At 67.3% G+C, this 55,354-nt stretch carries 64 protein-coding genes (1 of these 64 cut by a window edge); 56 read left to right on the top strand and 8 right to left on the bottom strand.

Annotated elements, in window-relative coordinates:
* From WG924_RS22175 to WG924_RS22375, 41 genes are all read left to right on the top strand, one after another.
* Positions 1-506, top strand: a 506-nt coding sequence (locus tag WG924_RS22175) for an EF-Tu C-terminal domain-related protein (RefSeq protein ID WP_345935246.1), incomplete at its 5' end; no start/stop codon positions are given.
* A 197-nt stretch (positions 507-703) separates the two neighbouring features.
* A complete protein-coding gene (gene rpsJ / locus WG924_RS22180) occupies positions 704-1,012 on the top strand; it encodes a 30S ribosomal protein S10 (protein WP_041606294.1) in 309 nt (102 codons plus the stop codon).
* Between the two features lie 14 nt (positions 1,013-1,026).
* Complete coding sequence (rplC, locus tag WG924_RS22185) at positions 1,027-1,743, top strand: 50S ribosomal protein L3 (RefSeq protein WP_188577945.1); 717 nt, start codon at positions 1,027-1,029, stop codon at positions 1,741-1,743.
* A 10-nt stretch (positions 1,744-1,753) separates the two neighbouring features.
* Positions 1,754-2,377 carry a 50S ribosomal protein L4 gene (rplD, locus tag WG924_RS22190; RefSeq protein WP_345935247.1) on the top strand — a complete coding sequence of 208 codons (624 nt, stop codon included), beginning with the start codon at positions 1,754-1,756 and terminating at the stop codon, positions 2,375-2,377.
* Positions 2,374-2,667 (top strand): 50S ribosomal protein L23, encoded by a 294-nt coding sequence (locus WG924_RS22195; RefSeq protein WP_188577949.1) that lies wholly within the window; start codon positions 2,374-2,376, stop codon positions 2,665-2,667. The genes rplD and WG924_RS22195 overlap by 4 nt, the downstream gene beginning before the upstream one ends.
* Before the next feature lie 4 nt (positions 2,668-2,671).
* Complete coding sequence (rplB, locus tag WG924_RS22200; protein WP_345935248.1) at positions 2,672-3,496, top strand: 50S ribosomal protein L2; 825 nt, start codon at positions 2,672-2,674, stop codon at positions 3,494-3,496.
* A 19-nt stretch (positions 3,497-3,515) separates the two neighbouring features.
* Positions 3,516-3,794: a 30S ribosomal protein S19 gene (gene rpsS / locus WG924_RS22205; protein WP_188577953.1), complete on the top strand. Its 279-nt coding sequence runs from the start codon at positions 3,516-3,518 to the stop codon at positions 3,792-3,794.
* Positions 3,795-3,796: 2 nt separating this feature from the next.
* A complete protein-coding gene (gene rplV / locus WG924_RS22210; protein ID WP_188577955.1) occupies positions 3,797-4,177 on the top strand; it encodes a 50S ribosomal protein L22 in 381 nt (126 codons plus the stop codon).
* A complete protein-coding gene (rpsC, locus tag WG924_RS22215; RefSeq protein WP_188577957.1) occupies positions 4,177-4,854 on the top strand; it encodes a 30S ribosomal protein S3 in 678 nt (225 codons plus the stop codon). Before rplV ends, rpsC begins: the two co-directional genes overlap by 1 nt.
* 38 nt (positions 4,855-4,892) lie before the next feature.
* Positions 4,893-5,312, top strand: a complete 420-nt coding sequence (rplP, locus tag WG924_RS22220) for a 50S ribosomal protein L16 (RefSeq protein ID WP_188577959.1) — start codon at positions 4,893-4,895, stop codon at positions 5,310-5,312.
* Positions 5,313-5,316: 4 nt separating this feature from the next.
* The gene (rpmC, locus tag WG924_RS22225) at positions 5,317-5,520 is read left to right on the top strand and encodes a 50S ribosomal protein L29 (protein WP_188577962.1); all 204 of its coding nucleotides are present in this window, start codon (positions 5,317-5,319) and stop codon (positions 5,518-5,520) included.
* Between the two features lie 4 nt (positions 5,521-5,524).
* Positions 5,525-5,761, top strand: a complete 237-nt coding sequence (rpsQ, locus tag WG924_RS22230) for a 30S ribosomal protein S17 (RefSeq protein WP_188577964.1) — start codon at positions 5,525-5,527, stop codon at positions 5,759-5,761.
* 31 nt (positions 5,762-5,792) lie between these two features.
* Positions 5,793-6,161: a 50S ribosomal protein L14 gene (gene rplN / locus WG924_RS22235; protein WP_188577966.1), complete on the top strand. Its 369-nt coding sequence runs from the start codon at positions 5,793-5,795 to the stop codon at positions 6,159-6,161.
* On the top strand, positions 6,161-6,478 hold the full coding sequence (gene rplX / locus WG924_RS22240) for a 50S ribosomal protein L24 (protein WP_345935250.1): 318 nt from the start codon (positions 6,161-6,163) through the stop codon (positions 6,476-6,478). The genes rplN and rplX overlap by 1 nt, the downstream gene beginning before the upstream one ends.
* A gap of 17 nt (positions 6,479-6,495) precedes the next feature.
* Complete coding sequence (gene rplE / locus WG924_RS22245; RefSeq protein ID WP_345935251.1) at positions 6,496-7,035, top strand: 50S ribosomal protein L5; 540 nt, start codon at positions 6,496-6,498, stop codon at positions 7,033-7,035.
* 21 nt (positions 7,036-7,056) lie between these two features.
* On the top strand, positions 7,057-7,362 hold the full coding sequence (gene rpsN / locus WG924_RS22250) for a 30S ribosomal protein S14 (protein WP_345935252.1): 306 nt from the start codon (positions 7,057-7,059) through the stop codon (positions 7,360-7,362).
* 16 nt (positions 7,363-7,378) lie between these two features.
* Positions 7,379-7,777 (top strand): 30S ribosomal protein S8, encoded by a 399-nt coding sequence (rpsH, locus tag WG924_RS22255; RefSeq protein ID WP_188577975.1) that lies wholly within the window; start codon positions 7,379-7,381, stop codon positions 7,775-7,777.
* A gap of 11 nt (positions 7,778-7,788) precedes the next feature.
* A complete protein-coding gene (gene rplF, locus WG924_RS22260) occupies positions 7,789-8,322 on the top strand; it encodes a 50S ribosomal protein L6 (RefSeq protein ID WP_188577976.1) in 534 nt (177 codons plus the stop codon).
* Positions 8,323-8,336: 14 nt separating this feature from the next.
* Positions 8,337-8,696: a 50S ribosomal protein L18 gene (gene rplR / locus WG924_RS22265; RefSeq protein WP_188577978.1), complete on the top strand. Its 360-nt coding sequence runs from the start codon at positions 8,337-8,339 to the stop codon at positions 8,694-8,696.
* Between the two features lie 14 nt (positions 8,697-8,710).
* Positions 8,711-9,274, top strand: a complete 564-nt coding sequence (gene rpsE, locus WG924_RS22270; protein WP_188577980.1) for a 30S ribosomal protein S5 — start codon at positions 8,711-8,713, stop codon at positions 9,272-9,274.
* 5 nt (positions 9,275-9,279) lie between these two features.
* Complete coding sequence (rpmD, locus tag WG924_RS22275; RefSeq protein WP_188577982.1) at positions 9,280-9,474, top strand: 50S ribosomal protein L30; 195 nt, start codon at positions 9,280-9,282, stop codon at positions 9,472-9,474.
* 54 nt (positions 9,475-9,528) lie between these two features.
* On the top strand, positions 9,529-10,011 hold the full coding sequence (rplO, locus tag WG924_RS22280; RefSeq protein ID WP_188577984.1) for a 50S ribosomal protein L15: 483 nt from the start codon (positions 9,529-9,531) through the stop codon (positions 10,009-10,011).
* Positions 10,012-10,253: 242 nt separating this feature from the next.
* Entirely contained in the window at positions 10,254-11,597 is a 1,344-nt protein-coding gene (gene secY, locus WG924_RS22285) for a preprotein translocase subunit SecY (protein WP_345935253.1), read from the top strand.
* Positions 11,594-12,247, top strand: a complete 654-nt coding sequence (locus WG924_RS22290; protein WP_345935254.1) for an adenylate kinase — start codon at positions 11,594-11,596, stop codon at positions 12,245-12,247. Before secY ends, WG924_RS22290 begins: the two co-directional genes overlap by 4 nt.
* Positions 12,248-12,352: 105 nt before the next feature.
* The gene (gene rpsM / locus WG924_RS22295) at positions 12,353-12,721 is read left to right on the top strand and encodes a 30S ribosomal protein S13 (RefSeq protein ID WP_188577990.1); all 369 of its coding nucleotides are present in this window, start codon (positions 12,353-12,355) and stop codon (positions 12,719-12,721) included.
* Between the two features lie 9 nt (positions 12,722-12,730).
* Positions 12,731-13,123, top strand: coding sequence for a 30S ribosomal protein S11 (gene rpsK, locus WG924_RS22300; protein WP_014746124.1), 393 nt, complete (start codon positions 12,731-12,733; stop codon positions 13,121-13,123).
* A gap of 174 nt (positions 13,124-13,297) precedes the next feature.
* Complete coding sequence (locus WG924_RS22305) at positions 13,298-14,314, top strand: DNA-directed RNA polymerase subunit alpha (RefSeq protein WP_188577992.1); 1,017 nt, start codon at positions 13,298-13,300, stop codon at positions 14,312-14,314.
* A gap of 225 nt (positions 14,315-14,539) precedes the next feature.
* Positions 14,540-14,959 carry a 50S ribosomal protein L17 gene (gene rplQ, locus WG924_RS22310; protein ID WP_345935256.1) on the top strand — a complete coding sequence of 140 codons (420 nt, stop codon included), beginning with the start codon at positions 14,540-14,542 and terminating at the stop codon, positions 14,957-14,959.
* 287 nt (positions 14,960-15,246) lie between these two features.
* Positions 15,247-16,737, top strand: coding sequence for a Do family serine endopeptidase (locus WG924_RS22315; protein ID WP_345935257.1), 1,491 nt, complete (start codon positions 15,247-15,249; stop codon positions 16,735-16,737).
* A 46-nt stretch (positions 16,738-16,783) separates the two neighbouring features.
* On the top strand, positions 16,784-18,130 hold the full coding sequence (locus WG924_RS22320) for a replication-associated recombination protein A (RefSeq protein ID WP_345935258.1): 1,347 nt from the start codon (positions 16,784-16,786) through the stop codon (positions 18,128-18,130).
* On the top strand, positions 18,127-18,522 hold the full coding sequence (gene crcB / locus WG924_RS22325) for a fluoride efflux transporter CrcB (protein WP_345935259.1): 396 nt from the start codon (positions 18,127-18,129) through the stop codon (positions 18,520-18,522). The genes WG924_RS22320 and crcB overlap by 4 nt, the downstream gene beginning before the upstream one ends.
* On the top strand, positions 18,519-19,547 hold the full coding sequence (locus tag WG924_RS22330) for an RluA family pseudouridine synthase (protein ID WP_345935260.1): 1,029 nt from the start codon (positions 18,519-18,521) through the stop codon (positions 19,545-19,547). Before crcB ends, WG924_RS22330 begins: the two co-directional genes overlap by 4 nt.
* Complete coding sequence (locus WG924_RS22335; RefSeq protein ID WP_345935261.1) at positions 19,547-20,275, top strand: HAD-IA family hydrolase; 729 nt, start codon at positions 19,547-19,549, stop codon at positions 20,273-20,275. The genes WG924_RS22330 and WG924_RS22335 overlap by 1 nt, the downstream gene beginning before the upstream one ends.
* Positions 20,272-21,018 (top strand): ATP12 family chaperone protein, encoded by a 747-nt coding sequence (locus WG924_RS22340; RefSeq protein WP_345935262.1) that lies wholly within the window; start codon positions 20,272-20,274, stop codon positions 21,016-21,018. The genes WG924_RS22335 and WG924_RS22340 overlap by 4 nt, the downstream gene beginning before the upstream one ends.
* Positions 21,019-21,292: 274 nt before the next feature.
* Entirely contained in the window at positions 21,293-22,825 is a 1,533-nt protein-coding gene (locus WG924_RS22345; protein ID WP_345935263.1) for an acyl-CoA carboxylase subunit beta, read from the top strand.
* Between the two features lie 13 nt (positions 22,826-22,838).
* Positions 22,839-23,162, top strand: coding sequence for a hypothetical protein (locus tag WG924_RS22350; protein WP_345935264.1), 324 nt, complete (start codon positions 22,839-22,841; stop codon positions 23,160-23,162).
* A gap of 24 nt (positions 23,163-23,186) precedes the next feature.
* Complete coding sequence (locus WG924_RS22355) at positions 23,187-25,169, top strand: acetyl-CoA carboxylase biotin carboxylase subunit (RefSeq protein ID WP_345935265.1); 1,983 nt, start codon at positions 23,187-23,189, stop codon at positions 25,167-25,169.
* A gap of 182 nt (positions 25,170-25,351) precedes the next feature.
* Positions 25,352-26,791, top strand: a complete 1,440-nt coding sequence (locus WG924_RS22360; RefSeq protein ID WP_345935266.1) for an FAD-binding oxidoreductase — start codon at positions 25,352-25,354, stop codon at positions 26,789-26,791.
* Positions 26,792-26,932: 141 nt separating this feature from the next.
* A complete protein-coding gene (locus WG924_RS22365; RefSeq protein WP_345935267.1) occupies positions 26,933-27,298 on the top strand; it encodes an acylphosphatase in 366 nt (121 codons plus the stop codon).
* A 54-nt stretch (positions 27,299-27,352) separates the two neighbouring features.
* Positions 27,353-27,835, top strand: coding sequence for a DUF2937 family protein (locus tag WG924_RS22370; RefSeq protein ID WP_345935268.1), 483 nt, complete (start codon positions 27,353-27,355; stop codon positions 27,833-27,835).
* Between the two features lie 110 nt (positions 27,836-27,945).
* On the top strand, positions 27,946-28,494 hold the full coding sequence (locus WG924_RS22375) for a biotin transporter BioY (protein ID WP_345935269.1): 549 nt from the start codon (positions 27,946-27,948) through the stop codon (positions 28,492-28,494).
* 13 nt (positions 28,495-28,507) lie between these two features.
* Here the strand turns inward: WG924_RS22375 and lipB are convergent, their stop codons facing one another.
* Positions 28,508-29,194 carry a lipoyl(octanoyl) transferase LipB gene (gene lipB / locus WG924_RS22380; protein ID WP_345935270.1) on the bottom strand — a complete coding sequence of 229 codons (687 nt, stop codon included), beginning with the start codon at positions 29,192-29,194 and terminating at the stop codon, positions 28,508-28,510.
* A 279-nt stretch (positions 29,195-29,473) separates the two neighbouring features.
* On the opposite strand from lipB, the gene WG924_RS22385 reads away from it, so the two are divergent.
* Both WG924_RS22385 and mgtE read left to right on the top strand, forming a co-directional pair.
* Entirely contained in the window at positions 29,474-31,783 is a 2,310-nt protein-coding gene (locus WG924_RS22385) for an NADP-dependent malic enzyme (RefSeq protein ID WP_345935271.1), read from the top strand.
* Between the two features lie 85 nt (positions 31,784-31,868).
* Positions 31,869-33,308, top strand: coding sequence for a magnesium transporter (gene mgtE, locus WG924_RS22390; RefSeq protein ID WP_345935272.1), 1,440 nt, complete (start codon positions 31,869-31,871; stop codon positions 33,306-33,308).
* Here the strand turns inward: mgtE and WG924_RS22395 are convergent.
* Complete coding sequence (locus WG924_RS22395; protein WP_345935273.1) at positions 33,290-34,384, bottom strand: acyltransferase family protein; 1,095 nt, start codon at positions 34,382-34,384, stop codon at positions 33,290-33,292. The two genes, mgtE and WG924_RS22395, sit on opposite strands and share 19 nt — an antisense overlap.
* Before the next feature lie 196 nt (positions 34,385-34,580).
* On the opposite strand from WG924_RS22395, the gene WG924_RS22400 reads away from it, so the two are divergent.
* A complete protein-coding gene (locus WG924_RS22400) occupies positions 34,581-35,066 on the top strand; it encodes a YbjN domain-containing protein (protein WP_345935274.1) in 486 nt (161 codons plus the stop codon).
* A 47-nt stretch (positions 35,067-35,113) separates the two neighbouring features.
* Here the strand turns inward: WG924_RS22400 and WG924_RS22405 are convergent, their stop codons facing one another.
* The 5 genes from WG924_RS22405 to WG924_RS22425 all read right to left on the bottom strand — a co-directional run bounded on the left by WG924_RS22405 (position 35,114) and on the right by WG924_RS22425 (position 41,317).
* Positions 35,114-37,372 (bottom strand): TonB-dependent receptor, encoded by a 2,259-nt coding sequence (locus WG924_RS22405; protein ID WP_345935275.1) that lies wholly within the window; start codon positions 37,370-37,372, stop codon positions 35,114-35,116.
* Positions 37,373-37,512: 140 nt separating this feature from the next.
* Positions 37,513-38,553, bottom strand: coding sequence for a FecR family protein (locus tag WG924_RS22410; RefSeq protein ID WP_345935276.1), 1,041 nt, complete (start codon positions 38,551-38,553; stop codon positions 37,513-37,515).
* An 87-nt stretch (positions 38,554-38,640) separates the two neighbouring features.
* On the bottom strand, positions 38,641-39,180 hold the full coding sequence (locus tag WG924_RS22415) for a sigma-70 family RNA polymerase sigma factor (protein WP_345935277.1): 540 nt from the start codon (positions 39,178-39,180) through the stop codon (positions 38,641-38,643).
* 111 nt (positions 39,181-39,291) lie between these two features.
* Positions 39,292-40,479: a multidrug effflux MFS transporter gene (locus WG924_RS22420; protein ID WP_345935278.1), complete on the bottom strand. Its 1,188-nt coding sequence runs from the start codon at positions 40,477-40,479 to the stop codon at positions 39,292-39,294.
* Between the two features lie 133 nt (positions 40,480-40,612).
* Complete coding sequence (locus WG924_RS22425; protein ID WP_345935279.1) at positions 40,613-41,317, bottom strand: DJ-1/PfpI family protein; 705 nt, start codon at positions 41,315-41,317, stop codon at positions 40,613-40,615.
* Between the two features lie 166 nt (positions 41,318-41,483).
* On the opposite strand from WG924_RS22425, the gene WG924_RS22430 reads away from it, so the two are divergent.
* Positions 41,484-42,458 (top strand): GlxA family transcriptional regulator, encoded by a 975-nt coding sequence (locus WG924_RS22430; RefSeq protein ID WP_345935407.1) that lies wholly within the window; start codon positions 41,484-41,486, stop codon positions 42,456-42,458.
* A 200-nt stretch (positions 42,459-42,658) separates the two neighbouring features.
* The gene (locus WG924_RS22435) at positions 42,659-42,991 is read left to right on the top strand and encodes a hypothetical protein (RefSeq protein WP_188577049.1); all 333 of its coding nucleotides are present in this window, start codon (positions 42,659-42,661) and stop codon (positions 42,989-42,991) included.
* 37 nt (positions 42,992-43,028) lie between these two features.
* Here WG924_RS22435 and WG924_RS22440 read toward each other — a convergent pair whose 3' ends face one another.
* Positions 43,029-43,934: a LysR family transcriptional regulator gene (locus tag WG924_RS22440; RefSeq protein ID WP_345935280.1), complete on the bottom strand. Its 906-nt coding sequence runs from the start codon at positions 43,932-43,934 to the stop codon at positions 43,029-43,031.
* Positions 43,935-44,210: 276 nt separating this feature from the next.
* Here WG924_RS22440 and WG924_RS22445 point away from each other — a divergent pair, with 276 nt between their 5' ends.
* The 10 genes from WG924_RS22445 to WG924_RS22490 form a co-directional block, all read left to right on the top strand.
* Complete coding sequence (locus WG924_RS22445) at positions 44,211-44,702, top strand: PaaI family thioesterase (RefSeq protein ID WP_345935281.1); 492 nt, start codon at positions 44,211-44,213, stop codon at positions 44,700-44,702.
* Positions 44,703-44,788: 86 nt separating this feature from the next.
* On the top strand, positions 44,789-45,958 hold the full coding sequence (locus WG924_RS22450) for an isovaleryl-CoA dehydrogenase (protein WP_345935282.1): 1,170 nt from the start codon (positions 44,789-44,791) through the stop codon (positions 45,956-45,958).
* A gap of 46 nt (positions 45,959-46,004) precedes the next feature.
* Positions 46,005-47,198 (top strand): acetyl-CoA C-acetyltransferase, encoded by a 1,194-nt coding sequence (locus tag WG924_RS22455; protein ID WP_345935283.1) that lies wholly within the window; start codon positions 46,005-46,007, stop codon positions 47,196-47,198.
* A gap of 247 nt (positions 47,199-47,445) precedes the next feature.
* Positions 47,446-48,579: an acyl-CoA dehydrogenase family protein gene (locus WG924_RS22460; protein WP_345935284.1), complete on the top strand. Its 1,134-nt coding sequence runs from the start codon at positions 47,446-47,448 to the stop codon at positions 48,577-48,579.
* 113 nt (positions 48,580-48,692) lie between these two features.
* Positions 48,693-49,310, top strand: coding sequence for a 2-hydroxychromene-2-carboxylate isomerase (locus WG924_RS22465; protein ID WP_345935285.1), 618 nt, complete (start codon positions 48,693-48,695; stop codon positions 49,308-49,310).
* A gap of 81 nt (positions 49,311-49,391) precedes the next feature.
* Positions 49,392-50,999 (top strand): carboxyl transferase domain-containing protein, encoded by a 1,608-nt coding sequence (locus WG924_RS22470; RefSeq protein ID WP_345935286.1) that lies wholly within the window; start codon positions 49,392-49,394, stop codon positions 50,997-50,999.
* Between the two features lie 55 nt (positions 51,000-51,054).
* Positions 51,055-51,852, top strand: a complete 798-nt coding sequence (locus WG924_RS22475; RefSeq protein WP_345935287.1) for an enoyl-CoA hydratase/isomerase family protein — start codon at positions 51,055-51,057, stop codon at positions 51,850-51,852.
* 86 nt (positions 51,853-51,938) lie between these two features.
* Complete coding sequence (locus tag WG924_RS22480; RefSeq protein WP_345935288.1) at positions 51,939-53,951, top strand: acetyl/propionyl/methylcrotonyl-CoA carboxylase subunit alpha; 2,013 nt, start codon at positions 51,939-51,941, stop codon at positions 53,949-53,951.
* A 42-nt stretch (positions 53,952-53,993) separates the two neighbouring features.
* Positions 53,994-54,905 (top strand): hydroxymethylglutaryl-CoA lyase, encoded by a 912-nt coding sequence (locus WG924_RS22485; protein ID WP_345935290.1) that lies wholly within the window; start codon positions 53,994-53,996, stop codon positions 54,903-54,905.
* 29 nt (positions 54,906-54,934) lie between these two features.
* A protein-coding gene (locus WG924_RS22490; protein WP_345935291.1) for an SLC13 family permease crosses the window boundary here: on the top strand, positions 54,935-55,354 show its 5' end (the start). Its footprint extends 969 nt past the window's final position; the window shows 420 of its 1,389 coding nt (coding positions 1-420); it begins with the start codon at positions 54,935-54,937; the stop codon falls past the right edge of the window.

The raw sequence follows: 55,354 nt of genomic DNA on the forward strand, positions 1-55,354 counted from the left end.
TGGTGACCGGTCGTATCGAGCGCGGCATCGTGAAGGTCGGCGAGGAAGTGTCGATCGTCGGTCTGCGTGACACCACGAAGACGACGGTGACCGGCGTCGAGATGTTCCGCAAGCTGCTGGATCAGGGCGAGGCCGGCGACAATGTCGGCGTGCTGCTGCGCGGCACGAAGCGTGAGGATGTGGAGCGCGGCCAGGTTCTGGCCAAGCCGAACACGATCACCCCGCACACCGAGTTCGCGGCGGAAGCCTATATCCTGACCAAGGAAGAAGGCGGGCGTCACACCCCGTTCTTCACCAACTACCGTCCGCAGTTCTACTTCCGGACCACGGACGTGACCGGCGTGATCACGCTGCCGGAAGGCACCGAGATGGTCATGCCCGGCGACAACGTGTCGGTCATGGTCAAGCTGATCTCGCCGATCGCCATGGATGAGGGCCTGCGCTTCGCGATCCGCGAAGGTGGCCGCACCGTCGGCGCCGGCGTCGTCGCCAAGGTCATCGCCTGATCAACAGCGAGATGTGCAGCCGGTACAGCCGTGGCGGTATGTAGGCCGCGATGGCGCACCGGCTGCCAGTTCCCTGACGCCACGAGCGCCCGGCCGGTCCGCCCGGCGGGCCGGTCTCTTGTAAGGACGCGCGGCGCTGCGGCACCCCGGACTCATCCGGCAGGTCGCACCGCCGAGGCCAAGGTAAGAAGCCCATGATGGAAGGCCAGAACATTCGCATCCGCCTGAAGGCGTTCGATCATCGCGTGCTCGATCAGTCGACCCGCGAGATCGTGAACACCGCCAAGCGGACCGGCGCGAGCGTGCGGGGCCCGATCCCGCTGCCCACCGAGATCGAGCGCTTCACGGTTCTCCGTTCGCCGCACATCGACAAGAAGTCGCGCGAGCAGTTCGAGATCCGGACGCACAAGCGCCTGCTCGACATTGTCGAGCCGACCCCGCAGACCGTCGATGCTTTGATGAAGCTCGACCTTGCGGCCGGCGTCGACGTCGAGATCAAGCTCTGAGGGGGTAACGCCAGATGCGTACTGGAGTCATCGCCCGCAAGCTCGGGATGACGCGCGTTTTCGACCAGGCCGGCATTCACATTCCCGTGACCGTTCTGAAGCTCGACAACGTCCAGGTCGTCGCACACCGCACCGAGGCAACTGACGGCTACAACGCCGTTCAGGTCGGTTACGGTGCGGCGAAGGTCAAGAACGTTTCCAAGCCGCAGCGCGGCCATTTCGCCAAGGCGAAGGTCGAGCCCAAGCTGAAGCTCGCCGAATTCCGGGTCACGGGCGACGCCCTGCCGGATGTCGGCGCCGAAATCGGTGCCAATCACTTCGTTCCCGGCCAGTTCGTGGACGCGGTCGGCACCTCGGTCGGTAAGGGCTTCGCCGGCGCCATGAAGCGTCACAATTTCGGCGGTCTTCGCGCCACCCACGGCGTGTCGGTCTCGCACCGCTCGCATGGTTCGACCGGTAACCGTCAGGATCCGGGCCGTACCTTCAAGGGCAAGAAGATGGCCGGCCATATGGGCGCGCGCCGCGTGACCGTGCAGAATCTGCGCGTCACCGTCGTCGACGCCAACCGGGGCCTGGTGCTGGTTGAAGGCGCCATCCCGGGTTCGGCCGGTTCCTATGTGCTGCTGCGCGACGCCGTCAAGAAGGCGCTGCCCGAGAGTGCGCCGTTCCCGGCGGGCCTGAAGGTTGCGTCTCCGGTGGCCGAGGCGGCTGCCGAGACCACGGAAGGCTGAGGGCCGAGCGATGGATGTGAAGGTCATTACCCTCGATAACGAGGACGCCGGCACGATCGCGCTGGCAGACGAGGTGTTCGGTCTCCCGGCCCGCGTCGATATCCTGCACCGGATGGTGCGCTACCAGCTCGCCAAGCGGCGCGCCGGTACGCATCAGGTGAAGACGATTTCCGATATCGCCGGGTCGACGGCGAAGATCTATCGCCAGAAGGGCACCGGCCGCGCGCGGCACGGCGCCAAGCGGGCGAATATCTTCCGCGGCGGTGCGACGGTTCACGGTCCTGTGAATCGCAGCCACGCCCACGACCTGCCGAAGAAGGTGCGTCGCCTGGCGCTGAAGACCGCGCTGTCGGTGAAGGCCATGGGTGGCAAGCTGGTGGTGGTCGACGACCTGAAGGCCGACGACGCCAAGACCAAGGCCCTGGTGGCACGCCTCGAGAAGGCCGGTCTCGGTCACTCGACGCTGTTCATCGGCGGCACCGAGGTCGACCAGGGCTTCCGCCTTGCGGCCCGCAACCTGATCGGCATCGACGTGCTGCCGAGCCAGGGTGCGAATGTTTACGACATCCTGCGCCGCGACACCCTGGTGCTGTCGCGCGCCGCGGTCGAGAGCCTGGAGGCGCGGCTGAAATGAACCCGGAGCGGATGTACGACATCATCCTGAGCCCGGTCGTCACCGAGAAGTCGACCATGGGTTCAGAGCATGATCAGGTGACGTTCCGCGTCACCCTGGATGCGACCAAGCCCGAGATCAAGCAGGCCGTCGAACACCTGTTCAATGTCAAGGTGAAGGCGGTCAACACCCTGGTTCAGGCTGGCAAGGCCAAGCGGTTTCGCGGCCGTCCGGGGCGTCGCTCGGATTTCAAGAAGGCGATCGTCACCCTGGTCGAAGGCCAGCAGATCGATCTGACGGCGGGGATCTGAACCGATGGCTTTGAAGGCATACAAGCCGACTTCGCCCGGCCGGCGTCAGCTGGTTCTGGTCGATCGCTCGGAACTCTGGAAGGGCAAGCCGGTCAAGGCATTGACCGAAGGCCTGACCAAGTCGGGCGGCCGTAACAACACCGGTCGCATCACCTCGTTCCAGGTCGGCGGCGGTCACAAGCGCCGCTATCGTCTGGTCGACTTCAAGCGTCGCAAATGGGACGTCGAGGCGACCGTCACGCGCCTGGAATATGACCCGAACCGGACGGCGTTCATCGCGCTGGTCGAGTACACCGACGGCGAGCAGGCCTATATCCTGGCCCCGCAGCGCCTGAAGGTGGGCGACAAGGTCGTCGCCGGCTCGAAGGTCGATGTGCGCCCCGGCAATGCGATGCCGCTGTCGTCGATCCCGGTCGGCACGATCGTCCACAATGTCGAGCTGAAGCCCGGCAAGGGTGGCCAGATCGCGCGCTCGGCCGGCACCTATGTGCAGGTCGTCGGCAAGGACGGCAGCTACGTCATGCTGCGCATGGCGTCGGGCGAGCAGCGCATGGTTCGCGCCGAATGCATGGCCACCATCGGTGCCGTGTCGAACCCCGACCATCAGAACATCAGCCTGGGTAAGGCTGGCCGTTCCCGGTGGCTGGGTCGTCGTCCGGTCGTCCGTGGCGTGGCGATGAACCCGGTTGATCATCCCCATGGTGGCGGCGAAGGCCGCACCTCGGGTGGTCGTCATCCGGTCACCCCGTGGGGCAAGCCGACCAAGGGCAAGCGCACCCGCAATAACAAGGCGACGGACAAGTTTATCGTCCGCCGTCGTAAGCCTTAAGGTCTGGAGGAGTACGACTGTGCCCCGTTCGGTTTGGAAAGGCCCGTTTGTCGACGGGTACCTGCTGAAGAAGGCCGACACGCTGCACACCTCCGGCCGCAAGGAGGTGATTCGCATCTGGTCGCGCCGCTCGACCGTCCTGCCCCAGTTTGTGGGCTTGACCTTTGGGGTCTATAACGGGCACAAGTTCCTGCCCGTGCTTGTCTCCGAGGACATGGTCGGTCATAAGTTCGGCGAGTTCGCGCCCACCCGCACGTTCTACGGCCACGCCGCGGACAAGAAGGCCAAGAGGAAGTAACCATGGGCAAGCCAAGTGCCGAGCGTCGGGTGTCCGACAACGAGGCGCGCGCGGTGTCGGCGATGCTGCGCGTGAGCCCGCGCAAGCTCAACACCGTTGCCGAGCTGATCCGTGGTCGGAGCGTCGAGTCGGCGCTGGCTGCGCTGACCTTCTCGCGCCGCCGGATCTCGAACGACGTGATGAAGACCCTGCAGTCGGCCGTCGCCAACGCGGAAAACAATCACGAGCTGGACGTCGACCGTCTGTTCATCGCCGAAGCCTTCGTTGGCAAGGCGCTGGTCATGAAGCGTTTCAGCGCCCGCGCCCGCGGTCGTGTGGGCCGGGTCGAGAAGCCTTTCAGCCAGCTGACCGTGGTGGTCCGTGAGCGCGAGGAGCAGGACTAATGGGTCATAAGGTCAATCCCATCGGGCTCCGGCTCGGGATCATCCGTACCTGGGATAGCCGCTGGTACGCTGATGACAATTATGCGGATCTGCTTCAGGAAGACCTGCGCCTGCGCAAGTACCTGAAGAACCGCCTGAAGAACGCCGGCGTGTCGGGCATCGTGATCGAGCGTGCTGCGCAGAAGGTGCGCATCACCCTCAACAGCGCGCGGCCCGGCGTGATCATCGGCAAGAAGGGCGCCGATATCGACAAGCTGAAGGCCGATGTCGGCAAGCTGGTCAAAGGCGAGGTTCATCTGAACATCGCCGAGGTCCGCAAGCCCGAACTCGACGCCACCCTGGTGGCGGAGAACATCGCCCAGCAGCTGGAACGCCGCGTGGCGTTCCGCCGGGCAATGAAGCGTGCCGTGCAGTCGGCGATGCGTCTGGGTGCCGAAGGCATCCGCATCACCTGCAGCGGCCGCCTGGGCGGCGCAGAGATTGCCCGCACGGAATGGTACCGCGAAGGTCGGGTGCCGCTGCACACGCTGCGCGCCGACATCGATTATGGCCAGGCGACCGCCTTCACCACCTATGGCACATGCGGTGTCAAGGTCTGGGTGTTCAAGGGCGAAGTGCTGAGCCGCGATCCGCTGGCGGCGGAAGCCGAGCGTCGTGAGACGCGGGCTTCGCGCTGATCCGGCGGCGATCAGCTTAGTGAGAAAGGCTGGAACTTATGCTGAGTCCGAAGCGGACGAAATATCGCAAGGCGCATAAGGGCCGCATCCACGGTGACGCCAAGGGCGGTACGGCGCTGAATTTCGGCGCCTATGGCCTGAAGGCGATGGAGCCCGGTCGGTTGACGGCGCGGCAGATCGAGGCGACCCGTCGCGCGATCACCCGCCACATCCGCCGTGTCGGTCGCGTGTGGGTGCGTGTGTTCCCCGACGTGCCGGTTTCGAAGAAGCCGGCCGAGGTGCGCATGGGTAAGGGTAAGGGCGCTCCGGAATTCTGGATGGCCCGTGTCAAGCCTGGTCGCGTGATGTTCGAACTGGACGGTGTCCCCGCCGAGCTGGCCCGTGAGGCCTTCGAGCGTGGTGCCGCGAAGCTGCCGATCCGCACCCGCGTGATCCAGCGCATCGGTGTGGAGGGCTGAGGCCATGAAGGCTGAGGAACTGCGCGTGAAGTCGGGCACCGAGCTTTCGACCATGCTGCTGCAGCTGAAGAAGGAGCAGTTCAATCTGCGCTTTCAGCAGGCGGGCGGTCAGCTCGACAACACCGCCCGGGTGCGCGAGGTCCGTCGCGACATCGCCCGGATCAAGACCGTGATCGGCCAGCAGGCCGCATCTGCGGCGAAGGAGTGATCAGATGCCCAAGCGTATCCTCCAGGGCGTCGTGGTAAGCGACAAGGGCGACAAGACGATCATCGTCAAGGTCGAGCGTCGCTTCCAGCACCCGATCTACAAGAAGTTCATCCGCCGCAGCAAGAAGTACGCCGCGCATGATGAGGACAACCGGTTCAAGGCCGGCGACAACGTCCGCATCATCGAGTCGGCGCCGATCTCCAAGCGGAAGCGCTGGACGGTCGTCGTCGAAGGCGAATGAGCCCGGCCCCTGCTGATTAAGGAACGGTCCTGTGATCCAGACCGAAACCAATCTGGAAGTGGCGGACAACAGCGGCGCCCGGCGTGTGCAGTGCATCCGCGTGCTCGGCGGTTCCCGCCGCCGCGTTGCCCGTGTCGGCGACGTGATCGTCGTCTCCGTGAAGGAGGCGATTCCGCGTGGTAAGGTGAAGAAGGGCGACGTCCACCGTGCGGTGGTCGTTCGTACCGCCAAGGAGCTTCGTCGTCCGGACGGCACCGCCATCCGCTTCGACCGCAATGCCGCCGTGCTGATCAACAAGCATGGCGAGCCGATCGGGACCCGTATCTTCGGCCCGGTCACCCGCGAGCTCCGCGGCAAGAAGTTCATGAAGATCATCTCTCTGGCCCCCGAGGTCCTCTAATGGCAGCCAAGATCAAGAAAGGCGACAACGTCGTCGTTTTGACCGGGCGCGACAAGGGCAAGGCCGGGACGGTGACGCAGGTTCTCCCCAAGGAGGACCGCGTCTATGTCCAGGGCGTGAACCTCGTCAAGCGGCACACCGCTCCGAAGCCGGGTAGCCCCGGCGGTATTCTGGAGAAGGAAGCCGCGCTGCACCTGTCGAACGTCGCGATCGCCGACCCCAAGGACGGCAAGCCGACCCGCGTCGGTTTTTCCACGCTCGAAGATGGACGCAAGGTGCGAGTCGCCAAGCGTTCCGGCGAGCAGATCGATCGTTGACGGCGGAGCAGCCCACCATGGCACGCTTGTACGAGTATTATGTGAATGAGGTTCGCGGCCAGCTGCGTGAGCAGTTCGCCTACGCGAACATCATGGAAATCCCCCGTCTCGAGAAGATCGTCCTGAATGTGGGCGTCGGCGAGGCGGTGTCGGATCAGAAGAAGATCGCCGGCGTCGTGACCGACCTGACCAAGATCACGGGTCAGCGGCCGGTCGTGACCCGCGCGAAGAAGTCGATCGCCGGCTTCAAGCTGCGCGAGGACATGGCGGTTGGCGTGAAGGTCACCCTTCGCCGCGACCGCATGTACGAGTTTCTTGATCGTCTCGTCACCATCGCTCTGCCGCGCGTCCGCGACTTCCGCGGGCTGAACGGCAAGTCGTTCGACGGGCGTGGCAACTATGCCATGGGCCTCAAAGAGCAGATCGTCTTCCCGGAAATCGAGTACGACAAGGTCGATACCGTCCGGGGTATGGACATCGTCTTCGCGACGACGGCCAAGACGGATGCCGAGGCGAAGGCGCTTCTTGCCGCCTTCCAGATGCCCTTCGTGAACTGAGCAACGGCAAGCGAGGCGATTATGGCCAAGACCAGTGCCGTCCAGAAGAACAAGCACCGCGAGCAGCTGACCAAGCGCTTTGCCGCAAAGCGCGCCGCTCTCAAGTCGGTGGTTGATGACCGCAGCCTGTCTCCCGAGGAGCGGTTTGCTGCTACCCTGAAGCTGGCGGAAATGCCGCGCAACAGCTCCAAGACCCGTATCCGGAACCGGTGCGCGTTGACGGGCCGTCCGCGCGCCGTGTACCGCAAGCTCAAGCTGTGCCGTGTGGCGCTCCGCGACCTGGCGTCGTCCGGGCAGATCCCCGGCATGACCAAGTCGAGCTGGTAAGAGAGGAGGACCGGAAATGTCCATGACCGATCCCCTCGGCGATATGATCACCCGTATCCGCAACGCCCAGATGGCGCGCAAGGGCACGACCCTTTGCCCGGCGTCGAAGCTGCGCGGCTGGGTTCTCGACGTGCTGACCCGTGAGGGCTATATCCGCGGTTACGAGCGGAATGAGCCTGCGGAAGGAAAGCCGGTGTTCGAGATCGCGCTGAAGTATGTGGACGGCGAGCCCGCCATCCGCGAAATCGGCCGCGTCTCCCGTCCGGGCCGTCGTGTGTATTCGTCGATCAAGGCACTGCCGAAGCATTACAATGGCCTCGGCATCCAGATCCTCTCGACCCCGCGCGGCGTCATGTCCGATGCAGAGGCCCGCACCGCCAATGTCGGCGGTGAAGTGCTCTGCAAGGTGTTCTGAGGAGACGTCCTATGTCGCGTATCGGTAAGAATCCGGTGGCGGTGCCGCAGGGCGTCGAGGTTGCAGTGGACGGGAACACCGTTCGCGTCAAGGGCAAGCTCGGCGCTCTTGAACGCACGCTGCCGTCGGATGTGAATGTTACGCTGAACGACGGTCAGATCGTCGTTCAGCCCGCCAATGACGACCGTCGCGCCCTGTCGATGTGGGGTTTGTCGCGCACGCTGGTGGCCAACATGGTCCAGGGCGTGTCGGTGGGCTTCACCGTGAAGCTGGAGATCAACGGCGTGGGTTACCGCGCCGCTGTCGACGGCAAGCTGCTCACCTTGCAGCTCGGCTTCAGCCACGACATCAAATACGCCGTTCCGGCGGATATCGACATCAAGGCCGAGAAGCCGACTGCGCTTGCGATCTCTGGGATCGACAAGCAGCGGGTCGGTCAGATCGCGGCCGAGATCCGGTCCTTCCGCGGCCCCGAGCCCTATAAGGGCAAGGGTGTCAAGTACGAGGGCGAGGTTATCGTCCGCAAGGAAGGCAAGAAGAAGTAAGGAGCCGCACGGGCATGAACGCGAATCTGCTCTTCGAGCGGCGCAAGCGGCGCGTGCGTACGCAGCTGCGCAAAAAGTCGCACGGCCGTCCGCGGCTGAGCGTCTACCGCTCCAATCTGAACATTTATGCTCAGATCATCGACGATGTTGGCGGGCAGACGCTCGCCCAGGCATCGACCCTCGACACGGATCTGAAGGGCCAGCTCAAGAACGGCGCTGGCGTGGAAGCCGCCAAGCTGGTCGGCCAGCTGATCGCTGCGCGCGCACTTGAGCACGGCGTGACCGAGGTCGTCTTCGACCGCGGGGGCTACATTTATCATGGCCGCGTGAAGGCGCTGGCCGACGCCGCCCGTGAGGGCGGATTGTCGTTCTGATGGGGGCCGCACGCATGGCACGCACGGACAACGAGCGCAAGCCTCGCGAGGAAGAAGGCGAGTTCATCGACAAGCTCGTTACCATCAATCGCGTCGCGAAGGTGGTTAAGGGTGGTCGCCGGTTCGGTTTTGCCGCGCTGGTGGTTGTTGGTGACGGCCGCGGCCGGGTCGGCTTCGGTCAGGGCAAGGCCCGCGAGGTTCCCGAAGCGATCCGCAAGGCCACCGAGAAGGCGAAGCGCGGCATGATCCGCGTTCCGCTGCGCGAGGGCCGCACGCTGCATCATGATATCGACGGGCATTTCGGTGCCGGCCGGATCCTGATGCGCGCCGCCCCTCCGGGTACCGGCATCATCGCCGGCGGCCCGATGCGCGCGGTGCTGGAGAGCCTGGGTGTCGCCGACGTCGTGGCGAAGAGCCACGGCACGTCGAACCCGTACAACCTGATCAAGGCGACCTTCGACGGCCTCAAGGCCGTTCAGTCGCCGCGTGAGGTTGCGCGGCGCCGGGGTCGCAAGGTCAGCGACATCATCGGCCGCCGCGACGGCCAGGCGGCCGCCGCCGCCGCTGGCAAGGAGTGATCCTGATGTCGGAGGCGAAGAAGCAGGTGAAGGTCACCCAGCTGGGCAGCCCGATCGGGCGTCCCGACTATCAGCGTCAGACGCTGATCGGCCTGGGTCTCAACAAGCGGCATCGCAGCCGCGTGCTTGAGGATACCCCGTCGGTCCGTGGCATGATTGCCAGGGTGGCTCATCTCGTGGTCGTGGAGGAGGTGGCCTGAGGGTAACCCCGGGCCTCCTGCACCAAACACACGAACGCAAGGAACAGCGGTGTCATGAAGCTCAATGAGCTCAGGGACAATCCTGGTGCGACCAAGGCGCGCAAGCGCATTGGTCGCGGCCCCGGCTCGGGGACCGGCAAGACCGCCGGCAAGGGCCATAAGGGTGCCAAGGCGCGTGCAGGCGTGGCGATCAAGGGCTTCGAGGGCGGTCAGATGCCGCTGCATCGTCGCCTTCCGCGCCGTGGTTTCACCAACGCGCCCTTCCGTAACGATTTCGTTCATGTCAATCTGGGTCGCATCCAGAAAGCGATCGATGCCGGCAAGCTCGGCACCGACATCACCGAGGCGACCCTGGTTGAAGCCGGCCTGCTGCGTCGCGTTCGCGACGGCGTGCGCCTGCTTGCCAAGGGCGAGATCACCACGGCCGTGACCATCCACGTCTCCGGCGCCTCTGAGGCGGCGGTTGCGGCGGTTGAGAAGGCCGGTGGCAAGGTCGAGTTGCCGGCGGTGCCGGCAGCGGACGAGGCCCAGGCCTGATCTCTGGCCTGAGCTTGCGTCGTGCAGGCTTTGACGGGCGACCGTCCGCCGGTTCAGACCGGGGGATGGTTGCCCGCGCTCGCATTGCCGAAGCCGTCGGGGTATGTCCCGGACCGGTGAGGGCGACGTTGAGTGCCGGGCCCGCCCCGACGACGACAGACTGATCCAGGTGTTCTGGCCGGCCCCGCCGGCTCAGGACATGCCTTCGAGATCCCCCTCTTCAAGCCGGGAGCGCATCCGCGATGGCGTCCTCCGCCGATCAACTTGCGGGCAGCCTGAATTTCGGGGCCTTCGGCAAGGCCACCGAACTGAAGAAGCGGCTCTGGTTCACCCTGGGCGCGCTGCTGGTCTATCGACTTGGCACCTATATCCCGGTGCCGGGGATCAATCCTGCCGTGCTTGCCGAGGTGTTCAATCAGAATGCCGGCGGCATTCTGGGTATGTTCAACGTGTTCGCCGGCGGTGCGCTGGGGCGCATGACCATCTTTGCGCTGACCGTGATGCCCTACATCTCGGCCTCGATCATCGTGCAGCTGCTGACCGCAGTGCTGCCGAGCTTCGCGGCCTTGAAGAAGGAGGGCGAGAGCGGGCGCAAGCTGCTGAACCAGTACACCCGCTTCGGCACGGTGGGCCTGGCGATCGTTCAGGCCTATGGCATCTCGGTGGGGCTTGAGGGGCTGCAGGCGGGCGGTGTGTCGGCCGTGGCGGACCCAGGGCTATATTTCCGGGCGGCCACCGTGATCACGCTGGTCGGCGGCACGATGTTCCTGATGTGGCTGGGCGAGCAGATCACCGCCCGTGGCGTCGGCAACGGCATCTCGCTGATCATCTTCACCGGCATCGTCGCCGGCCTGCCGGGCGCTCTGGCCCGGATGCTGGAACTGGGGCGGACCGGCGCCTTGTCCACGGGCCTGATCCTGTTCCTGCTGATCATGTCGGTGGCGGTGATCGCCTTCATCGTGTTCATGGAACGGGCCCAGCGCCGCATCGTGGTTCAGTACCCGAAGCGTCAGGTCGGCAACCGGATCTATGGCGGTGAAAGCTCGCATCTGCCGCTGAAGCTGAACACGGCCGGCGTTATCCCGCCGATCTTCGCAAGCTCGATCCTGCTGCTGCCGACGACCATCGCCAGCTTCAATGCCGCCGGCGGTCCGGCCTGGATGACCTGGCTGACGGCAAATCTTGCGCATGGTCAGCCTCTGTATCTGGGCCTGTACATCGCGGCCATCCTGTTCTTCTGCTTTTTCTATACCGCGATTGTGTTCAATCCGGAGGAGACGGCGGACAATCTGCGCAAACATGGCGGGTTCATTCCCGGCATCCGGCCCGGCGCGAAGACCGCTGAGTATCTGGATTATGTGCTGACCCGGCTGACGGCGATCGGCGCGATCTATATCGCTGCGGTCTGCGCCCTGCCAGAACTCCTGATCAGCGAGTATGCGGTCCCGTTCTACTTTGGTGGCACCAGCCTGCTGATCGTGGTCAACGTCACCATCGATACCGTGGCCCAGATCCAGTCCCACCTGCTGGCGCACCAGTATGAGGGGCTGATCAAGAAGGCCCGACTCAAAGGACGGCGGTCGTGATCCTGATCCTTCTCGGACCTCCCGGTGCCGGCAAAGGCACACAGTCGCAGCGCCTGGTCGACGCCTACGGCATCGTGCAGCTGTCCACAGGGGACATGCTCCGTGCCGAGGTGAAATCGGGCAGCGAGCTTGGTAATCGCGTCAAGGCGATCATGGACAGCGGAAAGCTGGTGCCGGATCAGGCGATCATCGATATGATCGCCGGCCGCATCGGTCAGGATGACTGCCGCAACGGCTTCATCCTCGACGGCTTTCCCCGCACCGTGGCCCAGGCCGAGGCGCTGGACGGCATGCTGGCCTCCCGCGGGCTTCATCTGGATCATGTGATCGAGATGAAGGTCGATGATGCGGCACTGGTCGAGCGGATCACCGGACGTTTCGCCTGCGCCAAATGCGGCGCCGGCTATCATGACACTTTCCAGAAGCCCAAGGTTGCGGGCGTCTGTGATGTGTGCGGGTCGACTGAGTTCACCCGCCGCAAGGACGACAATGCCGAGACGGTGACGAGCCGGCTCGAAGCCTACCATGCGCAGACCGCGCCGCTGCTGCCCTACTATGAGACGAAGGGCCTTTTGCGGACGGTGGACGGCATGGCCGACATCGATGATGTGACCCGGGCGTTGAAAGCCATCCTCGGCAGCGGGTCGTAACTTCTGAGTGGTTGACTTGAGCGACGGTCATCCTATAATCGCGCCCCTCCGCGCCGAGTGGGCGCGTGCGGGCGCAGACCGTCGGTCGACGAAGGAGAATCAAGCGTGGCGCGTATTGCAGGTGTGAATATCCCGACCGCGAAGCGAGTCGAGATCGCGCTGACCTACATTCACGGCATTGGCCGGTCGAAGTCGCAGGAAATCTGCGGCAAGGTGGGAATCCCGACCGAGCGGCGCGTGAACGAACTGTCGGATGCCGAAGTGATTCGCATCCGTGAAGTGATCGACAGCGATTATGCGGTCGAGGGTGACCTCCGCCGCGAAGTCGCGATGAACATCAAGCGCCTGATGGACCTCGGCTGCTACCGCGGCCTTCGGCATCGTCGTGGCCTGCCGGTGCGCGGTCAGCGCACCCACACAAATGCGCGGACCCGCAAGGGCCCGGCGAAGCCGATTGCGGGCAAGAAGAAGTAAGGACGCACCATGGCCAAGGATACGGGTGCTCGTCTGCGCCGCCGCGACAGGAAGAATATCACTTCCGGTGTCGCGCACGTGAACGCGAGCTTCAACAACACCATGATCACCATCACCGACGTGCAGGGGAACACCATCTCCTGGTCGTCCTCGGGGACCATGGGCTTCAAGGGTTCGCGCAAGTCTACCCCTTACGCGGCGCAGGTCGCTGCCGAAGACGCCGGCCGCAAGGCCGCCGAACACGGCATGCGTACCCTGGACGTCGAGGTCAAGGGTCCGGGCTCGGGCCGGGAATCGGCTCTGCGTGCCCTGCAGGCGGCGGGTTTCGCGATCACCTCGATCCGCGACGTGACCCCGATCCCGCATAACGGCTGCCGCCCGCCCAAGCGGCGCCGCGTCTGACGTCAAGGACCGCACGCGCCCCCGCCGGTCGGACGCGATAGCCCGGGAGGGCGCCGCGCCGGCCGGCTTCAGCCTGTCCGGTTCCGCGTCGCCGGCGCGGCGGGCAAGAGCGCCCGCCGGATCCCCGCAACGACCGGCACCCCATCGCGGCGCGAGCAACGAGAGGTCGTTCACGTGATCCATAAGAATTGGCAGGACCTGATTAAGCCGACCAAGCTCGAGATCGAGCCGGGGGCCAATCCGGCCCGGCAGGCGACCGTCGTCGCCGAGCCGCTCGAACGCGGCTTCGGCATGACGCTCGGCAATGCCCTGCGCCGGGTGCTGCTGTCGTCGCTTCAAGGCGCCGCAGTTACGGCGATCAAGATCGACGGCGTTCTTCACGAGTTTTCATCCGTCCCCGGTGTGCGCGAGGACGTGACGGACATCGTGCTGAACGTGAAGACCATGTCGCTGACCATGCATGCCGAAGGCCCCAAGCGCATGGCGCTGAAGGCCACCGGCCCCTGCGAGGTCAAGGCATCGATGATCCAGACCGGTCCCGATATCGGGATTCTGGATCCGGACCTGGTTCTGTGCACGCTGGATGACGGCGCGGTGCTGAACATGGAATTCGTGGTGAACACCGGCAAGGGCTATGTCCCGGCCTCGGCGAACCGCCCCGAAGACGCGCCGATCGGCCTGATCCCGGTCGACGCCCTGTACAGCCCGATCAAGAAGGTCTCGTACAAGGTCGAGAACAGCCGTGTCGGTTCCTATACCGATTTCGACCGGCTCTCGCTCCACGTCGAAACCAACGGTGCCATCACCCCGGAAGATTCGATCGCGCTTGCCGCCCGCATCCTCCAGGACCAGTTCCAGCTCTTCATCAACTTCGAAGAGCCGGAGATGCCGACCGAACGTGAAGAGCATGACGAGTTGCCCTTCAACCCGAACCTCCTCCGCAAGGTCGAGGAACTGGAGCTGTCGGTGCGTTCGGCGAACTGCCTGAAGAACGACAACATCGTGTATATCGGCGATCTGGTCCAGAAGACCGAGGCCGAGATGCTGCGGACGCCGAACTTCGGTCGCAAGTCGCTGAACGAGATCAAGGAGGTTCTGTCCTCCATGGGTCTGAAGCTCGGCATGCAGATCAGCAATTGGCCGCCGGAGAATATCGAAGAGCTGGCCAAGAAGCTGGAAGAGCCCTATTGATCGGCCGGCGGGGCAGCCGAAAGGCCATGCCCCGCGCCGCCGATATCGGGTTCCTGTAACCGCCCGCGTCATGCGGGCGACTACCTCACGGGGCGGATTGTGCCTGCGCACGTCGGCCCCTTTGAAAATCGCATCGCGGCGCGCGACAGGGATAACAACGCCCGAGCGCGCGCCACAGTGCCCGGATACCGGGCACGAATGATGCCCGAGCAGGAGTAAACTGTCGTGCGCCATGGAATGAGCGGTCGCAAGCTGAACCGCACCAGCGCCCATCGCAAGGCGATGTTCGCCAATATGGCCGTGGCTCTGCTGAAGCATGAGCAGATCAAGACCACCCTGCCGAAGGCGAAGGAACTGCGCCCGGTCGTGGAGCGCCTGATCACGCTGGGCAAGCGCGGTGATCTGCATGCCCGCCGTCAGGCCGCGTCGCGGCTGCCGGACGACGTGATCGTCCGCAAGCTGTTCGCCGAACTGGCCGAGCGCTATCAGGGCCGCGCCGGTGGCTATACCCGCGTGCTGAAGGCGGGCTTCCGCTATGGCGACAATGCGCCGATGGCGATCATCGAGCTGGTCGACCGCAACCCCGCCGCCAAGGGCCAGGATTCGGGCCCCAAGCAGGTTGTCGAGGACGACGCCGAGGATTGATCGCCCGTTCCGGCTGTGAACGCCCCTTGCCTGTCGGCGCGGACAGGCCGGGGGATCGTGGCCTCGGAACACGGTGCATCGGTGACGAGGACGGGCAGCACGCCGCATGGTGTGCTGCCCGTTTTCCGTTGCGGCCCGGTTTCGGGTGGTGGCGGGCTGTGCTCACGCGGCGGACGGCGATGCTTGTCGGCTGAGACGCCGGCGCTATGCTGTGAGCCGGCGGCGACGGGGCGCCCAAGGATCAGGACCGGGGATCGCGACCGGCCGGGAAGATGAAGGTGTGCGGGATGTCGAAGCGGGTGATCGATCGGGACAGATGCGCCGCCGCCCTGACGGCAGGGTGGCTGCATGTGCGAGGGCTGGCGGTGGCATGGACGATCGCGGTCGTCGTGCTGGCAGGTGCGGCGCCGGTGATGGCGGCTGATGACGCGACGGCCAAGCGTGTGCCGGATAGCCGGACCGAGATGCAGTTGTCATTCGCGCCGGTGGTGCGGGCGGCGGCACCGGCGGTGGTGAACATCTACACCCGCCGGACCGTGGTGGTGCAGCAGCGCTCGCCCTTCTTCGACGATCCGTTCTTCCGCCGGTTCTTTGGCGACCGTATGGGGCTGGGGCGGCCATCGGAGCGGGTGCAGAACTCGCTGGGCTCCGGGGTGATCGTCGACGGCCGCGGCTTCGTCGTCACTAACAACCATGTTATCGACGGCGCCGAGCAGATCACGGTGGTGCTGAACGACCGGCGCGAGTTCCCGGCCGAGGTGGTGCGTCTCGATGCCCAGACCGATCTGGCGGTGCTGAAGATCGATCCTGAGGGGGCTGAACTGCCGGCGCTGACCTTCGGCGACAGCGACGCGGTCGAGGTGGGGGATCTGGTGCTGGCGATCGGCAACCCGTTCGGCGTGGGCCAGACCGTGACCAGCGGCATCGTGTCGGCATTGGCCCGGACCATGGTCGGCGTGTCGGATTTCCAGTCGTTCATCCAGACCGACGCCGCGATCAACCCCGGCAATTCCGGTGGCGCGCTGGTGACGCTGGATGGCCGGGTGGTGGGCATCAACACCGCGATCTTCAGCCGGTCGGGCGGATCGAACGGCATCGGCTTCGCGATCCCGGCAACCCTGGTGCGCACCGTGGTGCAGGCGGCGATCGAGGGCCGGCCGGTGGCGCGGCCCTGGCTTGGCGCGCGCGGCCAGCCGGTGACGGCGGATATCGCCGAAAGCCTGGGCCTGCCGCGGCCATCGGGCGTGGTGGTCAGCCATGTTCATCCGGAAGGGCCGGCGGCCGGGGTGCTGAAGCGCGGCGATGTGATCCTGGAAATCGGCGGTCGGGTCGTCGATGATCCGCGGGCGTTGCGTTTCCGGCTGGCGGCGGCCGGCATCGGCGGCGATACCGAGGTGACGATCTGGCGCGACGGACGCCGGCAGACCGTGTCGCTGCCGCTGGTGGCGGCGCCTGAGACGGTGGCGCGCGATGAACGCGAGATCAGCGGCGCCAACCCGCTGGCGGGCGCGAAGATCGCCAATCTGTCGCCGGCGCTGGCCGAGGAACTGGGCCTGGACGGGTTCGAGGAAGGGGTGATCGTGATCGACATCGCCCGCGGGTCGCCGGCAGCGGCGATCGGCCTGCGCCCCGGCGACATGATTGTGGCGATCAACGGCGCGAAACTGAACCGCGCGGCGGATGTGGTCTCCAGGCTTGCGGCCGTTCAGGGTGAGCGGCGCTGGCGGTTGACCTTGCGCCGAGAGGGTCGCGAACTCACCTTGGAGCTTGTGCGCTGAACCGGGTCGGGCCGGCGCCTTCAGACCGGGAGGCTGCGTAAACCCCATGGCGACGCTGTTCGATGCCGCAGCCCCACGCCCCCTGGCCGATCGGCTGCGGCCGGCGCGGATCGAGGATATCGTGGGCCAGGACCATCTGTTCGGCCCCGACGGGCCGGTGACGCGCATGGTTCAGGCGCGGCGCCTGGCATCGCTGGTGCTGTGGGGGCCGCCGGGGACCGGCAAGACGACGCTGGCGCGTCTGCTGGCCGAGGCCACGGGCATGCGGTTCGCGGCGCTCTCGGCGGTGTTCTCAAGCGTCGGCGACCTGCGCAAGGCCTTTGCCGAGGCGGCGGCGCTGCGCGATACCGGCCGCCAGACGCTGCTGTTCGTGGACGAGATCCACCGCTTCAACCGCGCGCAACAGGACAGCTTTCTGCCCTATGTCGAAGATGGCACCGTCACGCTGATCGGCGCCACCACCGAGAACCCGTCCTTCGAGCTGAACGGTGCGTTGTTGTCGCGCACTCAGGTGCTGGTGCTGCGACGGCTGGACGAGGCGGCCCTGACCGAGCTTCTGATCCGCGCCGAGGCCGCCGAGGCGCGGCCGCTGCCGGTGGATGGCGCGGCGCGGGAGGCCCTGGTGGCCATGGCCGATGGCGATGGCCGCTTTCTGCTGAACATGGCCGACATGCTGTATGCGCTGCCCGAGGGCGAGGTGCTGGACACGAGCCGTCTGGGCCAGTTGCTCCAACGCCGGATGCCGCTTTACGACAAGGCGCAGGAAGGCCATTACAACCTGATCAGCGCGCTGCACAAATCGCTGCGCGGATCGGATGTCGACGCGGCGCTTTATTGGTTCGCGCGGATGCTGGAGGGCGGCGAGGATCCGCTTTATGTCATCCGCCGGCTGATCCGCTTCGCGGTCGAGGATATCGGCATGGCCGATCCGCGGGCCCTGGAACAGGCGCAGGCGGCCCATGCGGCCTTCGAGACGCTGGGCAGCCCCGAAGGCGAACTCGCCATCGCCCAGGCCGTGGTCTATCTTGCGACCGCGCCCAAATCAAACGGCGTGTATATGGCCTATAAGGCCGCCCGGCGGCTGGCGAAGGAAACCGGGTCGCTAATGCCGCCGATGCATATCCTGAACGCACCGACGAAGATGATGAAACAGCTTGGCTATGGCCATGGCTATGACTACGACCATGACGCGCCGGACGCGTTTTCGGGCCGCGATTACTGGCCGGAGGCGATGGGCGCACGGGTGATTTACGAGCCACGTCCGCGCGGGTTCGAGCGGGACATCGCCAAGCGGCTGGAGTATTGGTCGAAGCTGCGTGCCGAGCGTCAGGCGGAGATGCGCGCGGCCGAACGGGCAGGCAAGGCGAGGGACGGGAAGGGCGAGACGTCATGACCGCATTCGCACCGGTGACGCTGGTGGTGATCGCCGCCGGCGGTGCGGCAGGGGCGCTGGCGCGTCACAGCGTCAACAGCTGGGCGGCGGCGGCGTTCGGCCTGGGCTTTCCCTGGGGCACGGTGATCGTGAACATCGCCGGATCGTTCCTGATGGGGCTGCTGGCGGGCGCCGCGGCGCACGGATTGCCGATGTTCCCCCATGCCCGCACATTGATCGCCACCGGGTTTCTTGGCGCCTTCACCACATTCTCGACCTTTTCGCTGGATGCGGTGAGCCTGTGGCAGCGGGGCGAGACGGTGGTCGCGGCGTTGTATGTGGGCGGATCGGTGGCGATGGGAATTCTGGGCCTGCTGGGCGGGCTGATGGTGGCAAGGATGGTGGCCGGATGACCGGTTCCGCGCAAGGGACAGGCGGTGGCCACGAGCCGCTGCATCTGGATGTGAGCGATGACGAGGACGGCCAGCGCCTGGACCGCTGGCTGCGCCGGCGGCTGCCGGGGCTGGGCTTCGCCGAGGCGCAGCGCTGGAGCCGCACCGGTCAGGTGCGGGTGGACGGCAAGCGCGCCAAACCCGATCTGCGGCTGACGGCCGGTGCCACGGTCCGCCTGCCGCCGCTGGCTCTGCCGATGCTGGAGGCGGCGGCGGAAGGCCGGGTGGCGCAACGCGCGACCGGCGCCGAGGATGCGGCCTTCCTGCGAAGCCGGGTGCTGGTCGAGACCGACGATCTGATCCTGATCGACAAGCCGTCGGGGCTGGCGGTGCAGGGCGGCAGCGGCACCGACCGGCATCTGGACGGCATGCTCGACGGCCTGGCGCGGCCGGGTGACGCAGAGCGGCCACGGCTGGTGCATCGCCTGGACCGCGACACCTCGGGCGTGCTGCTGCTGGCCCGCAATGCCCGCGCCGCCGCCTGGGCGACCCGGGCGTTCCGCGAGCGGACCACCACCAAGATCTACTGGGCGGTCACCCTGGGCGTGCCGTCGCCACAGCGCGGCGTGATCGACCTGCCATTGGCCAAGCGCCAGGTGGAGCGCGGCGGCGAACGGATGGTGGCGGTCGATGCGGGCGATGATGGCCAGACCGCGATCACCGAATATGAGGTGATGGCGACCGGCGGCCCCTGCGCGCTGGTGGCGTTGAAGCCGCTGACCGGCCGCACCCATCAGCTCCGCGCCCATCTGGCGGCGATCGGCACGCCGATCGTTGGCGACCTGAAATATGGGGGGGCGGCGGTGGATCTGCGGCGGATCGGCCTGCCGAAGCGGCTGCATCTGCATGCCCGCCGCCTGAGCCTGACCGGGCCGGATGGCCGGCGGATTTCGGCGGCGGCCCCCCTGCCGCCCCATATGGCCGCCAGCTTCGCGCGGCTTGGTCTGGACTTGGGAATGGGCCTCGACCCGGAGATCGACGGATGATGGCAGAGGAGACGGGCGTCGGGCTGGTGGTGTTCGATTGCGACGGCACCCTGGTCGACAGTGCCGGGCATATCACCGACACCATGGGCGACTGCTTCGTCGCGGCCGGGCTGGCGGCGCCGGCGCCGGCCGATGTGTCGCGGATCATCGGCCTGTCGCTGCCGGTCGCGATCGGCCGGCTGCTGCCGGATCTGGGCGAGGCCGACTGCATGATGCTGGCCGATGGCTATCGCACCGCCTATCGCCGCCGGCTGGCCGCCGGGCAGATGGGCGACGAACGGCTGTTCGATGGCGTGGACGCGGTTCTGCGCCGGCTGGACGGCGCCGGCTATCTGCTGGGCATGGCCACCGGCAAGTCGATCCGTGGCGTGGAGCGCACCATGGCCCAGTTCGGCTTCGAGCGGATGTTCGTGACCATTCAGACCGCCGACACCCATCCGAGCAAACCACATCCGGCGATGATGCTGGCGGCGATGGCCGAGACCGGCGCCGCACCACGGCGCAGCGTGCTGATCGGCGACACCAGCTATGACATGGAGATGGCCCGGGCCGCGGGCGCGCGGGCGATCGGCGTCGCCTGGGGCTGCCACGCGCCGGACGAGCTGATCGCCGCCGGCGCCGAGCATGTGGTGGAGAGCGCGGCGGCGCTGGACGCGGCGATCCTGGCACTGATCGGCGCGCCGCCGGCCATGGTCATCGGGGATATCGAACGGAGGATCGGGGCATGAGCGATGCACCGAAGGGCGCCGGCCGTGCCGGGCCAGATCTGCGCAAGCGATTCTACAAGGCGGCCGACATCATCCCGGCCGAGGGCGGCGGCTGGTCGGTGGTGCTGGACGCGCGGCCCCTGCGCACGCCGGCCAAGGCGCCACTGGTTGTGCCGCACCAGGCCCTGGCCCGGCTGATCGCCGATGAATGGGGTGCCCAGGGCGCGCGCATCGACCCCGAGACCATGCCGGCGACCAGGCTTGCCAATGTGGTGGTCGACCGGGTGGTGCCGCATCAGGCGCTGATCGCCGCGGAACTGGCGGGCTATATCGGCACCGACTTGGTGTGCTATCGCGCCGAAACCCCGGCCGGGTTGGTGGCGGTTCAGTGCGAACACTGGGATCCGATGATCGACTGGGCGCGGCGGCGCTTCGATATCCATCTGGTCACCACCACCGGCCTGCTGGCGGTGGACCAGCCGCCCGAGACGGTGGAGAGGCTGACCCGCGCGATCGAGGCCGTCGACCCCTGGCGGCTGTCGGTGCTGCACGGCGCCGTGACCACCGCCGGATCGGTGATCATCGGCCTGGCGCTGTTCGAGGGCGCGATCGATGCAGAGACGGCGTGGGCAGCCTCGCAGGCCGACGAGCATTACCAGATCAGCCGCTGGGGCGAGGATGCCGAGCAGACCGAGCGGATGACTTTTCTGAAACGCGATCTGGCCGATCTGGCCCGCATCCGCGACGCCATCAACGCGGGGTAGCGGGGGACGTGCAGGTTACCCGTGGGTCGGTTTGCGCAATCTTGCGCAGCCGGCCGTGCGATCACGCACAGCTTTCGCAAGCCCCCTCATAAACTGCCAATACCTTGCGGATCTTCAGGCTTTCGCGGCAAAGGGTGTGGCGCGACCGGGTTCGTCATGCTATCAGCACAGGCGAACAAGGGATACGCCGTGTAGGGCGCCTTGCGCGCCGTCGCAGCCGGGATCGGCCGCGGCAGGCCGGCGCCAGACCATTCGAGGAAGAAGAAGACCGGAGATGCAGGCGATACTCGAAGAGCTTGAGAAGCGTCGTCAGGCTGCCCGGATGGGTGGCGGCGAGCGCCGGATCGATGCCCAGCATGCCAAGGGCAAGTTGACCGCACGCGAGCGGATCGAGCTGCTGCTCGATGCCGGGTCGTTCGAAGAATACGACATGTTCGTCGAACACCGCTGCACGGAATTCGGGATGGAGAACACCCGGGTGCCCGGCGACGGCGTGGTCACCGGCCGCGGCACGATCAACGGCCGGCTGGTCTTCGTGTTCAGCCAGGATTTCACGGTGTTCGGCGGCGCTTTGTCGGAAGCGCATGCCGAGAAGATCTGCAAGGTCATGGACCAGGCGGTGCAGGTCGGCGCCCCGGTGATCGGCCTGAACGATTCGGGCGGCGCCCGCATCCAGGAAGGTGTCGCCTCGCTCGCCGGCTATGCCGATGTGTTTCTGCGCAATGTGGAAGCCTCGGGCGTCGTGCCGCAGATCTCGATGATCATGGGCCCCTGCGCCGGCGGTGCGGTGTACTCCCCGGCGATGACCGACTTCATCTTCATGGTGAAGGACACGTCATACATGTTCGTCACCGGCCCCGATGTGGTCAAGACCGTGACCCACGAGGTGGTGACGGCCGAGGATCTGGGCGGCGCCGTCACCCACACCACCAAATCCTCGGTGGCGGATGTGGCGTTCGAGGATGATGTCGACGCGCTGTTGCAGATGCGCCGGTTCTTCGACTTCCTGCCGCTGTCGAACCGCGAACCGGCCCCGATCCGCGAGACCCACGACCCGGTCGCGCGCATGGAGCCGTCGCTCGACACCCTGGTGCCGCCGAACCCGAACAAGCCCTATGACATGAAGGAGCTGATCGAGAAGGTGGTCGACGAGGGCGACTTCTTCGAGATCCAGCCCGAATTCGCGAAGAACATCCTGACCGGCTTTGCCCGCATGGATGGCCAGACCGTGGGCATCGTCGCCAACCAGCCGATGGTGCTGGCGGGTTGCCTGGACATCGACAGCTCCCGCAAGGCCGCCCGCTTCGTGCGGTTCTGCGACTGCTTCAACATCCCGATCGTCACCTTCGTCGACGTGCCGGGCTTTCTGCCGGGCACCAGCCAGGAATTCGGCGGCATCATCAAGCACGGCGCCAAGCTGCTGTATGCCTATGCCGAGGCGACGGTGCCGAAAGTGACGCTGATCACCCGCAAGGCCTATGGCGGCGCCTATGACGTCATGAGCTCGAAGCATCTACGCGGCGACATGAACTATGCCTGGCCGTCCGCCGAGATCGCGGTGATGGGGCCGAAGGGCGCTGTGGAGATCATCTTCCGCCAGGATATCGGCGACGCGGACAAGATCGCGGCGCGGACCGAGGAATATCGCGGCCGCTTCGCCAACCCGTTCGTTGCCGCCTCTCGCGGCTTCATCGACGACGTCGTCCGGCCGCGCAACACCCGCGCCCGCATCTGCGGCGCGCTGGACATGCTGCGCAGCAAGCGTCGCGAGAAGCCGTGGAAGAAGCACGGCAACATTCCGCTCTGACGCGGATATGCCCGTGACCCCCGATGACCCCGAAGCCGGCATGGCCGGACCGGGAGATGATACCGGAGAGGCGGCGCAGGCGCGCCGCGCCCGCCGCCTGACCGGTTTCTACCTCCATGGTTTCGGCTTCGCCGCCGGGAACGGCCTGATCGCCCTGCTGACCGCGCTGCTCGATGTCGATGACCCGGAAGGTCGCATCGGCTTCGCCCTGGCGCTCTGGGCCGGTCTGGTGGTTCTGCACGGGTTATGGGCTTACGGCATCCTGGCCAGGCTGGGGGGCGCCAGAGACGGCGGCTCCGGGCCGCGCCCGCCGCATCCGCCGTCTTCTGCTTCCTGATTTGCTGAGTTGAGAACGCGCCCCATGTTCGAGAAGATCCTGATCGCCAATCGCGGTGAGATCGCCTGCCGGGTGATCCGCACCGCCCGCCGTATGGGCATCAAGACGGTGGCCGTCTATTCGGACGCCGATGCCGATGCGCTGCATGTCCGCATGGCCGACGAGGCCGTGCATATCGGCGCCAGCCCCAGCAATCAGAGCTATCTGATCGCCGAGCGGATCATCGCCGCCTGCAAGGCAACCGGCGCCCAGGCCGTGCATCCGGGCTATGGCTTCCTGTCGGAAAACCAGAGCTTCGCCAAGGCGCTGGACGCGGCCGGCATCGCCTTCATCGGCCCGAATGTCGAGGCCATCTATGCGATGGGCGACAAGATCGAGTCGAAGAAGCTGGCCAAGAAGGCCGGTGTCTCGACCGTGCCGGGCTATGTGGGCGAGATCGGGGACGCCGACGAGGCGGTGAAGATCGCCGATGAGATCGGCTATCCGGTGATGATCAAGGCATCGGCCGGCGGCGGCGGCAAGGGCATGCGGCTGGCCCACGACGCCAAGGAGGCCCGCGAGGGTTTCCGTTCGGCGACATCGGAAGCCAGATCGAGCTTCGGCGACGACCGGGTGTTCATCGAGAAGTTCATCGAGCAGCCGCGCCATATCGAGATCCAGATCATCGCCGACGGCCATGGCAATATCTGCTATCTCGGCGAGCGCGAATGCTCGATCCAGCGCCGGCACCAGAAGGTGATCGAGGAGGCGCCGAGCCCGTTCCTGGACGAGGCGACCCGCAAGGCGATGGGCGAGCAGGCCGTGGCGTTGTCGCGGGCGGTGAACTACCGCTCGGCCGGCACGGTGGAATTCATCGTCGGCCCCGATCGCAGCTTCTACTTCCTTGAGATGAACACCCGGCTTCAGGTCGAGCATCCGGTGACCGAGCTGATCACCGGTTTCGATCTGGTGGAGCTGATGATCCGGGTGGCCGCGGGCGAACACCTGCCGTTCACCCAGGATCAGGTGACGCTGACCGGCTGGGCGATGGAAGCCCGGGTCTATGCCGAGGATCCCTATCGCGGTTTCCTGCCCTCGATCGGGCGCCTCGCGCGCTATATCGAGCCCACCGGCACCGGCGTGCGGGTCGACAGCGGCGTCTATGAGGGCGCCGAGATCAGCATGTTCTATGACCCGATGGTCGCGAAGCTCGTGACCTATGGCGATGACCGCCTGCAGGCGGCGGAGCGGATGAGCGACGCGCTGGATGCCTATTACATCCGCGGCATCACCCACAACATCCCGTTCCTGACCGCGCTGATCAGGCATCCGCGCTTCCTGGAAGGCCGGCTGTCGACCGGCTTCATCGCCGAGGAATATCCCGACGGCTTCCACGGCGCGCCGCTGGACGCCGAGGCCCGCCGGGCGCTGGCCGCGATCGCGGTCATGGCCGATCTGGCCGACCGGGCGCGCCAGGGCAACATCACCGGCCAGATGCGCGGCTATGTCCATCATGTCCCCGACGAGCTGGTGGTGATGCTGGATGACGAGCGGGTCGAGGTGAAGGTGGTGCAGCACGCGCCGGCCCTGGTGCTCGACATGGGCGGCAAGCCGGTGACGCTGGATTGCACCTGGCGGCTGGGCGACCGGCTGCTGACCGCGACCGTCGACGACCGCACCCGCGTGGTCCAGATCGAGCGGGCATCCTCGGGCTGGCGGCTCACCCATGGCGGATCGGCGCTGCTGGCGCGGGTCTATACCCGTCGCGGTGCTGAATATGCGGCGATGATGCCGGTGAAGCAGGCGCCGGATATGAGCCGCTTCCTGCTGTCGCCGATGCCGGGTCTGGTGCTGTCGGTGGCGGTCGAGGTTGGCCAGGAGGTCAAGGCCGGCGAGGAACTGGCGGTGATCGAGGCCATGAAGATGGAGAACGTGCTGCGCGCCGAACGCGACTGCACGGTCAAGGAGATCAAGGCCGGCGCCGGTTCCAGCGTCGCCGCCGATCAGGTGATCATCGAATTCGAATGAGCGCCGCCTGACGCGCGCCAGGGCGGCCCGCCGGATCCATGATCCGGCGGGCCGCTGGCGTTTGCGGTGCCGTTATCGCGCGATCCCTGCATGGCAGACCCGCCGCTTCGCCGGTTGCCGGCCGGCGCGGCGCGCGACAGACTCGGGACAGACCAGACATCCGAAGCCGCCCGGAGTGCCGCATGTTCGCTCGCCCGCCTTCCGCTGCCGAACTCGATCGCCATCTGGACGCGCTTCAGGGGCTGGTCGATGCCGCCGGGCTGCTCACCGACCCGGCCGACATGCCGCGCTATGAACGCGACTGGATGGGTAAGTTCCATGGCCGCGCGCTGGGTGTGATCCGCCCCCGCGACACCGCGGCGGTGGCCCGGGTGCTGGCCTATCTGAACGCCCATCGCCTGCCGGTGGTGCCGCAGGCCGGCAATACCGGCCTGGTCGGCGGCTCGGTGCCCGATGCGGCCGGCGCCTTCGTGCTGTCGGTGGAACGCATGACCCGCATCCGCGCGGTCGATGCCGTGGGCGCCAGCATCACCCTGGATGCGGGCGTGGTGCTTGAGTCCGCGCAGGAAGCGGCCCGGCGCGCCGGGCTGATGCTGGCGCTGGACCTTGGCTCGAAGGGATCCTGCCGGATCGGCGGCAATATCTCGACCAATGCCGGCGGCCTGAAGGTGCTGCGTTACGGCCATATCCGTGAACAGGTTCTGGGGCTGGAAGTGGTGCTGGCCGATGGCACGGTGCTGGACGGATTGTCGAGCCTGCGCAAGAACAACACCGGCTATGATCTGAAGCAGATGTTCATCGGCGCCGAGGGCACGCTGGGCGTGGTGACGGCTGCCACCCTGAAGCTGTTTCCGGCCGAGGCGGGGCGCGCGGTCGCCATGGTCGCGGTCGACCGGTTCGACGATGCGCTGGCGGTGCTGGCGGCGGTGCGCCGCGGCTTTCCCGGCCGGCTGAATTCGGTGGAACTGATCGGCGCCGACGCGGTGGCCCTGGTTGCGGGTACTTTGCCCGGCGCGCGCAGCCCGTTCGCCCTGGCCCATACCTATGCGGTGCTGATCGAGGTGGGATCGGACGACGCCGATGCCGTGGCCGAACGCGGCCGGCTGGAAGAGGCGATCGGCGCGCTGATCGAGGCCGGCCGGGTGGCGGACGCCGCGATCGCCCAGAGCGATGCCCAGGCCGAGGGCTTGTGGCGGCTGCGCGAAGGCGTGCCCGAGGCGGTCGCCCATACCGCCCCCGTGCACAAATATGACCTGACCTTCGCGGTCGGCGATATCGGCCGGTTCATCGCCGATTGCGATCTGGCGCTGGCGCGGGTGGCCAAGGGCCTGCGCCCGGTCTATTTCGGTCATGTCGCCGACGGCAATGTGCATGTCAACGTCATGGCGCCGCCGGGCATGCAGGCCAGCGGCTATCAGGCCCTGCAGGGGCCGATCGACGATGCGATCTTCGATCTGGTGGCGCAGTATCGCGGATCGATTTCGGCGGAACATGGCATCGGGCAGGTCAAGCGCGCCTATCTGGACCGCAACCGCTCGACCGCCGAGATCGCGACCATGCGGGCGCTGAAGGCGATGCTGGACCCGAACGGCGTTCTCAACCCCCACCGGCTGCTGCCTTGAAGTCCGGCTGCCGCCTTGAACGCCCGGCTACTGCCTTGAACCATCGGCTGCACGCCCGACATCTTTTCGGGCGCCGATCCATCGGCTAGGCTTGACCGGCAGATACATAGCCGGTTCCCCTCACGTCCAGCCACAGGCCCGATGTCCGACCAGCCACCAGAAGACGATCCCACGCCCGATGCGGCGCCGGCGCCGGCCGCGCGGCTGACCGTTCGCCTGTCGATCCGCGGCCGGGTGCAGGGGGTCGGCTATCGCTGGTGGTTCGAAGGCCAGGCCCGGCGGTACGGCCTGGAGGGCTGGGTCCGCAATCGCCGCGACGGCACGGTGGAAGCGCTGATCGCCGGTACTGCGACGGCGGTGGAGACGGTGATCCGCCGCGCCCATACCGGTCCGCCGGCCGCATGGGTGGACGCGGTCGAGGTGACGACATCCGCCGACTGGCCTCAGGGTTTCCCGCCCGCCGACCTGAAGCCGGGTCCGGGCTTCCGCCGCAAGCCGACCGCGTGACCCGGCCGATCCCGGCCGCGTTCCTCGTCTGCGCATAAGGATGGATGCATGCTGATGGGCCGCTGGCTCCTCGGACGGATCGACCGGCTGCTGGGCAGCATCTGCGCGCTGGTGCTGGGGCTGGGGGCGGCACAGGCCCAGGGCTTCGCCCTGGCCTATCTGCAGCGGATCGGCGGCCATCTGGACGAGGCGACCCGTCTGCTGGGCCAGATCCGCGCCGGCGTGGCGCCCTATGATCAGGTGGCGCCGGTGGCGCGCGCGGCGCTGGAGGCGGCGGCCGCCGCCCGCGCCCAGACGCTGGCCGCCGCCCGCGACGCCATTGCCGCCGCCGACCCGTTTCTGCGGCCGCTGGAGGCGTTGCGCCACGCCGACCCCGAGATTGCCCGCGCGACCTGGACGGATTATGTGGTGAGCCTGCCGGTGGAGCCGGCCAGCCTGGCCTATGGGCTGACCGGCATGGTGCTGGCGTGGCTGGTTTACGATGGGCTGATGGCCTTGCTGCGCTGGCCATTTCGCCGGCACATACGGTATGGCTGACAGAGACCCGACTTGCGCGTGCCGGGTGATTGACCCGGCATCATTTATGCCGGATAAGAGATTGCGGCAGGCGATGGTGCCAGGGGATCGGATGCGGAGGGTCCAGCGATATGTCGGGACGCGATCTGATCAACATCCTGATCTTCACCGCCCTCACCATCGGGCTGGGCCTGTTTCCGCCGGTCGACGTGCCGCTGATCGGCGTGCCGATCACCGCCCAGACCCTTGGGGTGATGCTGTCGGGGCTGGTGCTGGGCTCGTGGCGCGGCGCGCTGTCGCAGATGCTGATGGTGGGGCTGGTGATGGCGGGCGCGCCGCTGCTGGCCGGCGGCCGGGGCGGGTTCGATATCCTGCTCAGCCCCACCGGCGGCTTTCTGCTGGGCTGGATCCCCGGCGCCTTCGTGGCCGGCTGGCTGACGGAACATCGCCCGTCCGGCTGGATGCGGCATCTGTCGGCCGCGGTGGTGGGCGGGGTGGGGCTGGTCTATCTGATCGGTGTGCCCTGGATGGTGATGGTCAGCGGCGTGCCGGCCCAGACCGCCATCAGCGGCTCGGCCACCTTCATTCCCGGCGATCTGATCAAGGCGGTGATGGCGGCGGCGCTGGCGTTGACCGTGGTGCATGCCCGGCCACGATGCCTGGTGACCGGGCGCTCGTGACAGGCAGGCCGCTTCAGGCCACCGCCTCGGCGACGTCGACGGTGGGGCCGAAGATCTCCTCGAAGGCGGCCCGCAACGCCATGTCGGCCTCGACCATGCCGACCGGGCGGCCCTGATCGACCAGCGAGGTCACGCCATGGCCGCGCACGCCGCAGGGAATGATGCCGGCATAATGGCCGAGGTCGGGCTCGACATTGATCGAGATGCCATGAAAGCTGACCCAGCGCCGCACCCGCACGCCGATGGCGGCGATCTTGTCGTCATGGCCGTCGCCACGATCGATCCACACGCCGACCCGGCCATCACGGCGCAGGCCCTTCAGGTTGAACTGGTCGAGCGTGTCGATCACCCAGTCTTCCATGGCGTGCACGAAGGCGCGGATGTCGCTGCCGCGCGGCTTGAGGTCCAGCATCACATAGGCCACCCGCTGGCCGGGCCCGTGATAGGTGATCTGACCGCCGCGGCCGGTCTTGTAGACGGGAAAGCGGCCGGGCGCGATCAGGTCGCGGTCCTGAGCGCTGGTGCCGGCGGTATAGATCGGCGGATGTTCGACCAGCCAGACCTGTTCGCCGGCGGTGCCGTCGCGGATCGCCGCCGCCCGGGCTTCCATCCGCGCCACCGCCGCCGGATAATCGGTCAGCCCCGGCGTCACCAGCCATTCGACCGGCGCCAGTGTCGTGGTGCCACGGATATCGGCCATTCTCAGCGTCCTCACTGTCTGTCCGGTCGGCCCGGTGGTGGGGCCGTAGGTTGGACCGGTTGCCGATAATCTAGCGGCGCCGGCGGCGGTTCGCCAGCCATGCGGCGGATTGTCGCCCATGCGGCGCATGCAACACCGCCCCGCGCATCCGGCCGGCGCTGCCGGTGGCCTTTCCGGTCTTGGCGGCTATACTGTGCGCGCCAACCGATCGGGACCATTGGCACCAAGCTGCCCGATCCTGACAACAGGCAGCGCGAAACTCGGGGGAGACGACCGCGAATGTCGAAGGAATTGCGCGACGGCGCGCTCGAATATCATCGCCTGCCGCGGCCCGGCAAGTTCAGCATCGAGCCGACCAAGCCGCTTGCCAATCAGCGCGACCTGGCGCTGGCCTATTCGCCCGGTGTCGCCTATGCCTGCGAAGAGATCGTCGCCGACCCGCTGAACGCCTCGCTCTATACCGGCCGTGGCAACATGGTCGCGGTGGTCACCAACGGCACCGCCGTGCTGGGCCTTGGCGCCATCGGTCCGCTGGCCGCCAAGCCGGTGATGGAAGGCAAGGTGGTGCTGTTCAAGAAGTTCGCCGGCATCGATGCGATCGACATCGAGATCGACGAGCGCGACCCCGACAAGCTGGTCGAGATCATCGCCAGTCTGGAGCCGTCCTTCGGCGCGATCAATCTTGAGGACATCAAGGCGCCGGAATGCTTCGAGATCGAAGAGCGCCTGAAAAGCCGCATGAAGATCCCGGTGTTCCATGACGACCAGCATGGCACCGCCATCGTGGTGGCGGCGGCGATGCTGAATGCGCTGCGCGTGGTGTCGAAGCCGCTGGATCAGGTGAAGCTGGTGGCGTCGGGCGCCGGCGCCGCGGCGCTGGCCTGCCTGGACCTGCTGGTCGAACTGGGCCTGCCCCGCCGCAACATCACCGTCTGCGACATCGTCGGCGTGGTCTGGAAGGGCCGCAACGAGCTGATGGACCCGCGCAAGGAGACCTATGCGGTCGAAACCGACGCCCGCACGCTGGGTGAGGTGATCGACGGCGCCGATATTTTCCTGGGGCTTTCGGCTCCCCGGGTGCTGACGGCCGAGATGGTCAAGCGCATGGGCCCGAGCCCGATCATCATGGCGCTGGCCAACCCGACCCCTGAGATTCTGCCTGAAGAAGCCCGCCGGGTGCGGCCCGATGCGATTATCGCCACCGGCCGGTCGGACTTCCCCAATCAGGTCAACAACGTCCTGTGCTTCCCCTTCGTGTTCCGCGGTGCGCTGGATGTCGGCGCCACCACGATCAACATCGAGATGAAGAAGGCGGCCGCCCAGGCGATCGCCGATCTGGCGATGGCCGAGCCGTCATCGGAAGTGGCCCAGGCCTATAGCGGCCAGGATCTGCGCTTCGGCCCCGATTACCTGATCCCCAAGCCGTTCGACCCGCGTCTCGTGGTGGAAGTGTCGTCGGCGGTGGCGCGCGCCGCCATGGACAGCGGTGTCGCCACCCGTCCGATCGAGGATTTCGCCGCCTACCGTCAGGTGCTGTCGTCGTATTTCTTCCGCTCCGGTCTGGTGATGAAGACCGTGTTCGAGCGGGCGAAGGCCCAGCCCAAGCGCGTGGTCTATGCCGATGGTGAGGATGAGCGCGTGCTGCGCGCCGCCCAGATCGTGGTGGATGAAGGCTTCGCCACCCCGATCCTGATCGGACGGCGCGCCGTGGTGCTGCGCCGGATCGAGCGGCTGGGCCTGCGGCTGAAGCTCGACAAGGACGTCGAACTCTGCGACCCCGAGGATGATCCGCGCTACAACACCTATTGGTCGGAATATCACCGGCTGATGGCGCGGCGTGGTGTGACGCCCGAAAGCGCCCGCACCGTGGTGCGCACCCGGGCCACGGTCATCGGCGCGCTGATGGTGCATATCGGCGAGGCGGATGCCCTGATCTGCGGCCCGGTCAGCCGGTTCGTGAAGAACCTGCGGCATCTGAAGGAGATTCTGGGCCTGCGTGCCGGCGTCAGCGAGGCCTGCGCCATGCAGGCGCTGATCCTGCCCAACGCCACCGTCTTCGTGGCCGATACCCAGGTCGAGCATCAGCGCAGCGCCGCCCAGATCGCCGAGATGACGATCCTGTGCGCGGAGGAGGTCCGGCGCTTCGGCATCACGCCCAAGGTGGCGCTGCTGTCGTCGTCGAGCTTCGGCACCGGCGAGACGCCCGGCGCGCTGATGATGCGGGATGCCTTCGATCTGGTCCGCCGCCAGGCACCGGAGCTTGAGGTGGACGGCGAGATGCAGGCCGACGCCGCGTTGTCGGAGGATGTCCGCCACCGGGTGTTCCCGGGCTCGATCCTCACCGGTCAGGCCAATCTGCTGATCACCCCCGATCTTGATTCCGGCAATATCGCGTTTAATCTCGCGAAAGCGCTGACCAACGGCACCTCGGTCGGACCGGTGATGATCGGCTTCAATCATCCGGCCCATATCCTGACGCCGGCGGTGTCGGTGCGCGGTATCGTCAATCTGTCGGCGCTGGTGGTGGTGGACGCGATCGAGAAGTCGCGGACCAACCCGTGGTGCCCCTTGCCGGCGGAGCCCGCCTGATCGGATCATGAGCCGGTATCCGCGGATGAACCGGCTTCCGCGGACCGGTTTCCGGCCGCACCCCTGACCCCTGGAGGCCCGGCCCTTGCGCGACGAAGACGATATCCGCGCCCCCGAGGCGGATCGCCAGGACGCATCCGGGCGTCAGGATGCAGGCCGCGCCGAGGGTGGGGCCGTGCCCTCGCTCTATGGTGTATCCGACGATCTGGTGCGCCGCGCCGCCGGCGCGCTGGATGAAGGCGACGCCCCGGCGGTGCGCGGGCTGGTGGCCGAGCTGCACGCCGCCGACATCGCCGACCTGCTGGAACGATTGTCGGGGGATGAGCGGCGGTCGCTGGTCGAATTGCTGCGCGACGGCTTCGACCCGGAAATCCTGCCGCATCTGGCGGGCAATGTCCGCGATCAGGTGATCGCCCAGCTTGGGCCCCGGGCGCTGGCCGAGGCGCTGTCGGTTCTGGACAGCGACGATGCGATCTATCTGATCGAGGATCTGGACGACGACATCCAGGCGGCGCTGCTGGCGGCGGTGCCGCCGGCCACCCGGCGGGCGCTGGAGGAAAGCCTCGCCTATCCGGAATATTCCGCCGGCCGCCTGATGCAGCGCGACCTGATCGCGATGCCGGCCTTCTGGACCGTGGGCCGCGCGATCGACTTCCTGCGCGAGACCCCGGATCTGCCGGAAGAATTCTACGAGATCTTCGTGGTCGACCCGCGCCACAAGCCGATCGGGGCGGTGCCGCTGGCCCGGATGCTGCGCCATCCGCGCAAGGTGCTGCTGCGCGACATCATGGACCGCGATGTCGACGCGATTTCGGCCTCGGTCGACCAGGAAGAGGTGGCGCGGCTGTTCCGGCATTATTCGCTGGCATCGGCGCCGGTGGTCGATGATCAGGGCCGGCTGATCGGTGTGATCACCTTCGACGACGTGGTCGACGTCATCCAGGAAGAGGCCGAAGAAGACATGGCCCTGATGGCCGGCGTCGGGTCGGAGGTCGACGTCAATGCCGGGCTGGTCAGGGCGGTGCGCCAGCGCATGGCCTGGCTTGGGGTCAATCTGGGCACCGCGCTGATGGTGAGTTCGGTTATCGCCCTGTTCGAGGCCACGATCGAACAGATCGTGGCCCTGGCGGTGCTGATGCCGATCGTGGCGTCGATGGGCGGCAATGCCGGCACCCAGACCCTGACGGTGGCGGTGCGCGCCCTGGCGCTGAAGGAACTGACGCCGTCGAACGCCATGCGGATCGTGATGCGTGAAACCGGCATCGGCGCGATCAACGGCCTGGTCTTCGGCATCGCCGTGGGCGTGGCCGCGGGCCTGATCTTCGACCCGTTCATCGGTGCGGTGCTGTTCTGCGCGCTGTTCGCCAATATGCTGACCGCCGGCCTGTCGGGCATGCTGATCCCGCTGGCGCTGGACCGGCTGAAGGTCGACCCGGCGGTATCGGCCGGCGTGTTCCTGACCGCGGTCACCGATATCGTCGGCTTCTTCGCCTTTCTGGGGCTGGCTCAACTGGTTCTGCTCTGACCGGCGGCAGGACGCTTTTTCAGATGCTGGCGCAGGCGCCGGTTCAACGGCGCCTCGATCGCCCGGTAGAGGCCGATCGAGACCACGGCCACGACCGCATAGGTGACGATACCGCCGGTGATCGCGACCAGCGGTGACGTCAGCCCCGCCATCGCCAGTGATTTCGCTGTCAGATGGATCACATAGGCATGGACCAGATACATCGCATAGGACGCATCGCCGAGCGTCGCTCCGATGCGTGACAGCCGGTTGTCGGGCACGCGCAGGGCCAGGGTGCCGGCAACGATGCACAGCGCCGGCAGGCCATAGGCGAGTTCGCGCGGCAACCTGACGCCCTTCATGGCGCCGACGGTGGCCAGCAGAACCATGCCCAGGGGCAGCAAGGGCCAGATCCGTGGCAGCCAGCCGGGTGCCGTGCGCCAGATCAGGCACAACACCATGCCATAGATGAACTCGATGACGATGCCACGGGTATAGAACTGGATGGCGGCGGTGTCGAAGTCCCGTCCGTTCGCCGCCGCGACCCAGCCGGCCATCGCCAGGGCCGCCAGAACCACCGACACTCTGAGCACGCTGCGCGCCGTCGAGGTGGTCATGCAGGCGGCAAAGACGAGGTAGAACAGCATCTCGTAGTTCAACGTCCAGCCGACCGGGATCAGCGGAAAGATGCCACCGGCCTCCCGCGCGAAGGGAATGAACAGCAGCGACTGGATCATGCCCGGCAGGCTGGTGCGGGTGGTGTTGAGCAGATGGGGTGCCGCTTCGCCGATCGCGAAGATCGCCAGGGTGAGCAGCCAGTAGATCGGCACGATCCGGACCAGCCGCTTGGCCAGGAACCCGCTCCGATCGGTATCGCCGGCGGTGTGCGCGACGATGAAGCCCGAGATGACGAAGAAAATGTCGACGCCCGACGCGCCGACATGGAACCAGCGCGCCGGACTGAGGCCATAGGTCGTGAAGATGTCGAACAGGTGATAGACCAGCACCATCGAGGCCGCCACCGCCCGCAGGATCTGGATGGAGATCAGCCGCTGCCGGGGGGCCGGGTCGGGACGGGAAGCGGCCGCTCGGGACATCGGTCGGGAGCTCCGTTCGGTGTGTGGGGTGGAGGCGGGATTGCGCCGGCGGGACTCTGCCTGATGACCGCCCGGCCTGCAAATGCCGAAACCGCGTCGTGATGCCGTCGGGATGTCTTGTGCGGCCGGCGCCGGATGTCATAGCGTGGCACCGCTATCCCGACTTCAATCCTTACCGATGCCGGAGACGTTGATCATGCGCATGGTCTGGCGCAGCCTGGGGGCTGCTGTGTGTCTTGCCATCCTTGCCTCCACCACGGCCCCGGCTGTGGCGGCCGAGCTGATGGATGCCGGCCGCCCGGAAGACATCGTCAATCTGGCGCGCGGTTATGGATCGGCCGCGCTGGACAAGGCGGATAGCGGTGATCCGATGATCCGGGGCCGGATCGACGGCACCGCCTATGTGATCTTCTTCAACGACTGCACCGACAATCGCGATTGCCTGACGCTGGGCTTCTATGCCGCCTGGACCGACACCGATGTGTCCGCGCGCCAGATCGCCGACTGGAACCGCGACAAGCGCTTCAGCCGCGCCTATATCGACGCGGATGGCGACCCGGTGATCGAATTCGACGTCAACCTGCGCTTCGGTGTCAGCCGGTCGAACCTGGATGACACGATCGACTGGTGGAAGACGGTGATGCTGGACTTCCGCAACGAGGTGGTGGCCGCCGCCGAATGATCAGACCGGCCCCGGCGATGGCATCACCGGGGCCGGCATGCATCCCGTCAGAAATGGACCGTGGCCTTGACCAGCACCGACCGGCCCGGTTCATAGAGCGGCACGACATTGCCGAATTCCTGGCCATAGGTGGCGCGGTCGGCATAGGTCTCGTCGAGCAGGTTGTTGCCCTCAATGCGCAGGGTCAGGAAATCGGCCATCGGCGGCTGGTATTCGGCATAGAGCCCCACCGCCTGATAGGAGCCCAGAGGCAGGGTTTCCGCACCCGCCGTGTCCTTGTTCTTGAAGGCCGCATCGATGGTGCCGCCGATGGCAAGCCCGATCGCGTCGAAGCGGTGACCGGCCTCGACCGCCACCACCCGGCCGATCGGCGTGCCCAGATACTGGCCGGTATCCGAATCGCCCGCCTTGTCGCCGATGGTGAATTCGGTATCGGTGAAGCTGAGCCGCACGAAGCCCGGCCCCCAGCTATAGCCGGCCGAGAGGCTGTAGCCCTCGGTCTCGAAATCGGTGGTCAGATCGGGACCAAGTTGATTGTTCTCGTTGCGGGCATCCTTGAACCGGCTGCGGAACACGCCAGCCCCGAAGGTGAAGCCGTCCTGGTGGAATTCGGCACCCAGCGTGACATTGTTCGACCGGATCGCCTTGATGCCGCCGGCATAGATCCAGTCCTTGTTCATGATGAAATTCTCGGCCAGCGCCACACCGCCGAAGACGTTCGAATAGCCGGCCTTGAGGGTGACGGTTTCGATGACGTCATAGGCCACGGCGACATTGCCGCTGAGCCCGGCATGGTCGATCTCGGTGCCGTCGGTGCCCTCGAACCACTGCTTGTCGCCGCGCAGACCGGCCGAGAGCCGCAGCGCCTCGACCGGCGTCAGCCGGGCCTGGGCATAGATGCCGATATTGGTCGCCTGCTCGGCGATATCGGTGCTGAGATCCTTATAGGAGGCCTCGTCGTCATAGAAATCGGCGCCGACGGTCAGGCTGTCGCCAGGGCTGAAGATGAAGCTGTTCTCGGCCTTGCCCGACAGGCTGGTGGTCTCACCGGTGCTGTAGACGACGTCGGCGAGATCGTTCGGCACGCCAAGCTCGGTGCTGTTATAGCCCAGCACCAGCTTCGGGTTCCACATGCCCTCATTATGGGTGGTGGCATAATTGAACACCAGATTCTGGCGCTTCATGTCATAGGGCCGGTCGGTATTGGCCCGGTTGGTCAGCTTGCCGATATTGGCGCGGAACGGTCGGATGGTGTCGTCATGGACCTGTTCGCCCGACAGCTCGAAACGATGACCGCCGGTGCTCTCATAGGCGAGCTTGCCAAGGATGCTCTGAAGGTCAGCGCCGGTGCCGATCACGTCATTGCCGTTGCCGGCCTCGTAATTGTCGCCATCGGCCTGTTTGAAGAAGCCCAGCGCCTCGAAACCGGTATCGGTGCGGCCATAGACCGCGCCGCCCTTGGTGAAGGTGCCGCCATTGCTGTCATAGCTGCTGGTCAGATAGCCGCCGATCGACCGGCCCGGCGCCAGAACGTCGTCGACATCGACGGTCTCATAGACGATCGCGCCGCCAAGGGCGCCGGGGCCGGCATCGGCCGGCGCCACGCCCGGATCGACCCGCACCGCCTTCAGCAGCGCCGGATCGATCAGATTGGTGCCGGTGTGGTGGAAGACCTTGTTGTTCTGCCGCGCGCCATCGATGCTGACCGCCAGATTGGTTTCCTCGACCCCCTGAACATAGACCTTCTGGCTGAGCGGCTGGCCGCCGCCGACCGATACCGTGGCCTCACCGGCGAAGACATCTTTCAAGGTGGTGGGGTTGCGGCGTGCCAAAGTCTCGGGGCCGATGGTGATGGAACTGGCCCGATCGGCGGCGCCGGCGCGGATATCGCGCGTTGCCGCCTCCTGAACCAGCATCGGGTCGAGCACGGTGGCGGCGGCGGCACCGTCGGCGGCGTCCACGATGACCGCCGTGCCGCCATCCGGCCGGAAGCCCAGCCCGGTGCCGGCCAGAAGCTGGCGCAGGGCCGCATCGGGGCTCATGCTGCCGCTGACGCCGCCGGTGCGCGCCTGACGGACCAGATCGCCATGGGCTGAAATCTGAAGCCCGGCCTGACGGCCGAATTGCGGCAGGGCATCGGGCAGCGGCTGGGCCGGGATGTCGAAGCTGCGCAGGGCCGGCGCGGTCGTGGCCTGCTGGGCCACGGCGCCGGTTGAGAGGCCGAGCGTTGTACCAAGCGCGGTCGACACGGCCAGTGCCGCCAGTCTGCGGCGGGTCTTGCGGTGATGGGTGGTGCTGCCGGCCATCCTGTCATGCCCCTGTCTGCGATGTGGTGCGTGTCGCGTCGTCTTTATGCGACTACGACGCAATTGCATGTTTCGCAGAAGCGACGATGGCCGGGGGGCGGGTGTTCAGGTTTTTTTGAGATGGCGAGCGTTTTTCCGGATCAATCCTTCGACATCACCACGATCCAGGGGGTGATCTGGCGAATATGCGCGTGTTGCGCGCTGGCGATGGCGCGCAAGGCCGCCAGCGGGTCGGTGAGGTTGTAGACGCCGGTGAGCGGCTGGCGCGCCAGATCGTCGCCCCGCACCAGCACCAGCCCGGTGAGATAGGGCCGCAACTCGTCGATCACCTCGGCCACCGGCCGGTCGCGGGCGATCACCTGCCCCTCGGTCCAGACGGCGATGTCGCGGGCGGCGCGATGGCCAAGGCGCGGGGCACCGGTATCGCCGAGTGTCGCCCAGTCGCCGGCCTGAAGGACGGCGTCTGCCGGCGAGCTGCCGCCATGCCGCGCCACCCGCACACGGCCCTCGCGCACGGCGATGCGGGCCTCGTCGTCGCTGCGCCGCACCTCGAAGGCGGTGCCGAGAACGGTGGCGCCGACATCGCCGGCGGTGACCTGGAAGGGGCGGGCCGGATCGGGCGTCACCTCGAAGAAGGCCCGGCCCTCGATCAGGGCGACCCGCCGCCCGGTGCCGGTGAGGTCGACCCGGATGGCGCTGTCGGGCGCCAGCCGGACCCGGCTGCCGTCGGGCAAGGTCACCTGCGCGGTTTCGGCGTGGCCGGTGACGTGGTCGGCGGTCCAGCGGGCGAGTTGTGCCGGCAGGATGGCGACGGCAACACAGGCCGCCATCGCCATGGCGACCAGGGCCGCCGCGCGCCGGCGCGGGCGTTTGGCGGGGGGGCGGTTGGCGGACGGGCGATCGAGGGGGGCGGGGGGCGCGTGAACAGGGGGCGGGGGCGCGTGAACAGGGGGCAGCGGCCGCGGGCCCGCGCCGCTGGCATCGCGCCAGGCCGCTTCATGCACCGGCATGGCCATGCCCATCACCTGATAGGTCCGCGCCAGTGCCGCCCAGTCGTCGGCATGGCGCGGATCGGCCGCATGCCAGCGCGCGAAGGCCGCCGCCAACCCGGCATCATCGGGGGCGTCGAGCAGCACCACCAGCCAGTCGGCGGCGGTTTGCGGTGGCAGCGGGCCGGTCATGATGCGGGCTGATCTCCCGGACGGGCGGCATGAAGGCGTGGCGCTATCGGCCGTATGATCCATAGACGTCGGCTGCCCCGCCAGCGTTCAGTCATGATTGCCGTCCCGGTGCAGATTGCCGTCCCGGTGCAGTCTCTGGCGGCAATGCTCCAGCCCCTGGACCACCAGCGCATGGGCGAGCCCGGTCGAGATGTTCAGGTGGCGGGCGATCTCGCGGATCGAACAGCCGCCGAACCGGTGCATTTCCAGGGCGATCCGGGTGCGTTCGGGCAGTTCCGCCATGGCCTCGGTGACCCGTTGCAGCGCGCGGCGGGCGCCGATCTCCGCTTCGGGCGAGGGGCGGTCCTCGGCCATTCCGGCCAGCACGCCGGTATCCTCGGCCACCAGCCGCAGCCGGTCGCGCCCCAGCCTGCGGCGCAGGTCGAGCGAGAGATTGCGCACGATGCGATAGAGATAGGCCAGCGGCTCATCGACCGGCCGATCGTCGGCAACGCCCTCGAAGCGCAGATAGGCGTCCTGGACGACATCCTCGGCATCGGCGCGATCGCCGACGATGCGGTTGGCGTAATTCACCAGCCGGCCGCGATGGGTCATGAACATGTCGAGCTTGTCGGGATTGTGGGCCAAGCTGTCGGGGATCCCGGATCGAACGGCGCCTGCCGTTCACATAGCATGACCGATATCGATATTGCGACTGATTCTCAAAATGAAATCGGGCCGGAATCAGGCGCGCGGAATTCAGGCGCGTGGGATCAGGCGCAGACAGGCAAGGCTGGCAAGGGCGCAGGCGGTCAGCGCCAGGCCGAGGGCGGCCGCATCGTCATGCGGCAGCAGGGCGGCGGTGGTGGCGATGATGGCTGAACCGCCGAGCTGAAACAGGCCCAGCAGCGACGAGGCGGTGCCGGCAAGCGACGGTTCAAGCTGTACCGCCCGGGTCATGATATTGGGCACCTGCATGCCAAGCCCGATGCCGAACAGCGCCATCGGCAGCATCAGCCCCCAGGCGGACAGCGCGGTGGTGAGCGCCGTTGCGGTCATCGCGATCCCGGCCAGCAGCAGAATGACGGTGCCCGCCACGATCAGCCGGCGCCCGCCCAGCCGGCGGCCGAAGCGGCGGACCACGCGGGTGCCGATCAGGAAGCCCGAGGACGGCAGCAGCGACCAGAAACCATAGGCATCGGCGCGGATGCCCAGCGTGTCGATCAGCAGCACCGGCGCCGTGCTCACGAAGATGAACAGGCCGCCGAAGGTGAAGGTGAGCATCAGCCCATAGCCCCAGAACACCGGCATGCGGATGAACACCCGATAGCCTTCGATCACCCCGGTCAGGCGGGCCTGGGCGCGGTCGGCATCGCCCAGGGTTTCGGGCAGGCGCCGCCAGACCAGCAGAGCGACCGCCAGCGCCGAGGCCAGCAGCAGGGCGAAGCTCCACCGCCAGGACAGCAGGTTCTCGATTACTCCGCCGATCACCGGTGCGCTGCCCGGCGCCAATGCCAGCGCCAGGCCCAGCGACGACATCGCCAGCACCAGCCGGTCGGGCGGCACGGCATCGCGCAGCACGCCGCGCCCGACAACGGGGCCTGCGGCAGCGCCCAGCCCCTGAACGAACCGGAAGATCATCAGCGTGGTGACGTCGCCTGCGACCATGGCGCCGGCCGAGCCCACCGATAGCAGGCCGAGCCCGATCAACAGCGCCGGCCGGCGCCCGGCCCGGTCGGCCAGCGGACCATAGAACAACTGGCCCGCGCCATTGCCGATCAGGCAGATCGACAGGGTGAGCTGCGCCATCCGGGGGTCCGTGTCCAGATCGCGGGCCAGGGCCGCCAGCGACGGCAGATAGATCGTGCCGGCGGCCTGCCCGACGATGATGGCGGTGATCACGATCCAGAACGCCCAGGCGGCGGTGCGGTCGGTCTTGGCGGCCATGGGCGAGGGGCACTCCGGCGGGTTGGCTTTGGCCGTCGCACCGAAACCGGCGCGCAAGCAGCCGCCGACCATAGCCGGCCCTCGCGGGGTTCGCCAAGCCCGGGCCGTGGCCGCCGGTGCCGCCGCCCGAGGATCAGCCGGCGGCGAACCGGGCGGCAGCCGCTTCGGCCAGGGCACGCCTGCGGGCGATGCGGTCGGCGAAGGCGGTGGTGACGGCATTCAGCACCGCCGGCGGCGCCATGTCGGGTCGGCCGGCGCCCATCGGCGGTTCGGGGGCGTATTCGATGGCAAGTTCGATGCCGGCGGCGACATCGGGGCCGGCGATGCGGGCGGCGAGTGCCACCGCGATATCGATGCCGGCGGTGACCCCGCCGCCGCTGGCGATGCGGCCATCGACCACCACCCGGTCGGCGACCGGGATCGCGCCGAAGATCGCCAGCAGATCATGGGATGCCCAATGGGTGGTGGCGCGCGTTCCGCGCAGCAGCCCGGCCGCACCCAGCAGCAATGCGCCGGTGCAGACCGACGCGATGCCATGGGCGGTGCTGGCCGCCTGGGCGCGGACGAAATCGAGCACCGCGTCATCGGCGAGCAGCGCGTCGATGCCACCACCACCGGGGATCAGCAACAGGTCGAGCGGCGGGCAGTCGGCGATGGTGGCGTGCGGGGTCAGCATCAGCCCGCCATCGGCCGCGACCGGCTGGTCGTCGAGCCCGATCAGCAGCGGCGCCCAGCCGGGGATGCGCAGGAACACCTCCCAGGGGCCGACCATGTCGAGGGCGGTGATGCCGGGAAAGATCAGCAGGCCGGCGCGGCTGGGGGCAGGGATGTCGGTCATCATGGGCCTCCGGGGTGGGTGATGGGTGGTGGGGCTGATCACATGCTGATCCGGATGAGTGTCTGCCGAAAGGTCATCCAGCCCTCCTTTTCGGCAGGGCGCTCGCCATGGTGATCATGCCGCGCTAGGCTTGACGGTGTCGGTTCGTCGTGACGGGGGCATGGCCATGCGGGAGATCGTGTTTCTAGGGTTCGCCAATGCCCAGCTTCTGGACGTGACCGGGCCGTTCCAGGTCTTTGCCACCGCCAACGACCTGCTGATCGCCGGCGGCAGGGCGCCGGTCTATGGCTTGCGCTATCTGGCCGGCGATGGCGGGCCGGTCGCGACCACGGCCGGGCTGATGCTGATGGCCGAACCCGCGGCGGTGCTCGACAGGCTGCAGCCGCACACGCTGATGGTGGCGGGCGGCGAGGGGGTGAATGCCGCCATCTGCGACCGGGATCTGCTCGACCGGTTGCAGCGCGGTGCCGCGCGCGCGGTCCGGGTGGCATCGGTCTGCTCCGGCGCGCTGGTGCTGGCGGCGGCGGGGCTGCTCGACGGCCGCCGCGCCACCACCCATTGGTGCCGCACCGACGAATTCCGGCGGCGGTTTCCGCGCGTGACCCTGGATCCGGACCAGATCTGGGTGCAGGACGGGCCGGTCTGGACCTCGGCCGGCATCACCGCCGGCATCGATCTGGCCCTGGCGCTGGTGGAAGCGGATGAAGGCCCGGCGCTCGCACGGGCGGTGGCCCGGCAACTGGTGGTGTTTCTGCGCCGCCCCGGCGGCCAGTCGCAGTTCAGCCCGCTGCTGCCGAAGCCGGCCACGGCCGCGGAAGATGACTTCCTGGCGCTGCGCATCCAGGCGACCGCCGATCCGGCCGCCGATCTGACCGTGCCGGCGCTGGCCGCCCGCGCCGGCATGGGGGTGCGCGCCTTCGCCCGCGCATTTCGCGCCGCCACCGGCGAGACCCCGGCGCGCTGGGTTGAGGCGATGCGGATCGATGCCGCCTGCCGGGCGCTGGAATCCGGTGCCGGCTCGATCAAATCGGTGGCCGTGACGGCGGGCTTCGGCGATGACGAACGCATGCGCCGCGCCTTCCTGCGCCGGTTGGGCGTGGCGCCGGATATTTATCGATCCCGGTTCGGCAGCGCAGCCTGATCGGCCGAATGCTGCACTGCATCTTGCCATGGATCGGGCCGTCAAGACGCGGACAAGACGGTGATCGCCTGCCGATGTGTTCAATACAGGGCATGATGAAGACGGCTTGCATGATCATTTACGGCGTGATACTTGGCAAATATCGGCGGCGCCTGTCGATCAATACAGATCGCGCCGATCATTTAAAAAGGATCGGACCCATGAAGAAAAGCGTGCTGGGCGCCGTGGCCATGCTGGTCGCCGCCGGCTGGGGCAGCGCCGCCCTGGCGAATAATTTCGCCCTGACCATCGAGAATCGGACCAAATCGGTGGTCGAGTCCTTCTACGCCTCTCCCGTCGGCGAAGACGACTGGGAAGAGGACATGTTCGAGAACAAGGTGTTGGCTCCGGGCAAGAGCCTCACGGTCCGCTTCTCGGACGACCGCCAGGTCTGCAAATACGACATCCGCTTCGAATTCCAGGGCGATCGTCTGGACCCGCTGGAAGACACCCAGAACCTCTGCGATCTCGGCACCTATACCATTACCGAGTGAGGCGCAGGGCCGAGTGACGGCGCCGAACGGCCATCCGTCACCGCATCCACGCCGCCGCTGTCTGCGGGGGTGTGGATGCGGTGCCGCCGTGCCAGTCATGTGAGGCGGCGAAGGCGCGGAACAGGGTGGTGGTTTCCGTGGGCGCGCCGCGCCAGGACAGGCCGATCAGGCGGGTGGGCTCATAGTCGGTGATCGGGATCATGGCGATGCCGGGGCGTTCGAAGCTCTGCGGCATCAGCGCCAGGCCCAGATCGGCCGCGACCAGCGCCACCGTCCATTCATCCTGGGTGGAGCGGTGGACGATGCGCGGCCGGGCGCCGGCCGCCAGGAAATTGCGCCGGACATCGCCCATCACCTCGCAATGCCGCCTGAGGATGAAGGGCAGGCCGTCGAGTTCCGCCAGACGGATCTGGCTGCGGCGGGCCAGCGGGTTGCGTTCCGACACCGCGATGCGATAGCGGTCGCGGAACAGGGGGGCCGCCTCGGCGCGGTCGGCATCGTCGGCGATCCGGGTGATGGCGGTGTCGATGCGCCCGGCGGTCAGCGCCTCGTCGATCTCGGCCGCCGTGCCCTCGAACAGATCGACATCGACGCCGCGCTGGCCGTTGGCGAACTGGATCAGCAGGGCCGAAATCCGCTCGACCGGCTGGGTCTTGAGCACGCCCAGCCGCAGCCCCTGGCGATCGGTGCCCCGGCGCACCACCTGTTCGGCGATGGCCGCTTCCTGAAGGATCACCCGGGCATGGCCCTGGAAACGCCGCCCGGCATCGGTGAGGTCCACCCGCCGCGCCCGGCGCGTGAACAGGGCCGTGCCCAGCCCGTCTTCCAGCTTGCGGATGCCGGCCGACAGGGTCGGCTGGGTCACGAACACCCGCTCGGCCGCCTTGGTGAAGCTGCCGGTCTCGGCAACCGCCAGAAAATAGCGGATCTGGTAGAGGTCCAAGGCAATGGTCTCCGGTGGCGGCAATGGGCGCGGGATGCGGGCGCGGGATGCGGGCGGAATGGCGAATCTGCCATAGACGCTGTCGATGCGTCGTATGAAAAGATACAATTTCATCTATGGGCTGGCGACCGCTATAGTTCGGCCCGTACCGGATACGCGCCACGCCAGAGGGCGCGACCGGTCTTCCTGACATCGCCTGCCATGCCGGAACACACACGCCGCGGATGATCGTTCGTGGCGGGCATCAGGGGATCGTTCAAGGGAAGACCAAGGGAGATGACCGCCATGGATGCAAGCCTGACGGAACGGCTTCTGCCGGCGCATGACCTGCCCGAATACCGTGTGCAGGATCCGGATTTCGAGCCACGGGTGCGCGCAAGCTTCGGGGCACAGGCGATCATGCGCGCGATCGGCGCGGTGATGACGGTGTGCGCGCCGGGCATCTGCCAGATCGAACTGCCCTGGTCCGAGATGGTGACCCAGCAGGACGGGTTCTATCATGGTGGGATCGTGGGCGCCGTGGCCGACAGCGCCTGCGGCTATGCCTGCCACACATTGATGCGGCCACGCACCCGCGTGCTGACCGTGGAATACAAGCTGAACCTGATGGCGCCGGCGGTGGGGGCGAAGCTGATTGCACGCGCCCGCGTGCTGAGATCGGGCCGCACCCTGTCGATCGCGCAATGCGACGTGTTCGGCGACCGCGATGGCCGGCCGGTGTTCTGCGCCGCCTCGCAATCGACCCTGATCGAAGTTGCCGAAAGCTGAGCTGCTGAAAGCCGACTGGCCCCCCGGCGCCTGCCGCGCGCCGGCTGAACCGGTGTCGGGCCAGACCAAACTTGGGAGAAGACACGATGCTGTCGAATTACCCGACGCTGAATTTCGACCTGGGCGAAACCGCCGATATGCTGCGCCAGACGGTGGTGAGCTTCACCGCGCAGGAGATCGCGCCGCGCGCGGCCGATATCGACCGCGAGAACGATTTTCCGGCCGATCTGTGGGAGAAGATGGGCGATATCGGCGTGCTGGGCATGACGGTGTCGGAAGATTACGGCGGAACCGGCCTCGGCTATCTGGAACATGTCGTGGCGATGGAAGAGATCAGCCGCGGCTCGGCCTCGGTGGGCCTGTCCTATGGCGCGCACAGCAATCTGTGCGTCAACCAGATCCACCGCAACGGCACCCAGGAACAGAAGCTGCACTATCTGCCCAAGCTGTGCAGCGGCGAGCATGTCGGCGCGCTCGCGATGAGCGAGCCGGGTGCGGGTTCCGACGTGGTGTCGATGCGCCTGAAGGCCGAGAAGAAGGGCGACCGCTATGTCCTGAACGGCTCCAAGATGTGGATCACCAACGGCCCCGATGCCGATACCCTGGTGGTCTATGCCAAGACCGATATGGAGGCCGGCCCGCGCGGCATCACCGCCTTCATCATCGAGAAGGGCATGAAGGGCTTCTCGGTGGCGCAGAAGCTCGACAAGCTGGGCATGCGCGGATCGAACACCGGCGAGCTGGTGTTCGAGGATTGCGAGGTGCCTGAGGAAAACGTGCTGGGTGGCCTCAACAAGGGCGTCCACGTGCTGATGAGCGGGCTCGATTACGAGCGCGCGGTGCTCTCGGCCGGCCCGCTCGGCATCATGCAGGCCTGCATGGATGCGGTGCTGCCCTATATCCACGAACGCAAGCAGTTCGGTCGCCCGATCGGCGAGTTCCAGCTCATGCAGGGCAAGATGGCCGACATGTATGTGACGCTGAGCGCCACCCGCGCCTATGTCTATGCGGTGGCCAAAGCCTGCGACCGTGGTGAGACCACCCGCAAGGATGCCGCCGGCGCGATCCTCTATGCGGCCGAAAAGGCGACCTGGATGGCGCTTGAGGCCATTCAGACGCTGGGCGGGAATGGTTATATCAACGATTATCCGACGGGGCGCCTGCTGCGCGACGCCAAGCTCTATGAGATCGGCGCCGGCACGTCCGAGATCCGCCGCATGCTGATCGGCCGGGAGCTGTTCGGCGAGACGGCGTGACCGACAGGCCGCCCGCCGACAGTTTGTTCCAGGAGAGATCAGAGCCATGACCACCGCATCCGATCCGATCGTCATCACCGGTGCCGCCCGCACGCCCATGGGCGGCTTTCAGGGCGACTTCAAGGATCTGACCGCATCCGAACTGGGTGCCGCCGCGATCCGTGCGGCACTGGAGCGTGCCGGCGTGCCGGCCGCCGATGTCGAGGAAGTCGTGATGGGCTGCGTGCTGCCGGCGGGCCAGGGCCAGGCCCCGGCGCGCCAGGCCTCGATCGGCGCCGGGCTGCCGCTCGATGCCGGCTGCACCACCGTCAACAAGATGTGCGGCTCGGGCATGAAGGCGGCGATGTTCGCCCATGACCAGCTTCTCGCCGGTTCCAACAGCGTGATGGTGGCCGGCGGCATGGAGAGCATGACCAACGCGCCCTATCTGCTCGACAAGGCGCGCGGCGGCTATCGCATGGGCCATGGCCGGGTGATGGACCACATGTTCCTCGACGGCCTGGAAGACGCCTATGACAAGGGCCGGCTGATGGGCACCTTCGCCGAGGAAACGGCGAAGCATTATCAGTTCACCCGCGAGGCTCAGGACGATTTCGCGATCACCTCGCTGAAGCGTGCCCAGGCGGCCGACCAGGATGGCAGCGCCGCCGCCGAGATCGTGGCGGTGACGGTGAAGACCCGCGGCGGCAGCGTCGAGATCGGCATCGACGAGCAGCCGCGCAAGGCCAATCTGGACAAGATCCCGACCCTGCGCCCGGCCTTCGCCAAGGACGGCACGGTGACCGCGGCCAATTCGTCGTCGATTTCCGATGGCGCTGCGGCCCTGGTGCTGATGCGCGCCTCGGAAGCGGAACGCCGCGGGCTGACGCCGCTGGCGAAGATCGTGGGCCATTCGACCCACGCCCAGGAACCGGCCTGGTTCACCACGGCACCGATCGGCGCGCTGAACAAGCTGTTCGCCAAGACCGGCTGGACCGCGAAGGATGTCGACCTCTACGAGATCAACGAGGCCTTCGCCGTGGTCACCATGGCGGCGATGAAGGAACTCGACCTCGATCACGAACGGGTGAACATCTATGGCGGCGCCTGCGCGCTGGGCCACCCGATCGGCGCCTCGGGCGCGCGCATTCTGGTGACTCTGCTGAACGGCCTGAAGCGCAACGGCATGAAGCGCGGCATCGCCAGCCTGTGCATCGGCGGCGGCGAGGCGACGGCCCTTGGCGTCGAACTGATGAACTGATCCTGGCCGGCGCGTCCCCGCGCGCCACCAGACCCGACGACGGTGGCCGGCCCCTTCCACCCCCTCAAGGGTGCCGGCCGCCGTTGGTGCCGCCGCCGCACGCGCCAGGTCCGTCCCCCGGTCCTCAAGCCATGCGGTGGCGGTGCCGTCCCCCCGCGCGGTCAGCCGCTCGCGGGCGATGTTGTCAGACGATCCTGGTCCGTCCCGGCAGTGCCGGGGCGCGACCGACAGTGCCGGAGCCGGACCGATGATCCTGACCGAAGAGCAGCAGATGACCCGCGACATGGCGCGGGCTTTTGCCGAAGGCGAGTTGAAGCCCTATGCGGCCGACTGGAGCCGCGAGCACACCTTCCCGCGGGAGGCGCTGGGCAAGATGGGCGCGCTCGGCCTGCTGGGCATGATCGTGCCCGAGGAATGGGGCGGCGCCGGCACCGACAATGTGTCCTATGCGCTGGCCATCGAAGAAATCGCCGCCGGCGACGGCGCGGTTTCCACCATCATGAGCGTGCATACCTCGGTCGGTTGCATGCCGATCCTGAAATTCGGCACGGATGACCAGAAGCAGCGCTTTCTGCCGGCGATGGCCCGTGGCGAGAAGATCGGCGCCTTCTGCCTGACCGAGCCGCAGGCCGGATCGGATGCGAGCGCGCTGAAGACCCGGGCGTCTTATGAAAACGGCATGTGGACGCTGAACGGCACCAAGCAGTTCATCACCTCGGGCGCCAATGCCGATGTGGCGATCGTGTTCGCGGTCACCGATCCGGCCGCGGGCAAAAAGGGTATCTCGGCCTTCATCGTCCCCACCGACACCCCCGGCTACAAGGTCGGCCGGGTGGAGGAGAAGCTGGGCCAGCATGCCTCCGACACCTGCCAGATCATCTTCGACGACCTGAAACTGACCCCCGATCTGATGCTGGGCCAGCCGGGCGAGGGTTATAAGATCGCGCTGTCGAACCTGGAAGGCGGACGCATCGGCATCGCCTCGCAGTCTGTCGGCATGGCGCGCGCGGCCCTGGACTATGCGGTGCAGTATGCGCTGGAGCGCGAGAGCTTCGGCGTGAAGATCTTCCAGCATCAGGCGGTGTCGTTCCGCCTGGCCGACATGGCGACCCAGGTCGAGGCGGCCCGGCTGATGGTGGTGCGGGCGGCGCAGATGCGCGATGCCGGCATGCCCTGCCTGAAGGAAGCATCGATGGCCAAGCTGTTCGCGTCGGAAATGGCCGAGAAGGTGTGCTCGGCGGCGATCCAGACCCTCGGCGGCTATGGCTATCTGGCCGAGTATCCGGTGGAGCGGATTTACCGCGACGTCCGGGTCTGCCAGATTTACGAGGGCACCAGCGACATTCAGCGTCTGGTGATCGCCCGGTCGCTGGCGGGCTGACGGGCGCATCCGACAAGACGCGCCGGCAGCACTGCCGGCCCATCCATCAGACCATCGAGGCGGAGACGGGCGGGCAAGACCCGTCCCGCCGGTGCGGAGGAAACGCCCAGATCATGGCCGAGCCGATCGACTTCTATTTCGACTTCACCTCGCCCTATGGTTACATCGCCGCCCATCAGATCGATCAGATCGGCGACCGCCACGGCCGCGCGGTGCGCTGGCATCCGTTTCTGCTGGGGGCGGTGTTCAAGCTGACCAACATGCAGCCGCCGATCGCCGATCCGATGAAGGGCCCGTATGCGCTGCGCGATTTCGCCCGCTCGGCGCGGCTGGCCGGGCTGCCCTTCCGGATGCCGGCGAGCTTTCCCTTCCATCCGGTGGCGGCCGCGCGCGGCTTCTACTGGGCCGACGCGGTCGATCCGGAGCGGGCCAAGCGGCTGGCGCTGGCGATCTATGCCCGGCTGTTCGCACAGGGCCCCGAGATCCACGATGCCGGCCCGACCACCCCAGAGATGGTGGCCGATCTGGCGGCGGATGTGGGCTTCGACCGCGATGCCTGCCTGGCCGGTATCGGCGCCGACGACACCAAGGCGCGGCTGCGGGCCGCCGGCGAGCAGGTGGTTGCGCGCGGCGTGTTCGGCAGCCCGTTCTTCCTGATCGACGGCGAACCCTTCTTCGGCGCCGACCGGCTGGGTCAGGTCGACCGCTGGCTTGAAACCGGCGGCTGGTGACAGACCGCCTGCCGGTGGCGGCCTTGGCCCGCCGCTCTCTTCTCCTTCTCCGCTCCTAGACGTCCGGGAACCTGCTTGGCCATGCGACAGATCAGAAGTGCGATCAACACCCGCTCAGACGAGTTCCGCGACAATGCCGCCCATATGCGCGCCCAGGTCGATGACCTGCGCGACAAGGTGGCCGCGATCGCCGAAGGCGGCGGCGAGGTCGCCCGCAAGCGCCATGTCTCGCGCGGCAAGCTTCTGCCCCGCGACCGGGTGCGGGCGCTGCTCGACCCGGGCTCGCCGTTTCTGGAGCTGTCGCAGTTCGCGGCCTTCGGCATGTATGGCGAGAACATCCCCGGCGCCGGCATCATCACCGGCATCGGCCGGGTGGCGGGCGTGGAATGCGTGATCGTCGCCAATGACGCGACGGTGAAGGGCGGCACCTATTATCCGGCGACGGTGAAGAAGCATCTGCGCGCCCAGGAAGTGGCGATGCAGAACCGGCTGCCCTGCATCTATCTGGTCGACAGCGGCGGCGCCAATCTGCCGCAGCAGGACGAGGTGTTCCCCGACCGCGACCATTTCGGCCGGATCTTCTTCAATCAGGCCAATATGTCGGCGATGGGCATTCCGCAGATCGCGGTGGTGATGGGGTCGTGCACCGCCGGCGGCGCCTATGTGCCGGCGATGTCGGACGAAACCATCATCGTGCGCAACCAGGGCACCATCTTCCTGGGCGGCCCGCCGCTGGTGAAGGCGGCGACCGGTGAAATCGTCACCGCCGAGGACCTGGGCGGCGCCGACGTGCATTCGCGGGTCTCGGGCGTCACCGACCATTACGCCCAGAACGATGCCCATGCCTTGCAGATCGCGCGGCGGATCGTCGGCAGCCTGAACTGGCGCAAGCCCGCCGCGCTGGCGCTGGCCGCCCCGCGCGACCCGGCCTATGACCCGTCGGAACTGGCCGGCATCATCCCGCGCGACCCGCGCCGGCCGTATGATGTGCGCGAGGTGATCGCGCGGGTGGTCGACGGCTCGGAATTCGACGAGTTCAAGGCGCTCTATGGCACGACGCTGGTCACCGGCTTTGCCCATCTCTATGGCTATCCGGTCGGCATTATCGCCAATAACGGCATCCTGTTCTCGGAATCGGCCCAGAAGGGCGCCCATTTCATCGAGCTGTGCGCCCAGCGGGGGATTCCGCTGATCTTCCTGCAGAACATCACCGGCTTCATGGTCGGGCGGAAATATGAAAGCGGCGGCATCGCCAAGGACGGCGCCAAGATGGTGACGGCGGTGGCGACGGCGCAGGTGCCGAAATTCACCATGCTGATCGGCGGCAGCTTCGGCGCCGGCAATTACGGCATGTGCGGCCGCGCCTACAGCCCGCGCTTCCTGTGGATGTGGCCCAATGCCCGCATCTCGGTGATGGGCGGCGAGCAGGCGGCCAGCGTGCTGGCGCAGGTGAAGCGCGATGCGATGGAGAAGCGCGGCGAAAGCTGGGCGGCCGACGACGAGGCCGCGTTCAAGGCGCCGATCCGCGACCAGTATGAAGTGCAGGGCCATCCCTATTATTCCTCGGCGCGGCTGTGGGATGACGGCATCGTCGATCCGGCCGATACCCGCCGGGTGCTGGGGCTGGGCCTGTCGGCATCGCTGAACGCGCCGATCGGGCCGACCCGCTTCGGCGTGTTCCGGATGTGATGCGCCGCCGTGCCGTCATCGTCTCTGTTCAGTGCTTTCTGAGGATGCCCGTGTGATGACCGAAACCTCCCCCGTTGCCGTGGTGGTTGCGACCGATGACCGGGGCGTCGCGCGCGTCACCATGGCGCGGCCAGACCTGCACAACGCCTTCGACGACAAGCTGATCGTGGAACTGACCCGGATCTTCCGGGGGCTCGATGCCGACCCGGCGGTGCGGGTGGTGGTGCTGGCGGCCGAGGGCAAGAGCTTTTCGGCCGGCGCCGACCTGAACTGGATGCGGCGCATGGCCGGATACAGCCGGGACGAGAACCTGACCGATGCCGGCGCGCTCGGCGCCATGGTCCGGGCGCTGAACGATCTGTCGAAGCCGACTTTGGCGCTGGTTCAGGGTGCTGCCTATGGCGGTGGCGTGGGGCTGGTGGCGGCCTGCGATATCGCGATCGCCACGCCGCGGGCCAAATTCGCGCTGACCGAGGTGAAGCTGGGCATCATCCCGGCGGTGATCAGCCCTTATGTGATCAATGCCATCGGCCTGCGCTGGGCCCGGCGGCTGTTTCTGACCGCCGAGGCGATCGATGCCGACCGCGCCGCCGAGATCGGCCTGATCCATGAAGTGGTGGCGGCCGAAGACCTGGAAGCGGCCGGCGAGCGGCTGGTGAAACTGCTGCTGGCCAATGGCCCGGAGGCGATGGCCGCGGCCAAGGATCTGGCCTTCGCCGTGGCCGGCCGGCCGGTGGATGACGCGCTGGTGGCCGACACCGCCGCCCGCATCGCCGACCGCCGGGCATCGGATGAGGGCCGCGAGGGCCTGGGCGCGTTCCTGGAAAAGCGCCCGCCATCCTGGCGCGGCTGATCCCGCCGCACCGCTATCCGCACTGTCCTGTTGCACAGGGGTGGCACGCCCACCACCACCTTCAGAAAAATCGGGGACCGTAACGCATGTTCGGCAAAGTCCTGATCGCCAATCGCGGCGAGATCGCCTGCCGCGTGATCCGCACCTGCCGCCGGCTCGGCATCGCCACGGTCGCGGTCTATTCCGAGGCCGACCGCGACGCGGCCCATGTCGAGATGGCCGACGAGGCCGTGCTGATCGGCCCGGCGCCGGCGCGCGAGAGCTATCTGAAGGCCGACCGGATCCTTGAGGCGGCGAAGGCCACCGGCGCCGAGGCGGTGCATCCCGGCTATGGCTTCCTGTCCGAGAATGACGGCTTCGCCGAGGCCTGCGCCGATGCCGGCATCGTGTTCATCGGCCCGCCCGCCGATGCGATCCGCGCCATGGGATCGAAGAGCGCCGCCAAGCGGATCATGGAGAAAGCCGGGGTGCCGCTGGTGCCCGGCTATCATGGCGAGGATCAGGACGAGGCGCTGCTGCTGGCGGAAGCCCGCCGCATCGGCTGGCCGGTGCTGATCAAGGCCACCGCCGGCGGCGGCGGCAAGGGCATGCGCGCGGTGATGTCGGAGGCGGAATTCGCGGGCGCGCTGGCCGGCGCCAAGCGCGAGGCGGCATCCAGCTTCGGCGACGACCGGGTGTTGATCGAGAAGTATCTGCTGACCCCGCGCCATATCGAGATCCAGGTCTTCGCCGATCAGAGCGGCGACGCCGTGTATCTGTTCGAACGCGACTGCTCGATCCAGCGTCGCCATCAGAAGGTGGTGGAAGAGGCGCCGGCGCCGGGCATGGCCCCTGAGACCCGTGCCGCCATGGGCGATGCGGCGGTGAAGGCGGCCCAGGCGATCGGCTATGTCGGCGCCGGCACCGTGGAATTCATCGTCGACGCCTCGGCCGAGGGCGCGGGCGCGTTCTATTTCATGGAGATGAACACCCGGCTTCAGGTCGAGCATCCGGTGACCGAGGCGATCACCGGCCAGGATCTGGTGGAATGGCAGTTGAAGGTGGCCGATGGCGAGCCCCTGCCGCTCGCTCAGGACCAGCTTGCCATCGACGGCCATGCCATCGAGGTGCGGCTGTATGCGGAAGACCCGGATGGCGACTTCCTGCCGGCGACCGGGCGCCTGGCGCATCTGGTGCCGCCGGAAGGCGAGGGTGTGCGGGTCGACAGCGGCGTGCGCGACGGCGACGAGGTGTCGATCCATTACGACCCGATGATCGCCAAGCTGATCGTTCATGCGCCCGATCGCGGCCAGGCGATCGTGAAGCTGCGCCATGCGCTGGCGGCTTATGAGGTGGCGGGGCTGAAGACCAATCTGGCGTTCCTGCGCCGGGTGGCGGCGCATCCGGCCTTCGCCGCGGCCGAGCTCGACACCCGCTTCATCGAGCGCCATCGCGCCGACCTGCTGCCCGGGCCGCAGCCGGTGTCGGACCGGGTGCTGATCACCGCGGCACTGCACCGGCTGCTGGTGCTGGGAACCGAGGTGACCCGCCGGGCCGCGGCGTCGACCGATCCGCACAGCCCCTGGGCCGCGGCCGATGGCTGGCGGATGAACGCCGTCAGCCATGTCGACGACCATTTCCGCGACGGCGAGCGTGAGATCGAGGTGCGGGTGCATTTCCGGGGCGGCGATTATGCCGTGGCGGTGGGTGACGGGCCGTCGCTGCCGGTGCGCGCCACCCTGGGCGATGGCGGACGGATGACGCTGGATGTCGACGGTCACCGCTTCACGGCACGGGTGGCCGGGATCGGCGCCAGGGTTCATGTCTGGGCCGCCGACGAGCATGCGATGGTGGAACGCTTCGACCCCTTCGCCTTCACCGGCGACGAGGCGGCCGGCGGCGGCCGGCTGGTGGCGCCGATGCCGGGCAAGGTGGTGCAGGTGCTGGTGGCCGCTGGCGATGTGGTGGAGAAGGGCACGCCGCTGATCGTGCTTGAAGCCATGAAGATGGAGCACACCATCGCGGCCCCGGTCGACGGCACGGTGGATGCGGTTCATTATGCCGCCGGTGATCTGGTCGAGGATGGCGCCGAACTGCTGGCCTTCAAGCCGACAGAGTGATCCGCGCGCGCCTTTGACCGAACAGTGAGGAGACAGACAACCATGGCCCTTCCGTCGGATGTCCGCATCGTCGAGGTCGGCGCACGCGACGGCCTTCAGAACGAGAAGGCCGTGGTGCCGACCGCCGTCAAGATCGCGCTGATCGAGCAACTGGCCGCGGCCGGCCTGCCGGCGGTGGAGGCCACCGCCTTCGTCAGCCCGAAATGGGTGCCGCAGATGGCGGATCATGCCGAGGTGATGGCCGGGCTGACCCGCCGCCCCGGCACCCGCTATCCCGTGCTGACCCCGAATATCAAGGGGCTGGAGGCGGCGCTGGCGGCCGGCGCCGACGAGGTGGCGGTGTTTGGTGCGGCGTCGGAAGCGTTCAGCAAGCGCAACATCAACTGCACCATCGCCGAAAGCCTCGACCGGTTCCAGCCGGTGGTGGATGCGGCGCGCGCCGCCGGCGCCGAGGTGCGCGGCTATGTGTCCTGCGTGCTGGGCTGCCCCTATGAGGGCGAGATCGCGCCCGCGAAGGTGGCCGAGGTCTCGAAGGCCCTGCTGGATATGGGCTGCTATGAGGTGTCGCTGGGCGACACGATCGGCGTCGGCACGGCCGGCCGGGTGCACAGGCTGATCGAGACCGTGTCGGCGGTGGTGCCGCGCGACCGGCTGGCGGTGCATTTCCACGACACCTATGGTCAGGCCCTGGCCAATATTCTGGCGGCGCTGGAAGAGGGCATCGCCGTGGTCGACAGTTCCGTGGCCGGCCTGGGCGGCTGCCCCTATGCCAAGGGTGCCACCGGCAATGTCGCGACCGAGGATGTGCTGTACATGCTGCACGGCATGGGGATCAACACCGGCGTCGATCTGGATGCGGTGCTGGAGGCGGGCTGGTTCATTTCCGACCAGCTTGGCCGGCCGCCGGTGGGCCGGGTGTCGCGGGCGATGCGCGCCCGGCGCGATGCCGCCTGACCGCCACCACCCATGACCCGACCCCATCGATGACCCGCCCGACCATAGGAACAGCCCTGCCGCCGATGATATCGGCGGCAGGGCTTCTGCTTGCGGTGACGGCACCGCTGTTTGCCGGCGATGCCGCCACCGCCGTGCAGGCCGGCGGGCTGGCGCTGGCGATGCTGGTGCTGGTGGCGACCGGTGCCACGCCCGAGGCCTATGCGGCGGTGCTGTTTTTCGCCGGCGCCGCCCTGCTTGGCACCGCGCCGCCCGACACGGTGTTCTCGGGCTTTCATTCCGGCGCCTTCTGGCTGGTGCTCTCGGGCCTGGTCTTCGGGGCGGCGGCGCGCCATGCGGGGCTGGCCGACCGGCTGGCGCGCGGGGCGGCCGGCGCCTTCGGGCGGTCCTATCCGGCCCTGATCGCAGGTCTGGTGGCGGCGGGCGTGGCGCTGGCGTTTCTGGTGCCG

It is taken from the genome of Tistrella arctica (assembly GCF_039630945.1).
GTDB lineage: Bacteria > Pseudomonadota > Alphaproteobacteria > Tistrellales > Tistrellaceae > Tistrella > Tistrella bauzanensis.

Excerpts from the sequence above, each read along its gene's own strand:
- rpsJ (WP_041606294.1), top strand. The coding sequence starts at position 704 with ATGGAAGGCCAGAACATTCGCATCCGCCTGAAGGCGTTCGATCATCGC.
- rplC (WP_188577945.1), top strand. The coding sequence starts at position 1,027 with ATGCGTACTGGAGTCATCGCCCGCAAGCTCGGGATGACGCGCGTTTTC.
- rplD (WP_345935247.1), top strand. The coding sequence starts at position 1,754 with ATGGATGTGAAGGTCATTACCCTCGATAACGAGGACGCCGGCACGATC.
- WG924_RS22195 (WP_188577949.1), top strand. The coding sequence starts at position 2,374 with ATGAACCCGGAGCGGATGTACGACATCATCCTGAGCCCGGTCGTCACC.
- rplB (WP_345935248.1), top strand. The coding sequence starts at position 2,672 with ATGGCTTTGAAGGCATACAAGCCGACTTCGCCCGGCCGGCGTCAGCTG.
- rplV (WP_188577955.1), top strand. The coding sequence starts at position 3,797 with ATGGGCAAGCCAAGTGCCGAGCGTCGGGTGTCCGACAACGAGGCGCGC.
- rpsC (WP_188577957.1), top strand. The coding sequence starts at position 4,177 with ATGGGTCATAAGGTCAATCCCATCGGGCTCCGGCTCGGGATCATCCGT.
- rplP (WP_188577959.1), top strand. The coding sequence starts at position 4,893 with ATGCTGAGTCCGAAGCGGACGAAATATCGCAAGGCGCATAAGGGCCGC.
- rpmC (WP_188577962.1), top strand. The coding sequence starts at position 5,317 with ATGAAGGCTGAGGAACTGCGCGTGAAGTCGGGCACCGAGCTTTCGACC.
- rpsQ (WP_188577964.1), top strand. The coding sequence starts at position 5,525 with ATGCCCAAGCGTATCCTCCAGGGCGTCGTGGTAAGCGACAAGGGCGAC.
- rplX (WP_345935250.1), top strand. The coding sequence starts at position 6,161 with ATGGCAGCCAAGATCAAGAAAGGCGACAACGTCGTCGTTTTGACCGGG.
- rplE (WP_345935251.1), top strand. The coding sequence starts at position 6,496 with ATGGCACGCTTGTACGAGTATTATGTGAATGAGGTTCGCGGCCAGCTG.
- rpsN (WP_345935252.1), top strand. The coding sequence starts at position 7,057 with ATGGCCAAGACCAGTGCCGTCCAGAAGAACAAGCACCGCGAGCAGCTG.
- rpsH (WP_188577975.1), top strand. The coding sequence starts at position 7,379 with ATGTCCATGACCGATCCCCTCGGCGATATGATCACCCGTATCCGCAAC.
- rplF (WP_188577976.1), top strand. The coding sequence starts at position 7,789 with ATGTCGCGTATCGGTAAGAATCCGGTGGCGGTGCCGCAGGGCGTCGAG.
- rplR (WP_188577978.1), top strand. The coding sequence starts at position 8,337 with ATGAACGCGAATCTGCTCTTCGAGCGGCGCAAGCGGCGCGTGCGTACG.
- rpsE (WP_188577980.1), top strand. The coding sequence starts at position 8,711 with ATGGCACGCACGGACAACGAGCGCAAGCCTCGCGAGGAAGAAGGCGAG.
- rpmD (WP_188577982.1), top strand. The coding sequence starts at position 9,280 with ATGTCGGAGGCGAAGAAGCAGGTGAAGGTCACCCAGCTGGGCAGCCCG.
- rplO (WP_188577984.1), top strand. The coding sequence starts at position 9,529 with ATGAAGCTCAATGAGCTCAGGGACAATCCTGGTGCGACCAAGGCGCGC.
- secY (WP_345935253.1), top strand. The coding sequence starts at position 10,254 with ATGGCGTCCTCCGCCGATCAACTTGCGGGCAGCCTGAATTTCGGGGCC.
- rpsK (WP_014746124.1), top strand. The coding sequence starts at position 12,731 with ATGGCCAAGGATACGGGTGCTCGTCTGCGCCGCCGCGACAGGAAGAAT.
- WG924_RS22315 (WP_345935257.1), top strand. The coding sequence starts at position 15,247 with ATGTCGAAGCGGGTGATCGATCGGGACAGATGCGCCGCCGCCCTGACG.
- WG924_RS22320 (WP_345935258.1), top strand. The coding sequence starts at position 16,784 with ATGGCGACGCTGTTCGATGCCGCAGCCCCACGCCCCCTGGCCGATCGG.
- crcB (WP_345935259.1), top strand. The coding sequence starts at position 18,127 with ATGACCGCATTCGCACCGGTGACGCTGGTGGTGATCGCCGCCGGCGGT.
- WG924_RS22330 (WP_345935260.1), top strand. The coding sequence starts at position 18,519 with ATGACCGGTTCCGCGCAAGGGACAGGCGGTGGCCACGAGCCGCTGCAT.
- WG924_RS22335 (WP_345935261.1), top strand. The coding sequence starts at position 19,547 with ATGGCAGAGGAGACGGGCGTCGGGCTGGTGGTGTTCGATTGCGACGGC.
- WG924_RS22340 (WP_345935262.1), top strand. The coding sequence starts at position 20,272 with ATGAGCGATGCACCGAAGGGCGCCGGCCGTGCCGGGCCAGATCTGCGC.
- WG924_RS22345 (WP_345935263.1), top strand. The coding sequence starts at position 21,293 with ATGCAGGCGATACTCGAAGAGCTTGAGAAGCGTCGTCAGGCTGCCCGG.
- WG924_RS22355 (WP_345935265.1), top strand. The coding sequence starts at position 23,187 with ATGTTCGAGAAGATCCTGATCGCCAATCGCGGTGAGATCGCCTGCCGG.
- WG924_RS22360 (WP_345935266.1), top strand. The coding sequence starts at position 25,352 with ATGTTCGCTCGCCCGCCTTCCGCTGCCGAACTCGATCGCCATCTGGAC.
- WG924_RS22365 (WP_345935267.1), top strand. The coding sequence starts at position 26,933 with ATGTCCGACCAGCCACCAGAAGACGATCCCACGCCCGATGCGGCGCCG.
- WG924_RS22370 (WP_345935268.1), top strand. The coding sequence starts at position 27,353 with ATGGGCCGCTGGCTCCTCGGACGGATCGACCGGCTGCTGGGCAGCATC.
- WG924_RS22375 (WP_345935269.1), top strand. The coding sequence starts at position 27,946 with ATGTCGGGACGCGATCTGATCAACATCCTGATCTTCACCGCCCTCACC.
- lipB (WP_345935270.1), bottom strand. The coding sequence starts at position 29,194 with ATGGCCGATATCCGTGGCACCACGACACTGGCGCCGGTCGAATGGCTG.
- WG924_RS22385 (WP_345935271.1), top strand. The coding sequence starts at position 29,474 with ATGTCGAAGGAATTGCGCGACGGCGCGCTCGAATATCATCGCCTGCCG.
- WG924_RS22395 (WP_345935273.1), bottom strand. The coding sequence starts at position 34,384 with ATGTCCCGAGCGGCCGCTTCCCGTCCCGACCCGGCCCCCCGGCAGCGG.
- WG924_RS22400 (WP_345935274.1), top strand. The coding sequence starts at position 34,581 with ATGCGCATGGTCTGGCGCAGCCTGGGGGCTGCTGTGTGTCTTGCCATC.
- WG924_RS22405 (WP_345935275.1), bottom strand. The coding sequence starts at position 37,372 with ATGGCCGGCAGCACCACCCATCACCGCAAGACCCGCCGCAGACTGGCG.
- WG924_RS22410 (WP_345935276.1), bottom strand. The coding sequence starts at position 38,553 with ATGACCGGCCCGCTGCCACCGCAAACCGCCGCCGACTGGCTGGTGGTG.
- WG924_RS22420 (WP_345935278.1), bottom strand. The coding sequence starts at position 40,479 with ATGGCCGCCAAGACCGACCGCACCGCCGCCTGGGCGTTCTGGATCGTG.
- WG924_RS22425 (WP_345935279.1), bottom strand. The coding sequence starts at position 41,317 with ATGACCGACATCCCTGCCCCCAGCCGCGCCGGCCTGCTGATCTTTCCC.
- WG924_RS22430 (WP_345935407.1), top strand. The coding sequence starts at position 41,484 with ATGCGGGAGATCGTGTTTCTAGGGTTCGCCAATGCCCAGCTTCTGGAC.
- WG924_RS22435 (WP_188577049.1), top strand. The coding sequence starts at position 42,659 with ATGAAGAAAAGCGTGCTGGGCGCCGTGGCCATGCTGGTCGCCGCCGGC.
- WG924_RS22445 (WP_345935281.1), top strand. The coding sequence starts at position 44,211 with ATGACCGCCATGGATGCAAGCCTGACGGAACGGCTTCTGCCGGCGCAT.
- WG924_RS22450 (WP_345935282.1), top strand. The coding sequence starts at position 44,789 with ATGCTGTCGAATTACCCGACGCTGAATTTCGACCTGGGCGAAACCGCC.
- WG924_RS22455 (WP_345935283.1), top strand. The coding sequence starts at position 46,005 with ATGACCACCGCATCCGATCCGATCGTCATCACCGGTGCCGCCCGCACG.
- WG924_RS22460 (WP_345935284.1), top strand. The coding sequence starts at position 47,446 with ATGATCCTGACCGAAGAGCAGCAGATGACCCGCGACATGGCGCGGGCT.
- WG924_RS22465 (WP_345935285.1), top strand. The coding sequence starts at position 48,693 with ATGGCCGAGCCGATCGACTTCTATTTCGACTTCACCTCGCCCTATGGT.
- WG924_RS22470 (WP_345935286.1), top strand. The coding sequence starts at position 49,392 with ATGCGACAGATCAGAAGTGCGATCAACACCCGCTCAGACGAGTTCCGC.
- WG924_RS22475 (WP_345935287.1), top strand. The coding sequence starts at position 51,055 with ATGACCGAAACCTCCCCCGTTGCCGTGGTGGTTGCGACCGATGACCGG.
- WG924_RS22480 (WP_345935288.1), top strand. The coding sequence starts at position 51,939 with ATGTTCGGCAAAGTCCTGATCGCCAATCGCGGCGAGATCGCCTGCCGC.
- WG924_RS22485 (WP_345935290.1), top strand. The coding sequence starts at position 53,994 with ATGGCCCTTCCGTCGGATGTCCGCATCGTCGAGGTCGGCGCACGCGAC.